The organism is Actinoplanes sp. NPDC023936 (assembly GCF_040639325.1).
GTDB lineage: Bacteria > Actinomycetota > Actinomycetes > Mycobacteriales > Micromonosporaceae > Actinoplanes.
Map to the genome: position 1 here is coordinate 1 of NZ_JBEZZR010000047.1, position 57671 is coordinate 57671.

38 protein-coding genes (1 of these 38 running past the window's edge) are annotated in these 57671 nt (G+C 70.9%); 14 read left to right on the forward strand and 24 right to left on the reverse strand.

Annotated elements, in window-relative coordinates:
- Nucleotides 1-8988: SDR family NAD(P)-dependent oxidoreductase (locus AB0F72_RS36995; protein WP_360442000.1), on the reverse strand; the 8988-nt coding region annotated here is incomplete at its 3' end.
- A 254-nt stretch (nt 8989-9242) separates the two neighbouring features.
- Here AB0F72_RS36995 and AB0F72_RS37000 point away from each other — a divergent pair.
- From AB0F72_RS37000 to AB0F72_RS37010, 3 genes are read left to right on the forward strand one after another with little or no spacing between them, the layout of a single operon-like run.
- A complete protein-coding gene (locus AB0F72_RS37000; RefSeq protein WP_360442003.1) occupies nt 9243-10403 on the forward strand; it encodes a DegT/DnrJ/EryC1/StrS family aminotransferase in 1161 nt (386 codons plus the stop codon).
- On the forward strand, nt 10400-11491 hold the full coding sequence (locus tag AB0F72_RS37005) for a Gfo/Idh/MocA family oxidoreductase (protein WP_360442006.1): 1092 nt from the start codon (nt 10400-10402) through the stop codon (nt 11489-11491). Before AB0F72_RS37000 ends, AB0F72_RS37005 begins: the two co-directional genes overlap by 4 nt.
- Nucleotides 11488-12144 carry an HAD-IA family hydrolase gene (locus AB0F72_RS37010; protein WP_360442009.1) on the forward strand — a complete coding sequence of 219 codons (657 nt, stop codon included), beginning with the start codon at nt 11488-11490 and terminating at the stop codon, nt 12142-12144. The genes AB0F72_RS37005 and AB0F72_RS37010 overlap by 4 nt, the downstream gene beginning before the upstream one ends.
- Here the strand turns inward: AB0F72_RS37010 and AB0F72_RS37015 are convergent.
- From AB0F72_RS37015 to AB0F72_RS37035, 5 genes are all read right to left on the reverse strand, one after another.
- The gene (locus AB0F72_RS37015) at nt 12137-13786 is read right to left on the reverse strand and encodes a copper resistance protein CopC (RefSeq protein WP_360442012.1); all 1650 of its coding nucleotides are present in this window, start codon (nt 13784-13786) and stop codon (nt 12137-12139) included. The genes AB0F72_RS37010 and AB0F72_RS37015 overlap by 8 nt on opposite strands.
- 50 nt (nt 13787-13836) lie before the next feature.
- Nucleotides 13837-18987 carry a hypothetical protein gene (locus AB0F72_RS37020; protein WP_360442015.1) on the reverse strand — a complete coding sequence of 1717 codons (5151 nt, stop codon included), beginning with the start codon at nt 18985-18987 and terminating at the stop codon, nt 13837-13839.
- 10 nt (nt 18988-18997) lie between these two features.
- A complete protein-coding gene (locus AB0F72_RS37025; protein WP_360442018.1) occupies nt 18998-19549 on the reverse strand; it encodes a hypothetical protein in 552 nt (183 codons plus the stop codon).
- A 155-nt stretch (nt 19550-19704) separates the two neighbouring features.
- Nucleotides 19705-20262 carry an NAD(P)H-dependent oxidoreductase gene (locus tag AB0F72_RS37030; RefSeq protein ID WP_360442021.1) on the reverse strand — a complete coding sequence of 186 codons (558 nt, stop codon included), beginning with the start codon at nt 20260-20262 and terminating at the stop codon, nt 19705-19707.
- Between the two features lie 29 nt (nt 20263-20291).
- Complete coding sequence (locus AB0F72_RS37035) at nt 20292-21809, reverse strand: MFS transporter (RefSeq protein ID WP_360442024.1); 1518 nt, start codon at nt 21807-21809, stop codon at nt 20292-20294.
- A 161-nt stretch (nt 21810-21970) separates the two neighbouring features.
- Here AB0F72_RS37035 and AB0F72_RS37040 point away from each other — a divergent pair, with 161 nt between their 5' ends.
- Nucleotides 21971-23173 (forward strand): cytochrome P450, encoded by a 1203-nt coding sequence (locus AB0F72_RS37040; protein WP_360442027.1) that lies wholly within the window; start codon nt 21971-21973, stop codon nt 23171-23173.
- 51 nt (nt 23174-23224) lie between these two features.
- Here the strand turns inward: AB0F72_RS37040 and AB0F72_RS37045 are convergent, their stop codons facing one another.
- Complete coding sequence (locus tag AB0F72_RS37045; protein WP_360442030.1) at nt 23225-23647, reverse strand: DUF6069 family protein; 423 nt, start codon at nt 23645-23647, stop codon at nt 23225-23227.
- Nucleotides 23648-23809: 162 nt separating this feature from the next.
- Between AB0F72_RS37045 and AB0F72_RS37050 the strand changes: the two genes are divergently transcribed.
- Nucleotides 23810-24280, forward strand: coding sequence for a MarR family transcriptional regulator (locus AB0F72_RS37050; RefSeq protein ID WP_360442033.1), 471 nt, complete (start codon nt 23810-23812; stop codon nt 24278-24280).
- 6 nt (nt 24281-24286) lie between these two features.
- On the opposite strand, the gene AB0F72_RS37055 is transcribed toward AB0F72_RS37050, so the two are convergent.
- Nucleotides 24287-25786: an FAD-dependent oxidoreductase gene (locus AB0F72_RS37055; RefSeq protein WP_360442036.1), complete on the reverse strand. Its 1500-nt coding sequence runs from the start codon at nt 25784-25786 to the stop codon at nt 24287-24289.
- Between the two features lie 215 nt (nt 25787-26001).
- Between AB0F72_RS37055 and AB0F72_RS37060 the strand changes: the two genes are divergently transcribed.
- The 4 genes from AB0F72_RS37060 to AB0F72_RS37075 all read left to right on the forward strand — a co-directional run bounded on the left by AB0F72_RS37060 (nt 26002) and on the right by AB0F72_RS37075 (nt 31881).
- A complete protein-coding gene (locus tag AB0F72_RS37060) occupies nt 26002-26865 on the forward strand; it encodes an ROK family protein (RefSeq protein ID WP_360442039.1) in 864 nt (287 codons plus the stop codon).
- Between the two features lie 37 nt (nt 26866-26902).
- On the forward strand, nt 26903-27955 hold the full coding sequence (locus AB0F72_RS37065) for a 3-dehydroquinate synthase family protein (RefSeq protein ID WP_360442128.1): 1053 nt from the start codon (nt 26903-26905) through the stop codon (nt 27953-27955).
- 122 nt (nt 27956-28077) lie between these two features.
- The gene (locus AB0F72_RS37070; protein WP_360442042.1) at nt 28078-30690 is read left to right on the forward strand and encodes a LuxR C-terminal-related transcriptional regulator; all 2613 of its coding nucleotides are present in this window, start codon (nt 28078-28080) and stop codon (nt 30688-30690) included.
- Between the two features lie 9 nt (nt 30691-30699).
- Entirely contained in the window at nt 30700-31881 is a 1182-nt protein-coding gene (locus AB0F72_RS37075; protein ID WP_360442045.1) for a 3-deoxy-7-phosphoheptulonate synthase class II, read from the forward strand.
- A gap of 14 nt (nt 31882-31895) precedes the next feature.
- On the opposite strand, the gene AB0F72_RS37080 is transcribed toward AB0F72_RS37075, so the two are convergent.
- The 4 genes from AB0F72_RS37080 to AB0F72_RS37095 all read right to left on the reverse strand — a co-directional run bounded on the left by AB0F72_RS37080 (nt 31896) and on the right by AB0F72_RS37095 (nt 37001).
- A complete protein-coding gene (locus AB0F72_RS37080) occupies nt 31896-32756 on the reverse strand; it encodes a shikimate dehydrogenase (RefSeq protein ID WP_360442048.1) in 861 nt (286 codons plus the stop codon).
- Nucleotides 32747-35452 carry a BTAD domain-containing putative transcriptional regulator gene (locus tag AB0F72_RS37085; protein WP_360442051.1) on the reverse strand — a complete coding sequence of 902 codons (2706 nt, stop codon included), beginning with the start codon at nt 35450-35452 and terminating at the stop codon, nt 32747-32749. Before AB0F72_RS37085 ends, AB0F72_RS37080 begins: the two co-directional genes overlap by 10 nt.
- A gap of 422 nt (nt 35453-35874) precedes the next feature.
- Complete coding sequence (locus tag AB0F72_RS37090; RefSeq protein WP_360442054.1) at nt 35875-36309, reverse strand: type II 3-dehydroquinate dehydratase; 435 nt, start codon at nt 36307-36309, stop codon at nt 35875-35877.
- 14 nt (nt 36310-36323) lie between these two features.
- Entirely contained in the window at nt 36324-37001 is a 678-nt protein-coding gene (locus AB0F72_RS37095) for a hypothetical protein (protein WP_360442057.1), read from the reverse strand.
- A 199-nt stretch (nt 37002-37200) separates the two neighbouring features.
- On the opposite strand from AB0F72_RS37095, the gene AB0F72_RS37100 reads away from it, so the two are divergent.
- A complete protein-coding gene (locus tag AB0F72_RS37100; RefSeq protein WP_360442060.1) occupies nt 37201-37950 on the forward strand; it encodes an alpha/beta fold hydrolase in 750 nt (249 codons plus the stop codon).
- Between the two features lie 25 nt (nt 37951-37975).
- On the opposite strand, the gene AB0F72_RS37105 is transcribed toward AB0F72_RS37100, so the two are convergent.
- From AB0F72_RS37105 to AB0F72_RS37120, 4 genes are all read right to left on the reverse strand, one after another.
- Nucleotides 37976-38641, reverse strand: coding sequence for an HAD-IA family hydrolase (locus AB0F72_RS37105; protein ID WP_360442063.1), 666 nt, complete (start codon nt 38639-38641; stop codon nt 37976-37978).
- A gap of 268 nt (nt 38642-38909) precedes the next feature.
- On the reverse strand, nt 38910-39095 hold the full coding sequence (locus AB0F72_RS37110) for a hypothetical protein (protein ID WP_360442066.1): 186 nt from the start codon (nt 39093-39095) through the stop codon (nt 38910-38912).
- Between the two features lie 136 nt (nt 39096-39231).
- Entirely contained in the window at nt 39232-40011 is a 780-nt protein-coding gene (locus AB0F72_RS37115; RefSeq protein WP_360442069.1) for a glucose 1-dehydrogenase, read from the reverse strand.
- Between the two features lie 127 nt (nt 40012-40138).
- The gene (locus AB0F72_RS37120) at nt 40139-40681 is read right to left on the reverse strand and encodes a cyclophilin-like fold protein (RefSeq protein ID WP_360442072.1); all 543 of its coding nucleotides are present in this window, start codon (nt 40679-40681) and stop codon (nt 40139-40141) included.
- 324 nt (nt 40682-41005) lie between these two features.
- On the opposite strand from AB0F72_RS37120, the gene AB0F72_RS37125 reads away from it, so the two are divergent.
- A complete protein-coding gene (locus AB0F72_RS37125; protein ID WP_360442075.1) occupies nt 41006-41926 on the forward strand; it encodes an alpha/beta hydrolase in 921 nt (306 codons plus the stop codon).
- An 18-nt stretch (nt 41927-41944) separates the two neighbouring features.
- On the opposite strand, the gene AB0F72_RS37130 is transcribed toward AB0F72_RS37125, so the two are convergent.
- Nucleotides 41945-43564 carry a carboxylesterase family protein gene (locus AB0F72_RS37130; protein WP_360442078.1) on the reverse strand — a complete coding sequence of 540 codons (1620 nt, stop codon included), beginning with the start codon at nt 43562-43564 and terminating at the stop codon, nt 41945-41947.
- 316 nt (nt 43565-43880) lie between these two features.
- Here AB0F72_RS37130 and AB0F72_RS37135 point away from each other — a divergent pair, with 316 nt between their 5' ends.
- The gene (locus AB0F72_RS37135; protein WP_360442081.1) at nt 43881-44816 is read left to right on the forward strand and encodes an alpha/beta hydrolase; all 936 of its coding nucleotides are present in this window, start codon (nt 43881-43883) and stop codon (nt 44814-44816) included.
- Nucleotides 44817-44845: 29 nt separating this feature from the next.
- Here AB0F72_RS37135 and AB0F72_RS37140 read toward each other — a convergent pair whose 3' ends face one another.
- From AB0F72_RS37140 to AB0F72_RS37165, 6 genes are read right to left on the reverse strand one after another with little or no spacing between them, the layout of a single operon-like run.
- On the reverse strand, nt 44846-46126 hold the full coding sequence (locus tag AB0F72_RS37140) for a family 1 glycosylhydrolase (protein ID WP_360442084.1): 1281 nt from the start codon (nt 46124-46126) through the stop codon (nt 44846-44848).
- A complete protein-coding gene (locus tag AB0F72_RS37145) occupies nt 46123-49242 on the reverse strand; it encodes a family 78 glycoside hydrolase catalytic domain (protein ID WP_360442087.1) in 3120 nt (1039 codons plus the stop codon). The genes AB0F72_RS37140 and AB0F72_RS37145 overlap by 4 nt, the downstream gene beginning before the upstream one ends.
- Nucleotides 49239-50507 carry an extracellular solute-binding protein gene (locus AB0F72_RS37150; RefSeq protein ID WP_360442090.1) on the reverse strand — a complete coding sequence of 423 codons (1269 nt, stop codon included), beginning with the start codon at nt 50505-50507 and terminating at the stop codon, nt 49239-49241. The genes AB0F72_RS37145 and AB0F72_RS37150 overlap by 4 nt, the downstream gene beginning before the upstream one ends.
- 24 nt (nt 50508-50531) lie before the next feature.
- Nucleotides 50532-53144 (reverse strand): family 78 glycoside hydrolase catalytic domain, encoded by a 2613-nt coding sequence (locus AB0F72_RS37155; protein ID WP_360442093.1) that lies wholly within the window; start codon nt 53142-53144, stop codon nt 50532-50534.
- An 11-nt stretch (nt 53145-53155) separates the two neighbouring features.
- Complete coding sequence (locus AB0F72_RS37160) at nt 53156-53977, reverse strand: carbohydrate ABC transporter permease (RefSeq protein WP_360442096.1); 822 nt, start codon at nt 53975-53977, stop codon at nt 53156-53158.
- Nucleotides 53974-54906 carry a sugar ABC transporter permease gene (locus AB0F72_RS37165; protein ID WP_360442099.1) on the reverse strand — a complete coding sequence of 311 codons (933 nt, stop codon included), beginning with the start codon at nt 54904-54906 and terminating at the stop codon, nt 53974-53976. The genes AB0F72_RS37160 and AB0F72_RS37165 overlap by 4 nt, the downstream gene beginning before the upstream one ends.
- A gap of 259 nt (nt 54907-55165) precedes the next feature.
- Here AB0F72_RS37165 and AB0F72_RS37170 point away from each other — a divergent pair, with 259 nt between their 5' ends.
- Together AB0F72_RS37170 and AB0F72_RS37175 are read left to right on the forward strand one after the other, a co-directional pair.
- Complete coding sequence (locus AB0F72_RS37170; RefSeq protein WP_360442102.1) at nt 55166-56203, forward strand: LacI family DNA-binding transcriptional regulator; 1038 nt, start codon at nt 55166-55168, stop codon at nt 56201-56203.
- Nucleotides 56204-56263: 60 nt separating this feature from the next.
- Nucleotides 56264-57292, forward strand: a complete 1029-nt coding sequence (locus AB0F72_RS37175) for a LacI family DNA-binding transcriptional regulator (RefSeq protein ID WP_360442105.1) — start codon at nt 56264-56266, stop codon at nt 57290-57292.
- 171 nt (nt 57293-57463) lie between these two features.
- On the opposite strand, the gene AB0F72_RS37180 is transcribed toward AB0F72_RS37175, so the two are convergent.
- On the reverse strand, nt 57464-57671 hold the end of the coding sequence (locus AB0F72_RS37180) for a diacylglycerol kinase family protein (protein WP_360442108.1). 752 nt of this gene lie beyond the right edge of the window; 208 of the gene's 960 nt are visible here — the last part of the coding sequence; its start codon lies off the right edge, out of view; the stop codon is at nt 57464-57466.

Below are 57671 nucleotides of genomic sequence, written 5' to 3' on the forward strand. Positions count from 1 at the left end.
ATCCGGATCCGGATCGAACAACCCCTCCAGATCCCAACCCCGATCCCCCGGGAACTCCTCCACCACATCCCGGCCCCCGGCCACCAACTCCCACAAGCCCTCCGGCGAACTCACCCCACCCGGCAACCGGCACGCCATCCCCACGATCGCGATCGGCTCATCCGCAGCGGCGGCGGCCACCGGCGCGGCGGAGGCAGCCAGCTGCGCCGCCGGCGCGCCGACCAACTCGTCGCGGATGAACCGGGCCAGCGCGACCGGGGTCGGGTAGTCGAACACCACTGTGGCGGGCAGTCGCACCCCGGTGACCGACAGGCGGTTGCGCAGCTCGACCGCGGTGAGCGAGTCGAATCCGGCGTCCTTGAAGGCCCGTTCCGCGCCGATCAGGTCGGCCGAGGCGTGGCCCAGGACCGCGGCCGCGTGTTCCCGGACCATCTCGACGACCGTGCGTTCCTGATCGTCGGTGGACAGGGCGGCAAGGCGCTGGGCCAGGGAACCGGCGTCGGCGCGCGTCGCGGAGACGGCGGCCCGGCGCGGGCGCACCAGCCCGAGCAGCAGTGCGGGAATCGGTTCGGTGCCGGCTCGTGCCTGCAGCCCGGCGAGGTCCAGGCGGGTCGGCACCAGCACCGGCTCCGGGGAGCGCAGGGCGGCCCCGAACAGGGCCATACCGGTGGCCGCGTCGAGTCCCAGCATGCCGGAGCGCTTGTTGCGCTGGCGTGCCGCGTCGTCCAGTTCCCTGGTCATCTCGCTGCCGTGCGACCAGAAACCCCATGCCAGGGACTGCGCCGGCAGGCCCTGCCGGCGACGGTCCCGGGCCAGGCCGTCCAGGAAGGCGTTGGCGGCGGCGTAGTTCGCCTGTCCCGGGTTGCCGAAGACACCGGCTGCGGACGAGAACAGCACGAACGCCGCCAGGTCGGCGGTGCGGGTCAGCTCGCCGAGCAGGACCGCCGCGTCGGCCTTGGGACGCAGCACGGTGTCCAGCCGCTGCGGGGTCAAGCTGGGCAGCATGCCGTCGTCGATCACACCGGCGGTGTGCACGACAGCGGTGAGCTGATGACCGGCCAGCGCGGCTGCGACAGCGTCCCGGTCGGCGAGATCACAGGCAACGGCGGTGAGCCGGGTGCCGTACTCGGCCAGTTCGGCTTCCAGCTCGGCCATGCCGCCGGCGGCGGCGCCACGGCGACTGAGCATCAGCACGTGCCGGATGCGATGCTCGGCGGCGAGGTGGCCGGCCACCAGCCGGCCCAGGCTGCCGCCGCCGCTGATCAGGACGGTGCCGTCCGAGTCGAGCGGCACCGGCAGGGTGAGCACCACCTTGCCGACGTGCCGGGCCTGGCCCAGGTGGCGGAAGGCGTCCGGCGCGTGCCGCACGTCCCAGGCCGCGATCGGCAACGGCTCCAGCACCCCACGCTCGAACAGTTTCACCAGCTCGGCCAGCATCTCCCGGATCCGGTCGCGGCCGGCCTCCACGAGGTCGAATGCCTGATAGTCCACGCCCGGCGCGGCCTGCTCCGGCCGTCTGATGTCGGTCTTGCCCATCTCCAGGAACCGGCCGCCGCGCGGTAGCACCCGCATGGAGGCGTCGACGAACTCGCCGGCCAGGGAGTTGAGCACGAGGTCGACGCCGCGGCCGCCGGTGGCCCGCAGGATGCGGTCGGCGAAGTCGAGGGTGCGGGAATCGACGATGTGGTCGTCATCGAAACCGGCGGCACGCAACGCCGCCCACTTGCCGGTGCTGGCCGAGCCGAAGACCTCCAGGCCCAGGTGCCGCGCGATCTGGGTGGCGGCCGAGCCGACCCCGCCGGTTGCGGCGTGCACGAGCACCGACCGCCGATCGGGGCCGGCCAGGTCGTGCAGCGCATAGTAGGCGGTGAGGAAGACGATCGGCACCGCCGCCGCTTGAGCGAACGTCCAGCCTGCCGGGATGCGGACCAGGCAGCGCCGGTCGGCAACCGCGATCGGGCCGAACGCGTGGTCGAAGACGCCCATCACCCGGTCGCCGGCAGCCAGATCGCTGACGTCGTCGGCGACCTCCAGCACGACGCCCGCGCCCTCACCGCCCAGCGGGGCGTCGCCCGGGTACATGCCAAGGGTGATCATGACGTCGCGGAAGTTCACTCCGGCCGCGCGTACGCCGATCCGGATCTGGCCGGGCAGCAACGGCGCGGCGGCCTCCGGAGCCGGCACCAGGGCCAGGTTCTCGAGAGTGCCGGGCTCGCTGATGTCCAGCCGCCATTGCCCGGCGGGCTCCTGGAGTGCCGGGCTCAGCCGGCCGAGTCGCGGTACGCGCAGGACGCCGTCCCGCACCGACAGCTGCGGCTCGTCCGACGCCACGACGGCGGCGACGAGGTCCGGATCGACGTCGCGGTCGGTGTCGAGCAGCACGAACTGCCGCGGGCTCTCCGCCTGGGCGGCGCGCACGAATCCCCAGACCGCCGAGGCCGCCGGATCGCTCTCCGCGTCGCGGGTCACCACGATCATGCGGGCGTCGGCCGGCGCCTCCCGCATCACCGCGAGAGCGGAGTTCAGCAGGTCGCGGACGTCGGCGGCGCCCGGCGCGGTGAGCTCGTAGAGGATCACCTCGGGAGCCGTCAGGGCGCGCAGCTCATCGACGCCGCGAATGCGCACCGCTGTCACGGGGGGCGCCTGCGGCACCTCGATCGGCGTCCAGTCGATACGGAGCAACGAGTCGCGGACCACCGCGCCGCCGGTGCCTTCCAGGGACGCCGGCCGCAGTGTCAGCTTCTCGATCGCGGCCACCGGGACACCGTGCGGATCGGTCATCGTGACACCGGACGGTCCGATCCGGACCCGCAGCTCCCGGGCGCCGACGGCGAACAGCCGTACGCCGGTGAAGCTGAACGGCAGCAGGGTGCCCGCCTCGCCGGCCAGCATGCCGCTGTGCAGCGCGGCGTCGAACAGGGCGGGGTGCAGGCCGTAGCCGGTCACGTCCACGTCCTCGGGGAGCGCCACCTCGGCGTAGAGGTCCGCACCGGCGGTCCATGCGCGGCGGACTCCCTGGAAGGCCGCGCCGTAGTGCACGCCGGCCGCGGCGCGCACGTCGTAGAAGCCGTCGATGTCGATCGGACGCGCGCCGGCCGGCGGCCACTGGTCGAGTCCCCGGCCGGCGGGTGCGGCCGAGCTGAGGAACCCGGAGGCGAACCGGGTCCAGGAGACATCACCGTCGCCCATGCCGTGCACGGTGACCGGGCGGCGGCCGTCCTCGGACGCCCCGACGACGATCTGGATCCGCACCGATCCGGTCGCGGGCAGCCTCAGCGGCGCCTCGATGACCAGCTCCTCGACGGTGCCGGCGGCGACCTCGTCACCGACCCTGACCACGGTGTCGAGCAGCGCGGTGGCCGGCACCACGACCGCGTCACCGACCACGTGGCCGGCCAGCCAGGGCTGGGCTCGCAGGGACCAGCGGCCGGTCGCCACCACGCCGGCGTCGTCACTGAGCTGAACCACCGCGCCGAGCAGGGGATGTCCGGGGGCGGTCAGGCCGGCCGCGTCGACGTCCGCCGCCGGGCCGGAGGGTTCGAGCCAGTAGCGCTGCCGCTGGAACGGGTAGGTGGGCAGATCCACCAGCGAGCCCGTCGACGGCGGCTGGAACGCGACGTCCTGCACGAACAGCAGGCCCAGCGCGGCGGCCACGGACGCGTCCTCGGCGACCCCCTTCCGCAGGGCCGGGATGGCGACGCCGTGCTCCACCATCGCGGAGAGTGTCGCGTCCGGGCCGAGCTCCAGGAAGGTGGTCACACCGCGATCGGTCAGCGACTTCACACCGTCGGCGAACATCACCGTGTCGCGCACGTGCCGCACCCAGTAGGCCGGCTCGGTCACGTCCCCGTCCATCGCGATGCGCGGCGGCGCATAGCTCAGTTCCGCGGCGACAGCGGCGAACTCGTCGAGCATCGGCTCCATCAACACCGAGTGGAAGGCGTGCGAGGTGCGCAGCCGCCGTGTCCGGCGGTCCGGGAGTTGCGCCAGCAGCCGGTCCACCGCCGGCGTCATCCCGGAGACCACCACCGACCGGGAACCGTTGACCGCCGCCAGGTCCACGCCCTCGGTCAGCAGCGGCCGGATCTCGTCGACCGATGCCTGGATCGCCACCATCGACCCGCCCGGCGGCAGGGCCTGCATCAACCGCCCCCGGGCCGCCACCAGCCGGGCCGCGTCCGCCAGCGACCACACTCCGGCCACGTGCGCGGCCGTCAGCTCACCGATCGAATGTCCACCCAGGAAATCCGGTTCCAGGCCCCAGGAGGCGAACAGGCGGAACAACGCCACCTCGACCGCGAAGATCGCCGGCTGGGCGAACTCCGTACGATCCAGGGCTTCCGGATCCACCAGAGCATCCATCAGCGGGACCGGCAGCAGACCGTCGAAGGCGCCGCACACCTCGTCGAAAGCCGCGGCGAACGCCGGGAACGCCGACCGTAGCTCCAAGCCCATGCCCGGGCGCTGCGAGCCCTGACCGGTGAACAGCACCGCCAGCGCACCGCTCGGCCGGCGGTTGTCGGGCACGACCAGGTTCCGCAGCTCCCGTACGAGATCGTCCCGGTTGCCGGCGGCGACGGCCGCCCGATGATCGAGACGCGCCCGGCCGCTGGCCAGCGTGTGCGCCACGTCCGCCAGACGCACCGAGGGCCGCGCCTCGATGGCGTCCGCCAGCTCCGCCGCCTGAGCGCGCAGAGCCTGCGGGGTGCGAGCGGAGAGCAGGAACGGCAGCGCCCGATCAGCGGGTTCGGCCTGCTCCGCAACCGGGGCGGGCCGGCTCTCCTCGATGATGACGTGGGCGTTCGTGCCACTCACGCCGAACGACGACACCGCTGCCCGGCGCGGCCGCTCCCCGGCCGGCCAGGCGCGCGCCGAGGCCAGCAGCTCGACCCGCCCGGCGCTCCAGTCCACCTCGGCGGTCGGCTCGGCCATGTGCAGCGTCGCCGGCATGACCTCATGCCGGAGGGCCTGCACCATCTTGATGACGCCGGCGACGCCGGCCGCCGCCTGGGTGTGCCCGACGTTGGATTTCAACGAGCCCAGCCACAACGGCTCATCCCGATCCTGACCGTACGTGGCGAGAATGGCCTGTGCCTCGATCGGGTCACCGAGCGTGGTGCCGGTGCCGTGCGCCTCGACCACATCCACATCCGCGGCGCTCAACCCCGCCGACGCCAGCGCCTGACGAATCACCCGCTGCTGCGACGGCCCGTTCGGCGCCGTCAACCCATTCGACGCACCGTCCTGGTTCACCGCCGAGCCGCGCACCACCGCGAGCACCGGGTGACCCCGCCGCTGCGCGTCGGAGAGCCGCTCCACCAGCAGCACACCGACGCCCTCACCCCACGCCGTACCGTCAGCGTCGTCGGAGAACGCCTTGATCCGCCCGTCCGGCGCGAGTCCACGCTGGCGGGAGAACTCCACGAAGACCCCGGGCGTCGCCATGACCGCGGCACCGCCGGCGAGCGCCATCTCGCACTCCCCGTTCCGCAACGCCTGCACCGCCAGATGCAACGCCACCAACGACGACGAACACGCCGTGTCCACCGTGATCGCCGGCCCCTCGAAGCCCATGCTGTAGGCGACCCGGCCGGACGCCACGCTGCCCGCGGTGCCGATGCCGAGGTAGCCCTCGGTCCCGGCGGGCAGATCGGTGACGTTGGTGGCGTAGTCGTGGTGCATGACGCCGGTGAACACACCGACCGGCCGGCCGTGCAACGTCCCCGGATCGATCCCGGCCCGCTCGAACGCCTCCCACGACGTCTCCAGCAACAACCGCTGCTGCGGATCCATCGCCACCGCCTCACGCGGCGAAATCCCGAAGAACCCCGCGTCGAACTCCGCCACCCCACCCAGAAACGCCCCATGCCGCACATACGACGTCCCCGCATGATCCGGATCCGGATCGAACAACCCCTCCAGATCCCAACCCCGATCCCCCGGGAACTCCTCCACCACATCCCGGCCCCCGGCCACCAACTCCCACAGACCCTCCGGCGAACTCACCCCACCCGGCAACCGGCACGCCATCCCCACGATCGCGATCGGCTCATCCGCGGCGGCGGCGGTGCGCGACGCGGTCTCCGAGGCGTGGCCGAACAGTTCACCGTGCAGGAAGCCGGCCAGCGCGGCCGGTGTCGGATAGTCGAACGCGGAGGTCGCCGGCAGCTTCAGCCCGGTCGCGGCGACGAGCCGGTTCCGCAGCTCGACCGCGGTGGCCGAGGTGAGGCCCAGTTCCTTGAACGCCCGCTCGGCCGGTACCTGCGCCACGTCGGACAGCTCGCGCAGCAGGGCCGTCTCCCGGCGGACCAGGTCGACCAGCAACCGCTGCTGCTCAGCCGGGGAGATCGCGTCGAGCCGCTCGCGGAGCTGCGCGGTCTGCTCAGCGACCGGCTCGGCGGCGGGGGTATCGATGAGCCGGCGCAGCGCGGCCGGGACGCGGCTCCCCCGGGGAGCGATCGCGGCGATCCGCAGCGCGACCAGATCGCCGTCCCCGTGCGCGAGCGCGGCGTCGAACATCGCCATCGCGTCCTGCGAGCTGAGCGTGCCCGTCCACGACGACGGCGTGCCGGAGGAGGCGCCGAACGCCAGCGTCACGGTCGGCCGTCCCGCCACGCGGCGGCGCTGCGCGAACGCCTCGACGAGCGCGCCGGCCCGCGCCGCGTCCGGGCCGATCTCCGCACCGGCGAGCGCGGGAGCGGTGGTGAGCAGGACGAAGACCGCCTGGCCCGCGGAGCGGTCCAGCTCCTCCAGATAGTCAGCGGAGGAGTCGCTCACGACCATCCCGATCGGCCGCCTGTTCTCCGCCAGCAGTGCGGCGAGCGCTTCCCGGTCGGCCGGGTCACAGCCCGCGAGCCGCGTCTTCGCGCCCAGTCCGGCCAGTTCCTCGCGCAGGGCGGCGGCGGCCGGGTCAACGGCGCCGCGCGGGCTGATCAGCAGCAGATGCCGGATGCCGTGCCCGGCGACGAGCCGGCGAGCCACCTCGGCCGTCAGCGAGGTCCCGGCGCCGGTGAGCACCACGGTGCGGGCCGGGTCAACCGGTACGCCGGCGTCGGAGGCACCGGTCCGCACCCGGGCCAGCCGGGGTGCCAGCGCCACCCCTCCGCGGATCGCGATCCGGGTCTCCCCCGCCGCAACCGCCGCGCGCAGGGCTTCCCCGGTTCGTTCGTCGTCGGCGTCCACGTCGGCCAGAATTAGTCCCGGCCGCTCCTCGAGAAGAGCCCAGGCCGCTGCGGCCGCGACATCGACCGGTTGGTCGCTCTCGGCGACACGCACTCCGTCACGGGTACGCACGACAACGCCCGTGCCCGTGCCGGTGTCGATGTCGGTCAGGTCGGCGGGGAGGTCGACGACCCGCGGATCGGCCGCCGGCAGATCCGCTGCGGTCGAGGGCAGCGGCAGCCACTCGAGCCGGAAGAGGGTCTCGTAGTGCCCGTTGCCGGCCGCACGCAGCCGGGTCGGCCGGCTGAGCAGCACGTGCCGGGTGATCTTCCCGGACGGCGTACGGGGGATCTCGGCGATCTCGTAGATCTCCTCCGGGATCTTGAAGTACGTCAGCCGTGATCGGCAGGCGGCCTGGACCAGTTCCGGGTCGAAGCCGTCCGGCCCCGGCACGATGAACACGACCGGCACCTCGCCGAGAACCTCGTGCGGCTTGCCGGCGGCCGCCACATCGGCCACGCCGGGCACGCTGCGCACCACCTCTTCGATCTCACCGGGGTGGATGTTCTCGCCGCCCCGGATGATCAGTTCCTTGATGCGGCCGGTGACGGTGAAGTACCCGGCGTCGTCGCGCCGGGCCAGGTCGCCGGTGCGATACCAGCCGTCATGGAACGCGGCGGCGGTGGCGTCGGGCTGGCCGTGGTAGCCGAGCATCACGCTGGTGCCGCGCACCCATACCTCGCCCTCGGTGTTCGGGGGCACGTCGAGCAGTGTCTCCGGGTCCACCAGCCGTACGCCGAGGCCGGGCACGGGAAGCCCGCACGAGCCCTCGACCCGGGCGCCGGTCGGCCAGTTGATCGTGATCGACCCGCAGGTCTCGGTGCTGCCGTACGCATCGATCAGTGGCGCCCCGAACGCGTCCTCGAACGCTCGCCGCAGCGCCGCCGTGGTGACAGCGCCGCCGACCAGGCAGATCCGCAGGTCCGGCGCCTGGAAGTCGTGTTCCCGGGCGGCGTCGATGAGGTAGTGGTACATGGTGGGCACACCCGCGAGGAAGGTCGCGGAGGTCTCCTGCACGGCGTCGAGCACCTCGGCGGCCGAGATGCCGTCGACGATGTGCGCGGAGGCGCCGACCGACGTCACGCCGAGCACACAGGCGATGTGCGCGAGGCTGTGGAAGAGCGGCAGCGGCCACACCACCCGGTCCTCGTGCGACAGTCCGGGGATCGGCACATAGCAGGCCGCGACGGACCACAGGCAACTGCGCTGAGTGGAGAGCACACCCTTCGGCCGGCCCGTGGTGCCGGAGGTGTAGAGCATCCAGGCGACGTCGTCCAGCCCCAGGTCGTCCCGGGCCGGCTCGGCCGGATCAGAACCGGAGAGCACCTCGAAGGAGACCGCACGAGGCGGGGGCGGCGCGGCGCCGGTGACGATCAGCCTCAGGTGCGGGCGCTGGGACAGGATCGGCCGGAGCGTCTCGGCGCGGGCCGGATCGGTGATGATCACGCGGGCGCCGCTGTCGTCCAGCAGGTACGCGAGCTCGTCGACGGTCTGGTGCGGGTTCAGCGGCACGCCGACCGCGGCGGCGCGGGTGATCGCGAGATAGCTCTCCACCGCCTCGACGCAGTTGCCGAGCAGGATCACCGCACGATCGCCGGGGTGCAGCCGCAGCCCGGCCAGGTGCCCGGCGAGACGCCGGGTACGCAGCTCCAGCTCCGCGTAGGTGACGCTGCGCCGGGCGTCGCTGAAGGCGGTCTTGTCCGCGAACCGGTCCGCGTGCTCCAGCAGGGTCTCGGACAACGGCCGGATCAGCTCGGTACGGAGCATGTCACCACACCTCTCGATCGGACGAGGAAATGCATCCGCATCAGGATGGGCGGGAAGACGCTTTCCCAGACCCCTACTCACCCCCTATGCGGCCCTCTGATCTCCGATCGCTTTTCTCGTCGATACAAACGCCGCCTGACAAGGGAGGAACAGGGGTCACTTAGGGGCATGACCGCCATGCATCCGGTCCGTAGCGTGCCATTGAGACCGGGATTCCCCGGCATTCTTTTCCGCCATAGGAAAGGCATTAAGTCATGACTGACGTCGCGCCGGTTTTCCCTGATTGGCCCCAGTACGGCGACGAGGAGCGCGCCGGCCTGATCCGGGCTCTCGACCAGGGTCAGTGGTGGCGGATGGGCGGCACCGAGGTCGACTCGTTCGAGCAGGAGTTCGCCGACTACCACGGCGGTGGCCACGTGCTGGCCGTGACGAACGGTACGCACGCGCTCGAGCTGGCCCTGCAGGTGGCCGGCGTCGGTCCGGGCACCGAGGTGATCGTCCCGGCGTTCACCTTCATCTCGTCGTCGCAGGCGGCGCAGCGGATCGGCGCCGTGGCAGTGCCGGTCGACGTGGATCCGGAGACGTACAACATCGACCCGGCTGCCGCCGCGGCCGCCGTCACCGACCGCACCAAGGCGATCATGCCGGTGCACATGGCCGGGCTGCTGGCCGACATGGACGCCCTCGCCAAGCTCTCCGCCGACACCGGCGTCCCGCTCGTGCAGGACGCGGCGCATGCGCACGGCGCCGAGTGGCAGGGCCGGCGGATCGGCGAACTCGGCACCACTGCCGCGTTCAGTTTCCAGAACGGCAAGTTGATGACCGCCGGCGAGGGCGGCGCGGTGCTGTTCCCCGACGCCGGCCTCTACGAGGAGGCGTTCCTGCGGCACAGCTGCGGGCGCCCGCGCGGTGACCGCCGGTACCTGCACGCGACATCCGGCTCGAACTTCCGGCTCAACGAGTTCTCCGCGAGCGTCCTGCGGGCCCAGCTGACCCGCCTGGACGACCAGATCGCCACCCGCGAGCAGCGCTGGCCGTTGCTGGCGAGCCTGCTGAGCGAGATCCCGGGCGTGGTGCCGCAGGGCGGCGACAAGCGGGCCACCCGCAACCCGCACTACATGGCCATGTTCCGCATCCCGGGGATGGCGGAGGAGCGGCGCAACCAGCTCGTCGACGAGCTGATCGCGGCCGGGCTGCCCGCCTTCGCGGCGTTCCGCGCCATCTATCGCTGCGACGGCTTCTGGGAGACCGGCGCGCCGGACGAGACGGTGGAGCAGATCGCCGCACGCTGCCCGAACAGCGACCGGATCAGCGAGGACTGCATCTGGTTGCACCACCGCACGCTGCTCGGCACCGAGGAGCAGATGCACCAGATCGCGCGGATCGTCTCCGACGTGCTGACGAAGCAGGCGTGACAGTGCCGGCACCGGAGGACGGCCGGATTCGGATCGCCGTCGCCGGGTTGGGCTGGGCGGGCCGCTCCATCTGGTTGCCCCGCCTGCGGGACAACCCGGCATACCGGCTGATCGCGGCGGTCGATCCGGACCCGGCGTCGAGGGAGGCGGCCGCCGACACCGTTGCCGGACTGTCCACGATGGCCTCGCTGGACGAGCTGGATCCCGCCGCGGTCGATCTGGCGGTCGTCGCGGTACCCAACCATCTGCATGCCGCCGCCGGGTCGGCGCTGCTGCGCCGGGGTATCCCGGTGTTCCTGGAGAAGCCGGTCTGTCTCAGCGAGCCCGAGGTGGATCAGCTGGCCGGCGCCGAACGTGCCGGCGGGGCCGTGCTGCTGGCCGGCAGCGCGGGCCGCTACCGGGCGGACGTCCGGGCTCTGCTCGACGTCGTGCGAGGCCTCGGCACGATCCGGCACATCGACCTGGCGTGGGTCCGCTCCCGCGGCATCCCCCGCGCCGGCGGCTGGTTCACCCGGCGGGAGATGTCCGGCGGTGGCGCGCTGGTCGACCTCGGCTGGCACCTGCTCGACACCCTGGTCCCGGTGCTGGGGCCGGTCGGCTTCCCGCACGTGGTGGGCACGGTCTCGGACGATTTCCTGCACGATGACGCCTGGCGGGCGGCGTGGCGGGCCGACGAGCAAGGCGGCGCGGGTGGCGACGTGGAGGACACCGCCCGCGGGTTCCTGGTCACCGACGACGGCGTCTCGGTCGCGCTGCGCGCCAGCTGGGCCTCCCACCAGCCGCAGGACACCACCACCATCGCGGTCGAGGCCAGTGGTGGCGTGGCCACCCTGCGGTGCACCTTCGGCTTCAGCCCGAACCGCCCCGGGGCGGCCACGCTCACGGTCACCCGCAACGGCGTCACGGAAGAGGTGCCACTGCCGGACGAGCCCATCGGCAGCGAGTACGACCGCCAGCTGGCCGAGCTGCCCGCCCTGCTGGCCGCGCCGCACGCGCGCGGGCAGGCCGCCGAGGAGGCCCGCCGAACCATCGGCGTCATCGAGCGTTTCTACGACTCCGCCCGGACACGCAGAAAGGTGCACCGATGAAGCGAGCCGTGATCTTCGATTTGGACGGTGTCGTCGTCAACAGCTTCGCGGTGATGCGCGAGGCCTTCACCATCGCCTACGCCGAAGTGGTGGGCGCCGGACCGGCGCCCTTCGGGGAGTACGAGAAGCACCTCGGCCGATACTTCCCGGACATCATGCAGATCATGGGATTGCCGGCAGCGATGGAGGAGCCGTTCGTCCGGGAGAGCAATCGGCTCGCCGCGCAGGTCGCCATCTTCGACGGCATACCCGAGCTGCTGCACACCCTGCGCCAGCGCGGTTACCGGCTGGCCATCGCGACCGGCAAGAGCGGCGTCCGGGCGCGTTCCCTGCTGGAGGTGCTCGGCCTGCTTCCGCTCTTCGACTACGTGGTCGGCGGGGACGAGGCGCCCCGGGCGAAGCCCGCGCCCGACATGATGCTGCTCGCGCTGAGCCTGCTGGACATCCGGGCGGACGAGGCGTACGTCGTCGGCGACGCGATCACCGACATCGCCAGCGCGCACGCCGCGGGCATCGAGGCGGTCGCGGCCACCTGGGCCGACATCGACGAGCAGGTGCTGCTCGCGGCGCGACCCGATCTGGTGCTGCGCCACCCGGCGGAGCTGCTCGCGCACTGCCCGCCGGTGGTGGCGCAGTTGAACAGGGTCAGCTGACCGGCACCGTCGCCGTGACCGTGTGCTGGTCGATCTCCGAGGTGCGGACGGTGAGCTTGAGCTGCCAGTCACCGGCGATCGGCAGTCGCAGCTCGGCCGAATCGTACGAGCCGCGGCCCAGGCGCCTGAGCGGCACGTCGAGGGGGCCGATCTGCTTCTGCGGCAGGGTCAGCGCGACCCGGACCTCGGGCACCTCGCGCTGGGCGCCGGCTGAGTCCCGGACGGTCACACTGAGCCGGCTCGGCCCGGCCAGCGGCGGATCGACCCGGACCTCGGCCGTGCCGCCGGCCATGGTCAGCTCAACGGTCCTCGGACCGGGCGGCGCCGCCGGCCGGGTGGCCGGCGGGGTCGCCACCAGCAGCGCGGTGACGGCCAGCACCGCCGCGCCGATGCCGGTCTCCGACCACAACAGCACCCGCAGGTGCCGCTGCCGGGCTGCCGCCAGGTCTCGCGACGTGCGACTGCGACCGCCCGGTTCGAGGCGCTTGCGAACCAGCGAGCGGCTCATCGAGCCGCACCAGAGCAGCACCCCCACCGCGGCGATCTTGTAGACGAGAAGCGCACCGTACGGCGAGCCGGTGAGCGCGCCGAAGGAGCCCACCTCCTGGATCGCCCGGTAACTCCCGGTGATCACGAGGAGGAGCACCGCGACAGTGGCGATCCGGGAGAAGCGGCTCAGCGCCGCCTGACTCTCGTCGACGGATGTGGCCCGGCCGCGCAGCAGCGCCAGGACCATCATCGCCAGCCCGCCGAGCCACGCCGTCATGGCGACCAGATGCACCGCGTCGGCCAGCCGCGGGAACACGGACGGCCCGGCGTTGGCGTGGCCCGTGCCGACCCAGGTGACCGGCAGCAGCACGCCGAGGACGATGGTCGCCGCCGGCAACAGCCGGCGAGCCGGGGCCCCCGGCCGGGACGCCGCGATCAGCAGTCCGCTGCCGATGATCAGCAACCCGATCCGGGCGAGGACGTACCAGCCGTAGTCCGACCCGAGGATGTTCGCCAGACCGGCGGCGTCGCCGACGTCGGCCAGCGATCCGCCGACCACGGCCGCCGCCTGCAGCAGCAGCGACGCGACAGCGCACGCGAGGGATCCGGCGGCGGCGTACCGCAGCAGCCGCCGCGCGTCCGGCCGGGCCAGGCCCTGCGGCCAGCACCAGAAGAGGAAGATCAGGCCGCCGCCGAGCAGCGCCAGCAGGACGTACCCGGCGCCGCGGACCACAGCGAACGCGACGGTGAGATCCCCGGCACTCCCGGTCTGCGCGCCCGCCGCGGGCGCCGCGAGCACCGTCGCGTCGCCGACGCCGAACACGACCGCGCCGTGGATCGGATGGGAGTCGGCCGACACCACCCGCCACGACACCGTATAGGCGCCGGTGCCGAGCCCGCCCGGGAGCGCCACCACCACGTCGGCCCCGGCGGCCTGCTGAACCCGGGTCTCGACCCGGCTTCCGTCCGGGCTCAGCACCTGGACGCCGTCGCCGACGAGCGACACCTCCTCGCTGAAGTGGAATCGGATCTCCGTCGGCGGCTGCGGCAGGGTGGCGCCGTTGGCCGGGGTGGACGAGAGCAGCTGGGCGTGCGCGTACGCCGCCTGCGTCGGCAGCGCGAGCGTCGCGCCGACGATCGCGACCAGGAGCAACAGGAGCCGCCCAGCCCGGGAACGGGCTGGGCGGCGCCGGTCGGAACACATCACAGTGGAGCCGCTCCCCGTCCGCTGCCGGCCGGGACGACGCGCAGAATGCCCCAGATACCGGCTTCGGTGAACGGCATCCGGCTGTCGTTGAACAGGTAGTCGCCGGAGTAACCGTGGCCACCGCCGGCCGCGCCCAGCCAGGCGTCCACCGTCTCCCCCGACGTGACGGTCCGCGCCGTCACCCGCTCCGAGCCGGCGATGCCGGGCTCGGCGGGGAAGTTGTGACCACTGACCGTGAACGCGTGGAACTGGTCGGACGCGCCCACCCCGACCCGGAACACCACCGGGTCACCGGCCCCGGCGACGAACACCGGGGTGTCCGGCTCGCCGTACGGACCGGAGCTGAACGCCGTGCCGTACGACCCGGCCACGGTGGCCTTGGTGAAGTCGTCCCGGGCCGAGGTGAGGTTCAGCCGGCTGGTCAGCGGCGCGCTGTGGTAGTTGACATGGTTGTATCCCTTGTCGAACGAGCCCGCGTTCTGCGCCGTTCCCGGTGGAGCGCCGGGCACCGGGGCGATCGGCACGTTGTTGCTGACCGCGCTGTTCAGCCCGTTGCCCGCCACCTGCTCGCCGTACGGCAGGATGCTGCGCGAGAAATGCTGGTCGGTGCTCTGCATGGTGACCGCGAACTCGCGGAACTTGCGGCCGTCGGGCGGCCGGATGATGGCCTGCGTGCTGACCGCTGTCGTCCCGAGCGGCTTGCCCGTGACGCTGTCCGACCAGGTGGACCCGCGCGGCTCGACGATCAGCATGCCGTACGCGCCGTGCCGCAGGGACGCCACGCTGCCGAGGTTCTGGAACATCGTCGTGCCCAGCTCCCGGTCGGCGTGGAACGTGTAGGTGGCCGTCTTGCCCGGGGCCACGGTGCTGTCCGGGTTGAGGCCGATCGCCGAGCCGCCGGACAGCTGCTGATCGTGGGCGAGCTTGGCGAGGTCGAAGCCGGCGCGGGTGCCGCCGTACAGCGACCCGGCCCCGGTCTGGTTGCGCAGCGTGATCTTGAGGCAGTCACCGTGATTGGCGCGCAGCACCAGCGGCTCGACAGTCTTGCTGCCGTCGCGGATGGCCGCCACGTCGGAGGTGAGGGCGTAGACGACTCCGTTGGCGTCGGGGTACGGCGCGGTGGGCAGAGCCTGGTTGATCAATGAGATGTCGTAGCCGAGGGGCCGCGCGCCGGTCGGGCACGGCCGCTGTGTGGACGAGACCGCCGTGGTGTTGACCCTGCCGTCCGGCAGATAGGCCGGCGCGGGATCCGGACCCGGCTCCGCCTGCGTGTCGCCACCGGCGGCCGTCTGCAGCGGGAAGCCGGACCCGGCCGGCGGCGCCGGTCGGCCGGGCAGGGCCTTGAGGTCGCTGCGGAGTTTGTCGTGCACCCGGAAGATTCCCCAGGCCCCGCTCTCCAGCGCGAACGTCCGGGCACTGTAGTAGAGGTAGTCGCCCGCGCTGCCCGCACCGCCGTCGAGCACGTAGTCGAAGCGCTCGGAGATGCCGGTGGTGGCGGTGTCGGTCAACTGCCCGCGGGCGTTGAACCGCTCGAGCCGGAAGCGGTGCCCCTGGATCCGCAGCGCCTCGGCGCGGTCGTTGACCCCGATGGTGCGGATCACCACCGGGTCACCGGCATACGCCCGCAGCAGCGGCGTCGACGGGTCGCCGTACTTCACCGAGGAGAACACGTACGGATCGACGGTGGTCACCGTGGCGCGCGCGGTGCTGGCGTCGAAGTTGCCCGGCACGTCGGTCCGGCTGAACGCGTTGCGACAGCGCGCGCCGTTGTACTCCTGCCGTTGCTGGGTGGTGGCCGCGTCGGCCGGTGTCGCCCCCGGCGGTGTTCGCTCGCCCAGTGGCGCGGCTCTGAGGTTGATCGATCCTTCCTCGCACTCCTGCCCTCGGTTGAACGACGACAGCCCGGCCGGTGGTGGCGAGGCGAGCTCCGAGCGCCCGCGCCGGCCGTTGTGCAGGAAGACGGTGAACTCCCGGAACGATCCGGACTGTCCGGCGCCGACCGATCCGCCGCGGTTCACGATGTCAGCGATCGGCCCGCTGTCGATCGGCTTACCGGTCACCGGGTCGTGATAGGTGGAGCCGGGCGGCTCGACGATATGGGCGGCGAACAAACCGTGCGCCCACGAGTTGATGGCATCCACATGGTCATGCCAGAACACCGTTCCGGTGTCCACGTCCGAGTACCACCGGTACTGCACGAACTCCACCGTGACGTACTCACCTGGCTCATGGGCTCGGGCCAGCGGGGCGTCGAAGACGAGCGTGTCACCGTCGATCTCAACGATCTTGCGGATCTCGATGTCGGGACGGCCGACACCGACGCCGATCGAAATGCCGGGACGCAGTCCGTCCACGTTGGTGACGGTGACCCGGTTCGCCGAGGCGTCGACCAGCGTCCGCTTCTCCTTGCCGGCGCCGAACACCGCCTGCTCGAACGCGAAGCCCGTCACCACGCCGTCCGAGGCCAGTGGATCGAATCGCACCAGGTGGGTGTGCATGTTGACCTTCTGCTGGACAGCCGGGTTCAGCTCGCTGCCGAAGGTGATCGCGACGCAGTCGCCCACGTTCGACCGGACGACCAGCGGGTCCACCGGTTTACGACCGGCGAGGACGTCCGCCTTGTCCTGGTTCAGCACGTAGATCTCGCCGTTGGCGTCCCGCTCCCGGGCTGTCGCCTGCACCGGCACGGAGATGGCGGTGATATTGTAGCGCCGCACCCCGGCCGCCTTCGGGCACAGGCCGCCGGGCCGGGACGTGCTCGCGGTCTCGCCCAGGCCGGGCGCCCCGGCATGCCCGTTCGGCGCGAACGGTGGCCGCTGGCCGAGGTGTGGTCTCAGCATCGGATACGCGGGCCGCCCGGTGCGCGGGTTGAACAGGATCTCCGGCCGGGTCCCCGGCGCGGCGGAGCGATGGTTCGCCCAGACCGCGCTCGTCTCGGGCTCGCCGAGATATCGCGGCGCGGTGGCGGTGCCGGCCTTCTGCCAGTCCCACACCGTGGCGTCGTCGGCGTGGCCCCGCACGCCCTGCGGAGGCAGGGCCGTCTCCACCAGATCCTCCAGGGCGATCTCGCGGGCGGCGTCGACACGAGCGGATCTCAAGACCACCGTACGGCCCGCGACGACCCGCCCGAGCAGCTCCGCGGCGCCCACGGCGGCGGCCGCCGGATCGGCGCCGGGCAACGGTGGCAGGTCCGCCTGCCTGGTGTCGTACACCCGCCATATTGCCCACATGCCGGCGATGTAGTGGTGCGAGATGTGGCAGTGATAGAGGAAGTCGCCGGCGGCCTGCTGACATCCGCCCGCGCCGCACTCGTGCTCGAGGTCGTAGGTTTCCGACGGGCTCACCGTCTGCGAGTCCAGCCGGATCGAGCCGCCGCTCGTGGCGCCCGCCGCTTCGGGGTTGGCCCACCACCGGGTGCCCCCGCCGTGCACGTGGTGCACGTGCAGCTGCTCGATTCCCGCGTTGACCAGGCGTGTCTTGGTGGGCTCGCCGAGATAGGAGCGCGGCATCGGCGTGGCCGGGTCGCCGTACGTGTAGGAGCTGTAGGCGAGGGACTTGTTGGCCTGCTGGACCGCCGCCCCGCGGGCAGCCTCCAGCTGCAGGCGCCGGTAGAACGACTCACTGCGATAGTTGATCCCCCGGCTGCCCGGCCGGTAGGTGCTGGTGCCGGCCCCGCCCTCGTTCGGCTGGGCCGGGATGGGCGGCCGCGCATCGATCATCGGCAGCGGCCGGCCGTACTGCACCTGGTCACCGACCGGTACGCCGGGGTCGCCGCCGACCGGGATGCCCTCGTCGTTCTCCCGGAGCGGCCGGCGCATCTGGAAGTTCTCGTCCCCGAACTCGTGGTAGATGAGGGTGAACTCCCGGAACGCCGGCTCGCCGGACGCCCGCACCATGGCCGACCAGTTGCTCCAGGTGTTGTCGGCGGTCCGCTCCTGGCCGGAGTCCGGGTCGAACCACCGGGCATCCGGCTTCTCGGCGATCAGCGTGCCGAAGAGACCGTGCGAGGTGAGCCCCGAGGAGGCGCCGCCGCTGCGGAACACCCGCGCGCCCTCGCCCATCGTCGGGTCGAGGTAGTAGCGGTACTGATGGGAGTCGCCCGGAGCGACCATCGCGACGGCCGGGTTCGCGCCGACCGCCTGGCCGCCCTGACCCGACTTCGCGTCGTAGGCGACACCACTGAGATCCACCGAGACCGGCGGCACACCGCCCGGTTGCACCACCGGCGGGTTGCCGAACCCGCTGCGCGGCGCCTTCGTCAGCTTGTTGGTCAGGTTGATGACCACGCACTCGCCCAGCCGTGCCCGGATGACCAGCGGCTGGATGGCATCCTGACCGAGGCCGACGGACACCTTCGCGGCGGCCGGGTCGTCGGCGTCCAGCTGCGAGGCGGCGTGCAACGCGCGCTCCTGTTCGCGCACCTCGTCCTCCCGCTCGGCCAGCACATACATGTAGCCGTACGGGTCGTGGTCGCCCCACCGGTTCACGGTGATGTCGACGTCGATCGCGTGCACGTCGAAGACCCGGGCCGGCGCGGTGGCACAGCCTCCGGTCCCCTGCTCGGCCGCCGAGGCCATCTCGCCGGGGACCGTGCAGAGGCCGACGACCAGCAGCGCCGGCAGGACGGTCCGCCGCAGGCGGCGCAGCGGTCCCGGGTCGTCCGGCGCGGCCGGCCGCGGCGCTGTGACATAGCGGATCGTGAAGACCCCCACCAGCGCCAGCAACAGGATCACCGGTTGCGCCCGCAGGGCGGTGGCCCAGCCGTACGCGAGCGGATCCGCCCCGTGGTGCTGGTGCCCGGCGACGCCCAGGATGTCGTGCGCGTAGAACTGCGCGACGCAGAGCGGCACCGACACGATCCCCACGGCGATCGCCAGGGCGGCGCCGAGAACGGTCAGCCGGGCGCTGCCGGTCATCGGCCCGGCGAGCCGGGCGCCGGCGGCCAGGGCGGCCTGCACGGCGATCCCGACCACCGGCAACGTCAGCAGGACATCGACGGCCAGCGGCAGCAGATGCGCCGGCAGCGGCCCGTCGATCCGGGCCGTCACGAGGTGCTGCCACCCGACGCTGCCGGTGACCAGGAGGAGCACGAGATAGAGGTGGGTCGGCAGCGTGAATGCGGTGCGTGCCGGAGGCGTATCGCTCATCGGGCGGTCCCTAGAGGTGGCTGTGGTCGGTCGTGGTGCCGGGCAGGTTCACGGCCAGGCGGTGCTCCCGGCCCTCGTGCCGCCAGATCAGGTACATCGGCGGGTCGGCGGCGGCGGGCTTCGCGAGGTCGAAGTAGAGCGCCCCGGTCACCGAACTGCCGGGGCCGAGCCGGGCGAGCGACCCGAACGTGTCGGCGCGCAGCGGCACCGGATCGGCGGCGTGGCCGCCGGCCAGCGAGAACTCGCCGGCCAGGTCGAAGTCGCGGGTGGCAGTGCCGGTATTGGTCAGGGTCATCGGCACCCTGAGCCGCATGTCGTCGCCTTCGGGTGCGCCCGGCATCATCTGGCTGGGCATCTGGTAGCCCTGCCCGTCCATGTGATGGCCGTCCATCAAGGCCCACTCGGCCGCGCCCGGGACGGCGGTCAGACCGTCGACGGTCGCGGTCGCGGCCGGCGGCGTTCCGCCGCGGGCCGCGAGCGGCAGGAGCACCCCGGCGACGGCCGCGGCGACGGCCAGCAACACGAGCGTGAGCGCGGGTATCAAGCGGCGGGACGGTGGCATGAGGAGATCGTCAACGACCCCGGCCACTGGCCGGTAATTGCGCTGCCAGCGGCGGGAATGCCGTGGCCCCGCGGAAAGCACTCCGCGGGGCCACGGCGATCGAGCTGCGGCACGACACGGGGGGATCGCACCGCAGCTCGACGGATGGGCGGGGACTACTGGCGCACAGCCTTCAACGCGCCGCCCCAGGTGATCACCTGCTCCAGCATCGAGTTCGCGTTCTCCTCGTGGTGCGGACCGGGCTTGAAGACCGAGAAGTTCTCGAAGTCGGCGAACAGCGACAGCGACACCTGCGACGTGACATCGGCGACCTGCAGGCCGCCCATGACCAGCCGGAGCTGCTCGACGGCGCGAGCGCCGCCGTGGGTGCCGTAGCCGACGAAGCCGGCCGCCTTGTTCGTCCACTCGTGGTGCAGGTAGTCGATGCCGTTCTTCAGCGCGGCCGGCATCGAGTGGTTGTACTCCGGCGTCACGAACACGTAGGCGTCGAACGAGGCGATCTTCTCGGACCACGCCTTGGTGTGCGGCTGGGCGTACTGGCCCATGGCCGGCGGCATGAACTCGTCGAGGAGCGGCAGGGCGTAGTCCTTCACGTCGACGAGTTCGACCTCGGCGTCCGCGCGCTTGGCGGCGATGTCGTGGATCCACTGCGCCACCGCCTCGCCGTTACGGCCGGGACGGGTGCTGCCGATGATGACGGCCAATCGGGTCATGGAGGGCCTCCTGGATGTGGGTGTGGGCGTCAGGCGCGGAAGGTGTCGGCGGGCTCGCCGGACGGCACCCCGGGCGCCGCCGGGTTCTCCGACGGCGGGCCCTCGGGCGGCGGTCCCATCGGCGGACCGGCGGGAGTGCGCAGCAGCACGGCGCCGACGATCATCGCCACCACGATCAGCCCTGCGGAGATGCCGAACGCCAGGTGGAAGCCGTCGTTCAGCGCTGACGTCGGGTCACTGCCGTTGTTGATCAGGCTGACGGTGTGTGCCGCCGCGATCGCGGTGAGCGCGGCCAGGCCGAGCGAGTCGCCGATCATGCCGGAGGTCCCCGCCACACCGGACGCCAGGCCCGCGTCCTGCGGCCGGGTGACCGACATCGACAGCATCATCACCGCCGGCATCGTCAGCCCGCCGCCGATGCCCATCAGCAGCATCACCGGCAGCAGGTCGATCGCGTAGTTGGCGTCGACCGGGATCCGGACGGCCAGCAGCAGGCCGGCAGCCACCAGCACCAGCCCGCCGAGCAGCACGTTGCGCAGCCCGAAGCGCATGTTGAGCCGCGCCGAGACGCCGATCGAGACGATGCCCGCGGAGATCGCGATCGGCAGGTACGCCAGGCTGGTGACCAGCGGTTCGTAGCCGAGCACCTGCTGCAGGAAGAGCGCGATGAGGATGTTGAAGGAGATCACTCCGGCGACCATCAGCAGGTGCACCAGGTTGCCGCCGGCGACGTTGCGGTTGCGGAACAGTGACAGCGGCATCAGGGGCGTGCTCGTGGTCGCCTCCCGCGCCACGAAAGCGATCAGCAGCACGATCGCCGTGCCACCGAGTCCGAGCGTGCGCGCCGAGCCCCAGCCGTGGTCGCCGACGGTCGCGATGGCGTAGACACCCAGCATCAACCCGGCGGTCACCAGCACGGCGCCGACGACGTCCGCGCCGGCCCGCAGGCCGATCCCCCGGTCGAGCGGCAGCAGCCGCACCGCGAGGACGGTGGCGGCGATGCCGATCGGCACGTTGATGAAGAAGATCCAGTGCCAGCTGATGCCCTGGGTCAGCACGCCACCCGCCAGGATGCCGACGGAGGCGCCGGCCGCTTGCACGAAGCCGAGGGTGCCCATCGCCTTGCCGATCTGGCGTGGATCGGCGAAGAGGGTGACCGCGATGCCCATCACCATGGCGTACGCCATGGCCGCCGCCGCGCCCTGCAGGAACCGGAAGCCGATGAGCATCGCCTGGTTCTGGGCGAAGCCGCACAACGCCGACGCGACGGTGAAGCCGATCAGCCCGATGAGGAACACGTTGCGCCGGCCGATCAGGTCGCCCAGCCGCCCGGAGAGCAGCAGCAGACCGCCGAAGCCCACCGTGTAGGCGTTGGTCACCCAGGCGATCTGCGCCTGCTCGAAGCCCAGGTCGCTCTGGATCGAGCGCAGCGCGACGGTGACGATGCTGATATCGACCACGATCATCAGCTGGATCGAGCAGACCACGGCGAAGCCGAGCCAGGCCCTTCGCGTGATCGCCGGTGCGGGCGGAGTGGTTTGAGTCATGAGATGGCCTCCTTGGTGAACACCCGGTCACACCGTACCAGATAGTTCTGACCTTGATTATCTTGACCGGAACTTTTTCGCGGCGGATTACCCGGCGATTACTGAGGACTGCCGGAATTGCTGTTCGATCGCGGTGAAGAACGGTCGGAGAGGAAATGAAGATGACTGAGACGATCCCCGCGCTGCCCGAACTACCACTGAGCCGCACCACATTGTTCGACCCGCCGGACGCCCTGCGCCCATTGCAGGGGAACGAACGGGTAACCCGGTTCTCCTATCCGGACGGCCATCTCGGCTGGCTGGTCACCGGCTACAGCGAGGCCCGCACGGTGCTCGCCGACCCGCGGTTCAGCGCCCGCCGGGAGTTGCAGCACTTCCCGATCCGGCATCCCATGGTCCCGACGGAGCCGACGCCCGCCGCGCCCGGTTCGTTCCCGGAGATGGACCCGCCGGACCACACGCGGTACCGCAAGCTGCTGACCGGCCAGTTCACCGCCCGCAAGATGAGCCTGCTGGCGCCGCGCGTCGAGGAGATCGTCACCCATTACCTCGATGAGATGGAGAAGGCCGGCCCGTCGGTCGATCTCCTGCAGGCGTTCGCGATGCCCGTGCCGTCACTGATCATCTGCGAGCTGCTCGGCGTGCCGTACGAGGAGCGAGCACAGTTCCAGACCCGCTCGGCGGTCATGGTCAACATGACCTCCACCCCGGAGGAGACCGCCGCGGCGTTCCGCGGACTGCACCAGTTCGTCCACGAGCTGGTGCTGGCGAAGCGCGCGGCGCCGACCCCGGACCTGCTCGGCGAGCTGGCCGCCGGCGATGAATTGACCGACGAAGAGCTGACCACCATCGGACTGAACCTGCTCTTCGCGGGCCATGGGCTCACCGCGAACATGCTGGCGCTGGGCGCCTTCGCGCTGATCGACGCGCCGGAGCAGCTCGCCGCGCTGCACGCCGAGCCGAAGCTCATCGACAGCGCCGTCGAGGAACTGCTCCGCTATCTGACCATCGTGCACGTCGGGCCGACCCGTACCGCCCTGGCGGACGTCGAGCTCGGCGACCAGGTGGTCCGGGCCGGCGAGACGGTGACGCTGTCCCTGCCGGCCGCCAACCGGGACCCGGCCCGTTACGACCAGCCCGACACCCTCGACATCACCCGCGGCTCGCGCGGGCACCTGGCCCTCGGTCACGGCCTGCACCAGTGCCTGGGCCAGGAACTGGCTCGGATGCAGATGCGCATCGCCTACCCCGCGCTGTTCGAGCGTTTCCCGGACATCCGGCTCGCGGTGCCGCGTGACCAGATCCCGATGCGCGACCAGATGGCCTTCTACGGCGTCCTCGCACTACCGGTGGCCTGGGGCTGAACCCACTGCGGCAAACGGCCGCCCCGTCGATCGACGGGGCGGCCGTCCGGGTCAGGCGGACCGGGCGTCCTTGCGGAACATCACGATCACGGCCGCCCCCACCACGAGGTGCATCAGGACGAGCGCGGCCTTCGTGCCGGACGTGGCGTCGACCATGAGCGGCAGAGCCAGGGAGAGGACGAGCACGACGCCCGCCACGGCGGTCCAGATGGTCCGGGCACGCGCCGTGAACCGCTCGAGCAGCGCGAGCAAACCCCAGCCGAGCAGCGCGAAGGCTGCCGACATCATGATCACCAGGGCCACCGAGACGGCTTCCGGACCGGAACCCTGGTCGACCTTGAGTTCGGCGCCGGCAACGTTGGCGATCAGCCACACGACGACAGCACCGACCACGGCCGCCACCAGGCCGATCGCCCTGTTCCGCACGCGGGACGTGCTGCCGACAGCTCGGGTCGTGGAGGCTTCCGCAGACATGACTGACTCCTTGAGATCGGGGATAGCGAGCTTGGTAGACGAACCGTATCAGAAGTTCTTGGTCTTTACTATATTGTTCTGAACGAACTCCGGGCCGGTAGTGTGCAGAGTTACTCCGGCGCGAGATAGAACTGATCGCGAACTAGTTGTTAGGCTGACGGCATGAGCGACGCGCCCGACCTGATGTTTCTCATGTCCTGGGCCACCCATGCGCTGGCCAAGGAGCATGCCGAGGCCCTTTCCGGCCTCGGCATCTCCACCCGTGCGTACTGCGTGCTGGAGCGCGGCATGACCGCCGAGCTCACCCAGAGCCAACTGGGTGAGCTGTGCGGCATCGACAAAACGACAATGGTCGTGACGCTCGATGAGCTGGAACGCGCCGGACTCGCCGAACGCCGCATGTCGAAGACCGACCGGCGAGCCCGGATCGTCAAGGTCACCCCGGCCGGCGAGCGGATGGTCGCCGAGGCCAGCGAGATCGTCGCCGGCCTGCAGGCCGAGATCCTCTCGACGATCCCCGCTCGTGATCGCAAGGTCTTTCTGGACGTGCTGGGCCGTCTGATCAACGGCCGCCTGGCGACCTTCGTTCAGGCCGAACGCCCGGTCCGGCGACGCGTCGTGAAGGCGGCCTGAGCCGGATCAGGAGCCGATGCTGCGCGGGTGCCGGAAGAAGTTGTGCCGGTCGTAGACCCGCTTGGCACTGACCAGCCGCGGGAAGTTGTCCGCGTAGTACTGCTGCCGCCAGTCCGGCAGGTGGTAGCTGGGAAAGTTGACGTAGGCGCCGGTCGCGACCGGTTCCAGCACCGCCGCACCGGCGTTCGTCCAGGCAGTGGCGGCCTCGGAGTCCGCCGTCGACGGGGCCGGATCGGCATGGGTGGCCACGTAACCGATGGACCACTCGGCATCGCGGTGCGCGAAGGCGGTCTCCGACGGGTATCGCTCGTTCGCCACCCCGCCCACGGCCATGAGGTTGAGCACCCGGCTCTGCCCCGGGTGGCGACCGGCCACGAAGGTGTCGATCGCACGGTTCACGTCCGCGGCGCCGAACGGGCGGGAGACCAGGCGGAAGGCGTCGCGCTGGAACGTGCCCCGGTGCAGGCTCGCCTCCGGATTCGTTCCCACGCGGTGACACGCCTGGGCGGAGATCTGGTCACAGCCGTAGATCCGCAGCATGGCCTGGGCGTACGGCAGCTCGGTGGAGAAGCGGTTCAGCGGCGCCCGGCCGGCCAGCGCCTGCAGCCGGTCCAGGGACGCGTCGAGCTGCGCCTGGTCGCCATGGTGCAGACCGTAGACGAAGACCAGCGTGTTCTCCTCGGGCATGCCGTCCGGCAGCACGATCACCATCGCGGAGCCCAGGTCCGGCGACGCGGTGGCGGTCCACTCCTGCCACGCCGGCAGAACCTCGCGGACGTCGGCGAACGCCCACTGGGTGTTGTAGTAGACGGCCCGCGGCTGGTTGATGCGGCGCACCTCGAAGTCGACCACCACACCGAAATTGCCGCCGCCACCGCCGCGCAACGCCCAGAACAGCTGCGGCTCGGAAGTACTGGACGTCTTCACGATCCGGCCGTCGGCCAGCACCACCGTGGCCGAGGTCAGCCGGTCGCTGCCGATGCCGAACTTGCGGGTCTGCATGCCGATGCCGCCGCCGGAGTAGAAACCGCCGGGGCAGACCGTCGGGCAGGTGCCGGTGAGGATCTGCGCCTGGGCGGCGCTGAGCGCGGTCAGCGCATCGACCGACTGGGCGCCCGGCCCGACCCGCACGGTCTCGGCGCCGGGCACGGCGTGCTTGATCCGGGAGACGTCCAGGACGATGCCCGGCCCGGTCGACCAGCCGGCGAAGTTGTGGCCGCCGCTGCGCGTGTGCAGCGGCACCCCGGCGTCCTGGGCGAACCGGATCACCGTCTGCACATCCGACGGCGTCTGGGCGTACACGATCGCCTTGGGGTTGACCGTGTCCCATTGGGCGTAGTGCAGCTCCTTCGCGGTGGCGTAGCGGGGATCTGCGGGGAGAACCACGTCTCCCCCGGTCTTGGCGCTGAGGAGCGGCTGCTCGGCGCCGAGGCCGGCAAGCGGCGGCGCGGCGGCGAGTGCGGCCACACCGCCACCGGCACGTAATAAGGACCTTCTGCTGATCATTGATGCTCCGTAATGCGTTTGAATCCCGCGGAGTGCGGGTACAGCGCAATCTAGAGGCGTGAATTGCCGTGGGTGACCGGCGATTCTCACCGTCCGCCCACCATCGGCCAACTACCCACCCATTACCGCCGGATCGCCGCCTGTTTCAGGTCGCGATTCCGTTGGAATGTGCCGGTAGTGACTCCTCTGTGGTCGCGCCATGCCAGCCTCCATCCATGGCTTTTCTCGGCATTGACGTGGGTGGGACCAAGGTGGCCCTGAGGGCCGAGGACGGGTCCGCTGAGCCCTACGAGACACGCTTCGAATGGCCACACGCCGCGACCGTGGAGCAGGACGTCGCCGCGCTCACCCGGCACATCGCCGCGCTCACCCGGCGCATACCCATCGGCGCGGCCGGCGTCGCGATGCCGGCGACAGTGGCCGGCGGACGGGTGGTCTCCTGGCCGGGCCGGAGTTCCTGGGTAGGCCTGGATCTCGAGAGCGCGCTACCCGGCCTGGTGCCGGGCGCCCGGGTGGCCTATGCCGACGACGGCGACGTGGCGGCCCTCGCCGAGGCGCACCGGGCCGGCGTGCGCAACCTCGTCTACCTCGGCGTGGGGACCGGAATCGGCGGCGGGATCGTGCTGGACGGCACCGGGATCCCGGGCCCCGGGCGGGGATCCTGCGAGGTCGGGCACATCGTGGTCACCCACGGCGGACGGCGCTGCGACTGCGGCCGGCAGGGCTGCCTGCAGGCGTACGCCTCGGGCCCCGCCACGCTGCGTCGTGCCGGCGCCGCCTACCCGGAGTTGCAGGCGGCCTGGCGAGCCGGCCGCGCCTGGGCGGTCGCCGCCGTCGAGGAGACCTGCGAGCTGCTCGCCACCGCGGCGATCGGGATCGCCGAACTGGTACGACCCGACCTCGTGGTCATCGGGGGCGGCTTCGCCGACGGGCTCGCCGGCTTCGTGCCGACGGTGGCCCGGCACGCCGCCCGGCTGGCCCGCCCCGGCCACCCGGCCCCCCGGTTCGCCGCCGCGGCGCACGGCGGCCGGTCCTCACTGTACGGAGCGGTGCTGCTGGCCCGCTCGATGCCCGGATGAAGCTCACCGCGGAAGGACGACCCTCGTGACTCAGACGATGCACCGCCGGATCGAGGTGGCGCTCGGCGATCGGTCGTACGCCGTGACGATCGGTTCCGGTGTGCGACACCAACTGGCAGAGCATCTGGCCCGCACCGGCGCTCGCCGGGTGGCCGTCGTCTCGGCCCGGCCGGCGGAGTGGGTGCCGGAGACCGGTCTGCCGACCCTGGTCCTCGGCGCCGAGGACGGCGAGCGGAACAAGACCCTCGCCGCGGTCGGTGAGCTGTGCCGCCGGTTCGCCACGTTCGGCCTGGGACGCGACGACGTCGTGGTCTCGTGCGGCGGCGGCACGACGACCGACACGGTCGGCCTGGCCGCGGCGCTGTACCACCGCGGCGTCGCGGTGATCCACCTGCCGACCTCGCTGCTGGCACAGGTCGACGCGAGCGTCGGCGGCAAGACCGCGGTGAACCTGGCGGAGGGCAAGAATCTGATCGGCGCGTACTGGCAGCCGCGGGCGGTGCTGTGCGACACCGACTACCTGCAGACCCTGCCCGAGCGGGAGTGGAGCAACGGTTACGGCGAGATCGCCCGGTGCCACTTCATCGGTGCGGGTGACCTCCGCGAACTGTCATTGATCGACCAGATCGCCGGGAGTGTGGCCCGCAAGGCACAGATCGTCTCCTCCGACGAGCGCGACGCCGGCGCCCGGCACCTGCTCAACTACGGCCACACGCTGGGGCACGCGATCGAGGTGGCGACGGGATTCGAGGTACGCCACGGCGAGGCGGTGGCGATCGGCACCGTCTTCGCCGGACGGCTGGCCGGGCTGCTCGGCCGCATCGACGCCGCCCGGGTGGCCGAGCACCACGACGTGGTACGCGCCTACGGACTACCGGTCGCGCTGCCGGCCGGGATCAGCGCCGACCGGCTGATCGAGATCATGCGATTCGACAAGAAGGCCGCCGGCGGCGGCGAGAACCTGGCCTTCGTCCTGGACTCCACCGACGGGCCGGCGCTGGTCCGCGACGTACCGGTGGGCGCCGTCACCACCGCGCTCGCCGAGATGCCACGGGCTCGCTGGGCCCCGGCCGGACACCGCCATGACTGACGAGGCAACCACGCCACGTTCATCAGCAATCACACAGCGTTGATGGGCACGAGGCGACGGCTACCCATCGGATGCCGATCGTCTACGAGATGGGCCAAACGGGGGCACAAGACGTGGAACTAATGGACCGTGACCAACACTTTGCCGAGTTCGACACGCTGCTCGACCTGGTACGAGCGGGGAAGGGACAGGTCGTCTTCCTCGAGGGAGCACCGGTCGTCGGCCGTACGGCGTTGTTGTGGAGCCTGGGTCACCGGGCGACCGCCGCCGGCTTCGAATTCCTGAGCGCGACCTGCTCGCCGCAGGAGCGGACGCTGTCGATGGGCGTGGTGTCCCAGCTGTTGCCGGTGTCGGAGCAGCTGCCCGGGGACGACACCGCGGCCCAGGCGGCGGTGACCGCGCTCCTCACCCGGGCGGCCGCTACGCCGCTGCTGATCGGGGTGGACGACCTGCGGCACGCCGACGCCGAGTCGGTGCGCTGCCTGCTGCAGCTGAGCCGGCGGGTCGGCGGGGCGCGCATCATGGTGGTGCTCACGGACACGCAGCAGCCCGTGGACGAGCTGGTCCGGCTGCCGTACGCGCACCGGATGGCCGTCGGCCCGCTCTCCCCCGGCGGCATCCACCGGCTGGTCGAGCGGGGCTTCGACACCACCACCGCGAACCGGCTCACCCCGGTGATCGACGCGCTCAGCGGCGGGAACCCGCTGCTCGTGCAGTCGCTGCTGGAGGACGACCTGGACCGCGACGGTCCCACCGTGCAGCGCTACGGTCGCGCGTTCGTGTCGTGCCTGCGCCGCTCCGGCGCGGCGGCGCTGCAGGTGGCGCACGGCCTCGCCGCGCTGCCCGACGACGCGGCGCCGGAGGACGCCGCCGAGGTCGCCGACATCGATGAGGAGGCCGCCCGGCAGGCCCTCGCGACGATCAACGCCAGCGGCCTGCTCCAGGCCGGCCGGTTCCGGCATCCCGCGGCCCGGCTGGCGGTCCTCGCCGACCTCCCGGCCGCCCGCCGGCAGGAGTTGCACCGCCGGTCCGCCCGGCTCGCGCAGGCGCGCGGGGCGGCGGCGGACCAGGTCGGCCGGCTGCTGGTGGCCGCCGGTGGCGACCCGGAGTCGTCCTGGGCGCCCGAGGTACTGCGGGAGGCGGCCGAATACGCCCTGGTCGACGGCGACCCGGAATATGCGGCCGACTGCCTGCGGCTGGCCGTGCTCAGCCCGCAAGCCGACCAGCCGGCCGTGCGGGTCCGGCTGGCCGAGGCGCTGTGGCACTGCCGGCCGGCGACCACCGCACCACTGTGGCCCGAGCTGATCAGCGACGCGGAACACGGCCGGCTCGACGCCCGGCAGGTCCCGGTGGTGATCCGCGGGCTGTTGTGGCATGGACGCGCCGGCGAGGCCGACCGTCTGCTCGAGTTGCTGCGCGGCCGCGACGAGCGGCCGGACGAGCTGGCCGACGTGGAAGCCTGGCTCGGGCTCGCGTATCCGATGCTGACCCGCCGGCTCGCCGGCAGCAACGACCGCCGCCACGTCACCGCCACCCTGGACACCGATCCGTGGCTGGGTGCCGCCGCGAACATGTCGGATCTCTTCGCCCGCTGCCGCTTCCCGGATGCCATCGCGGCCGCTCGCCAGGTGTTGCGCAACGTCCACATCAGCCGGGCCTCGCTGTGGGCGGCGGAATCCACCGCCCTCGCGCTGGCCGTGCTGATCTACACCGACGACTGCGACGCCGCCGAGGAGTGGTGCCGGCAGTACCTTGCCGCATCGGCCCGGCATCCCACCCCGACGATGCGGGCGCTCGTGCTCTCGGCACTGGCCGAGGCGCTGCTGCGCCGCGGTGATCTGTCCGGAGCCGTCGCACAGGCGACCGCGGCGCTCGCCGCGCTTCCGGCGAGCGCCTGGGGGGTGGCCGTGGCCCAGCCGCTGGCCACCCTGGTGCAGGCGCACACCCGGGCCGGTGACTACGAGGAGGCCGCCCGGCACCTGGCCCAGGCACTCCCGGACACCGCGCTGCGGACCCGGTACGGCCTGCACTATCTGCACGCTCGCGGTGAGTATCACCTGGCGACCGGGCAGCACCATGCCGCGCTCGCCGACTTCCTCGGTTGCGGCGAGCTGGTGCGCGGCTGGGGACTCGACAACCCGGGCATCGTTCCCTGGCGCACCAGCGCCGCGGCCGCCTGGCTCAGCCTCGGCAACGCCGATCAGGCCCGCTCCATGATCCTCGATCAGCTCGGCCGGCCCGGTATCGAGGGCACCCGCGCGCGCGGCGCCTCTCTGCGGCTCCTGGCCGCGGCAAGCACCCCGGGGCGTCAGCTGCAGCTGCTCACCGAGGCCCTGGAGATCTTCGAGGCCCGCGGCGACCGGCTCGAACAGGCGCGGGTCCTCTACGACCTCAGCCGCGCCCACCAGCAGCCGGACCAGCGGCAGCGGGCTCGCCTCCTGCTGCGGCGGGCCATGCACGTCGCCGACCTGTGCGGAGCGCGCCCGCTCTACCAGGAGGTCCGAGCCGGCGCCCGGGACGTCGGCGACGTACCGGACGTGCCGGCGTCCAGCGACCGGATCGAGTCGCTGACCGGCTCGGAACGGCGGGTCGCCGCGCTGGCGGTGATGGGCTACACGAATCGAGAGATCGCCGCGAAGCTCTACATCTCCCCGAGCACCGTGGAACAACACCTCACCAGGGTCTACCGCAAGCTTGACGTCAAGCGCCGCCGCGACCTTCCGACCGGATTGTGAGCCGATAACGTGGGTCTTTCCCTCCTCGATGCCGCCGTCGCCGAAGCCCTCCGGCTCCCGGCTCTCCAGCAGCCGCAGTGGCCGGATCCGGAGGCCGTACGCCGGGTGTGGCAGACGCTGCGGCGCAGCGCTCCGATCGTCACCGTCGCCGAGGTCGACCGGCTGCGCGACCACCTCGCGGGGGTCGCCCGCGGCGAAGCGTTCCTGCTGCAGGGCGGTGACTGCGCGGAGATGCTGACCGACGACATCGCCGCGCACACACGCTCCTGCCTGGACGTCCTCCTCCCGATGGCGGAGGTTCTCGCCGGCGCCTCCGGTGGTCCGGTCGTGACGGTGGGCCGGCTCGCCGGGCAGCACGCCAAGCCCCGGTCCAACACCGTGGACACGCTCGGGCTGCCGGTCTACCGCGGTGACATCGTGAACTCACCGGCGCCCGACCCGGCGGCCCGGGTGCCGGACTCGGAACGGATGCTGCGCGCGTACCGGCAGGCCGCCGCGGTGATGCGGCTCATCCGCGCGGACGTGGAGACCGACGTGTTCGTCAGCCACGAAGCACTGCTGCTCGACTACGAGCGTGGCCTGCTGCGGGAAGCCGGCGACCGGCTCTACTCGCTGTCCGCGCACTTCCTCTGGATCGGCGAGCGCACCCGGCAGCTGGACGGTGCGCACATCGCCTTCGCCGAGCGGCTGGCCAACCCGATCGGCGTCAAGATCGGCCCGTCGGCCACCCCGGCGCAGGTCATGGAGTACGCCGAACGCCTGGACCCGCACGGCGAGGCGGGACGGCTCACGCTGATCTGCCGGATGGGCGGTGGCCGGGTACGTGACGTGCTCCCCCCGCTCGTGGAACGGGTGACCGCGTCCGGCCGTCAGGTCATCTGGCAGTGCGACCCGATGCACGGCAACACCCGGGAGTCGGCGACCGGTTACAAGACGCGCCGGTTCGACGACATCGCCGACGAGCTCGCGGGCTTCCTCGAGGTGCACCGCGCACTCGGCACCCACGCCGGCGGACTGCACGTCGAGATCACCGCCGACGACGTGACCGAGTGCCTCGGCGACGGCGTCGACGAACTCGACCTGGCCGCCCGCTACGAGACCGCCTGCGATCCGCGGCTGAACAGGTCACAGTCCCTCGAGCTCGCGGCCCTGACCGCCCGGCTGCGCGACGCGGCCGGACGGCAGGCCTGACACTCGGGCCGTTTCTAGGCGGTCAGCGCTTCGACATGCCGCAGCATCCGGTCGCTGTCCGGCCGGTGGCCGGTGAACAGCTCGAAGCCGTGGGCCGCCTGCAGCGCGAGCATGCCCGAGCCGGCCAGCGTGCGGCAGCCGAGGTCGCGGGCGCGCCGGAGCAGCGCGGTCACCGCCGGACGGTAGATGATGTCGGCCACCCACATGTCGCGGCGCAGGCGCTCCACCGGCACCGGGACACCCGGATAGGCGGTCATGCCGATCGGGCTGGCGTTCACCAGCCCGTCGGCCGGACCGGACCCGTCGCCGATCACCACCCGGTCGGCGCCGAACTGGTCGGCCAGCACGCGGGCGAGCCGGGCCGCGCGATCCGGCGCCGGGTCCACCAGCGTCAGGACCCGGGTGCCGGACCGCAGCAGCGCGTACCCCACCGCGGCGCCGGCGCCCCCGGCCCCGAGCTGGATGACGTGGTCGCGGGCGACGCCGGGCAGTCCGGTGGCGAGGCTCTCGCCGAAGCCGGCCCAGTCGGTGTTGTACCCGACCGCCTCGTCGCCGGCGAACACGATGGTGTTGACCGCGCCGAGCGCCGTCGCGTCCGGCGACAGCCGGTCGAGGTACGGCAGCACCGCCTGCTTGCACGGATGCGTGACGTTGAGCCCGCGAAAGCCCATCCGGCGAGCGGTGCGGATCAGACCGCTGAGCTCTCCGCCAGACGGCCGGTCACCGACCTCGATGGGCTGGTAGAACAGCCGCAGGCCGAGCTCGGCCGCTTCCCGCTCGTGCAGCGGCCGGCTCAGCGATCCACCGACATCCGCGCCGATCAGCCCCACCAGGAACCGGGTCTGTGCCGCCGGACGCGGCGCGGTCAGCTCCACTGCGCTGTGGTCTCGGCCATCCCACTCGCCGGATTCCGGCGGCCGAGCCGGATCTGGTGCGGTAGGTCCCTCGGCCGCTGGGTCGGCCGCAACAGCTGCTCCACCCGCTGCCGGCGGTCCGCCCGCGCGCTCCGGCCCATCTGTTCGTACGCCACATCCCGCATCAGCGTGTGACGGAACGCGAACAGTGGCTCGCCGTCCTCGGCGCGTTCCCCTGCCCGGTGCAGGAAGTCGCGCTGAGCCAGGTACTCCAGGCACCGCGCCGCCTCCCGCACGTCGCGCTCGCCCAGCGCGGCGATAGCGGACGGCCAGACCGGGCCGGTGAAGACCGCGGCGTCCATGAGCACCGCCTTCTCGGCCGCGGGCAGCGTGTCCAGCCGCGCGGCGATGATGCTGCGCACCGACTGCGGCATGCTTCGCACGTCCTGATCGGTGATGCCGGTATCCCCGGACCACCGCTCGCCACGGCGGCGGGCCTGTGCCGCCATGTCGCGATGCATCCGGGAGTACTCGATGGCGAAGAGCGGATTACCGCCGATGCTGGCGAACAGCGACGGGCAACCGCCACCCTGGACCGGATCCGCCTGCGGGTCCGCCGGCGCCGGACCCGCAGGCGCCGAGGGTGGGTCGGGCAATAGGCCGTGTTGCGTGGCCAGCGTGTTGAGCAGCTGGTGGGCGGCCTTGTCGGACAGCGGGTCCAACGTGATCATGAGCGCGTTGCGATTGCCGCCACCCCAGTGCGGCCGCCGCATCAGCAACTCCAGGCGCGCCGTGGTGAGCACCAGGATCGGGACGTGGGCCACCCGGTTGACGAACCGCTCGATGAGGTCGAGCAAGCGGTCATCGGCCCGATGCAGGTCCTCGATCACCAGGACCAGTGGCCGCGCTTTGGCCGCCGCCTCGATGAAGCGCCGCCAGATGTCCAGCAGATCGTCAGCCGGTGGCAGCCCGCCATCGGCGACCTGGAGGAGGCCGAGCAGCCGGCCGACCAGCCGGTCCGGCACCAGCTCGGCCAACCGGCGCCGGACCAGCGGATCCGGGTCGCCGGGCGAGATCCCGGCGTACGACCGGACGATCTGCGCCAGCACCGCGCTGATCGGATCGTCACTGAACTCCGGCACCCGGCTGACCAGCCAGCCGAGGTCACCGTGCCGCTCGGCAGCGCGCCGGCTCAACTCCTCGACGAGCCGGCTCTTCCCGATTCCCGGCTCGCCGAGCACCGTTATGAGGTACGAGCCGCGGCGCTGCATGACGCTGTCGAGCAGGCCGGTGAGCGTGGCCATCTCCCGCGTGCGTTCCAGGAAGGGGATGACCTCCACCTCCGCGTCCGTGACGTCGGCGAGCAGGACGGACTCGTCGCCGTACTGGAAGAGCCGCCCGGTGGCCTTGCGGGTCGCCTCGCACACGCGAATCTCGCCGGCCGGAGTGCGCTCGGCCAAGCCCCGGCATTGGTCCACGAGGCCGCCGGTGACCTCGAAGCCCGCCGCGTCCTCGCCGCGGGTGGTCACCAGCGCCTCGCCGGTGGCCACGGCAAGACTCACGCCGATCGGGCAGCCGTCCGCCGGACTCGAGACGATCCGGTCGCGGACCGCGACCGCGGCGCGCACCGCCCGCTCGACGTCGTTCTCCCGGTTCCACGGCACACCGAACACGGCGACCCAGCTGGACCCCACCGCCCACAGGCCCTGCACGACGCCGCCGAACCGCTCGATCTCCTCGCGGAAGCCCGCGGTGAGGACTTCGAGTTGCTCGTCGGCGGTTTCCTGGTCATCGGCATCGGCATCGGCCGCGGTCAGCCATACCCGTGCGTACAGGGCGCTGACCCGCTTGCGCTCGGCGACCGGCACCGGGTCGGGCGACTCGACCGATGGCGCCGGGGCGGGCTCCGGGAGCCGGGGGCCGAGGTCGACGGCGGGCTGCGGCACCGCGGGGGGCACGGCCAGGGCCGGATCGTGCGACAGGATCGCGCGCTCCAGATCCTGCAGCTCACGGCTCGGATCCAGGCCGAGCTTCTCGGCCAGCGCGGTGCGGCTGCGCCGGTAGACGCCGAGCGCGTCGGCCTGGCGGCCGGACCGGTACAGCGCCAGCATCAGCAACCGGCACATGCGTTCCCGGGGCAGGTCGGCCACCGCGACGGCATGCTCCAGCTCGCTGAGTACGGAGACGTGCCGGCCGATCGCGAGCTGGGCCTCCACATAGTCTTCGAAGGCGGACAGCCGGGCGTTCTCCAGAACCGCCAGATCGGGCCAGCCGATGCCGCTCTCCACCAGGTCGGCGAGCGCCGGCCCACGCCACAGGTCGAGCGCCTCACGGAACGCGCCCCCGGCCGGCTCCCAGGACCCGGCCGCCGCGGCGATGCGGCCCCGCTCGACCAGCGCGTGAAATCGCAGCAGGTCGACGTCGTCCGCATTGGTCTGGATCAGATAGCCCGGCGCGTGGGTGAGCAGAGCCGTATGTCCGTCGGTGCAGTGCTCGTTCAGGATGGTCCGCAGGCCGGAGACCGCGTTCTGGAGCATCTTGCGTGCGGTGAGTGGCGGGTTCTCGTCCCACAACGCCTTGATGAGGTAACTGGTGGCAACGACGGTGTTGGCTCGCAGGAGCAGTGCGCCGAGCGTGGCTCGTTGGTTCAGGCCGCCGAGCGGGACGACGGCGCCTCGGGACAGAACTTCCAGCGGACCGAGTATCCTGAATTCCACTGAATTCACCCAACCCGAGCAGTCAGCGAGGGTATGTTCTCGATGAAACAGAAGAAATTGCGCACAGTTTGTTACACCCCATGAATTGAACTAAATACGCGCTTACCGCCGGCGGCGCCCGCCATTTCCGGAGGGAGATCGATTCGGCTGTTCGACGCGCCATTGCTGTACCCGCCGACTTGCTATCTCCATCCGCCCACGGCTGCCCCGAACCTCCAGGACACTCAGCGACCGCGACGTCGCACCGAGTATCGGGACAGGCGACAGTCTTACATCGACCAACTACGGCGCGCAACAGCGCTTCGTCATCGACGTTCATGGACACGTTCCGCATGGGGGATTCGTGTACTCGCCGTCCGAACACGGCGGGGTTGCGCCGCAGCGTGCCGCCGGTGCCATGGGGAAACACCGGCGGCCAAGTGTCAAACTTCCGCCATTTCCATCAGCGCGCGAGCCGCGAGCCGGTAGCCTAGGGCACCCAGCCCGACGATCGCTCCGGACGCGATCGGGGCGAGCACCGATTCGTGCCGGAAAGTCTCGCGCGCCCAGACGTTGGAGAGATGCACCTCGACGAACGGCTGCGGATAACTTGCCAGCGCGTCACGCAGGCTCCACCCCGCGATCATCAGGGCGCCCGGATTCACAATCGCCCCGACCGTGTCGTACGCGTCCTGGACAGCGTGGATGAGCTCGCCTTCCGACTCGCGTTGCACAGCACGCAGCGTCCAGCCCCGCTCGGCGATCTCGTCGGCCACTGACTTCTCGATGTCAGCGAGCGTCTGGGTGCCGTAGATCTCCGGTTGGCGGATGCCGAGAATCCCCAGGTTCGGCCCATTCAGCAGCAGTACTTCGGCCATTTCTTCGTCTCCGATCAGGTCATCTGCAACGTGGCGGCCCGCAGCGCCGGAACGGCGAGACCGGCTTCGAGCACCGTCCGGAGGGTCTGCGCCGCGAGCGCCTCGGTCGCCGCGTCGATGCCGATCCGGCGGTGCGTGCGGTGCGCATGGTCGAGGAGCAGATAGGGGGCCACCCCGGCGCCGGCGGTCAGCCGCAGCGCATCGGCGTACCGCTCCCAGGCCGTGATGTGCGTGGCGGGCCATTGCCGGTCGCCGACCGCATCCAGCAGCCTCACGGCGTCGCCGGTGGCCCGGGAGATCAGTTGCCGTCGATCAACCGAGGTGAGCGGCGCGGCCCAGTGCTGCCAGCACTGAAAAAGGAAGCCGGCGCGGCCGGCGGGAGGCAGCAGCGCGGTGATCTCGGAAAGATTGACAACCGCCAGCGCGAACCGTTCCGGTTCGCCGAGCCCTGCCCCGCCGAGCAGGTCCAGCGCAAGGTCGCTGGAGAGGGTGGACAGCTCGACGGTCGCCAGGATTTCTGCCGGCGGTGCCGAAAAATTCGTTTCACCAGCGTGCCGGGAGATTTCGTGCAAGACCTCGAGCCGAGCGTTGAACCAGGCGTCGAAATAGCCGTCACCGCCCTCGAAAACCCAATTACCATCCGGGTCCCCGAGACGGAGAACGTTGACGAACGTAAAGACCTTCTCGCTCATGTGCGGGAGTCGAAGATGGATCCAACTTCGTGTCACTACGGGCCGCCTCGCGTCGATTCACCGATGCGCCGACATTAGAGTCCGGGCGGCGACATTTCCATGAGCAGCTTCACGGCATCCGCCCGGAAGCCGATGTTCGCGGTGAGCTAGGGGTCGGATAAGGGTTGGCCGGACAGGCCCGGTGCGGGAGAAACGGGAGATGACCCCGATCAACGTTGCGGCATCGGCCTGGCTACGCAGCTTCCACCCCGGCACGCCCACCGGTGTGCGGCTGGTGTGCTTCCCGCACGCCGGCGGCGCCGCCACCGCCTACTTCCCGATCTCCGCGGCGCTGGCCGGGCGGGCGGAGGTGCTCGCGGTGCAGTATCCCGGCCGGCAGGACCGCCGCACCGAGCCACCGATGGAGCGGATCTCCGGCCTCGCGGCCGAGCTCGCCGAGATCCTGGCGCCCCTCGACGACCGGCCGGCGGCGTTCTTCGGCCACAGCATGGGCGCGATCATCGCGTACGAGACGGCGCTGCTTCTCGAAGCCCGCGGCCAGGCCATCACCCATCTCTTCGCCTCCGGTCGCCGCGCGCCCTCGCGGTACCGGCCGGAGAACGTGCACCAGCGCGGCGAGGCCGACATCCTGCGCGAGGTGCGCCTGCTCAGCGGCACCAGCACGACATTGCTGGACGATCCCGAGACGGTACAGATGATCATGCCGGCGCTGCGGGCGGACTATCGCGCGATCGAAACGTACCGGCACGACCCGAGCCGGCACCTGCGGCACACTCCGATCACGGCCCTGGTGGGCGACGCCGACCCGCGCACCTCGCTGGACGAGGCGCGGGATTGGCGGGCGCATACCGAAGGCGCTTTCGATCTGCAGGTCTTCCCCGGTGACCATTTCTATCTCACCGGTCAGCCGGGGCCGGTCGCTGAGGCCGTCGCCGCTCGCCTGAGCTGAGTGCCCCGCACCCCGCTGCCCACCGTCACCGAACGTGGGACACCGGCACCAGGGAGAGAACGTCGGCGGGCTGGTACAGCACCGCATCGGGGCCGGCCGCGATCAGGCGTTCCGCGGGGGTCTCGCCCCACAGCGCAGCGATCGCGCCGACCCCGGCGGCGCGAGCGCTGGCCAGATCGGTTTCGGCATCGCCGATCATCACGGCCTCCCGCGACGTGATCCCCCACAACTCCAGTGCTCGCAGCACGATGTCCGGCGCCGGCTTCCCGTGGGCCACCTCATCCGAGCCCACGACGTGATCGAAGTGGTCGAGCAGTCCGAGGCCGCTGAGCAGCGACCGTGCCCGCGGCCCGCTCTTCCCGGTGGCGACCGCCAGGCGCGTCCCACGTGCTCGCACCTCGCGCAGCATCTCGACCACGCCTTCGTACGGGCGGACCTGCCCGGCAAGCCGGTAACTCTCGCGGACGAAGGGTTCCTGCATGGTCACCGGCAGGCCCATGATCCCCATGACGTCGGGAAAGTACCGGCCGGGGTGCCGGCTGTACTCCTCGAACGGCGCCTCGCCGTCGCCCACCACCTCGGCGTAGGCGATCCGGAAGGCCTCGCGCGCCACCCGCATGCTGTCGACGAGCACCCCGTCGAGATCAAAGATGATGTACCGGGTCGGTGAATCGGGTCCGCCACTGTCCACTTCTACCTCCTTGCGGGGCGGTCGCGCGACGCACCGTATCCATCGAGATGGGGCTATGACTTCGCGCCGAAACGGCGATGGAGGCTAACACGCTCGCAGGTGATCCACGGTTGGCGACCCTGCCTGCGGGTTCAGGCTGATCAGGGGTTTTCGGGGGTTCCATGAGCGGAGGATAGGAGTCCCTGATGGCGGAGCCGCACGGATCTGCCGCTGATCGTGTGCGGCAGCGATCGTAGGTTGCCCGGTTCCGTACGCCAGCATCGATCCGTTACGCCAGGTCACTACTGTCAGACCGGTGCAGACACTTCGATGTGCGGCCTTGTTCGGTGCTGTCGGTGCCCGCTCCGGAAACGTGGACGAAGGTCAGGTGGGGACTGCCCGCGGCGAGGGTGCCGGCCAGCTCATCGCGGATTGCCGCGAAGTCCAGGAAGTCGTTGGGTACGACATGACGCATTTTCTTCACCTGTTGGTGATGGTGCCAGGCGTCCGGCCGCCATAGTCGAAGGCCCTTCAGCGCAACTCGTGCCGGCCTTGAGGTGTGGTTCTTGTGACCCGTGGGAACGTTCCAGCATCCATCGCGGCGCCGGGCGTCAGACGGTTTGACCGCCGTCGACGACAAGGGCGTGTCCGATGGTGAACGCGGCGGTGGGTGAGCACAGCCACAGTACGGCGGAGGCGATCTCTTCTGGTCGTCCGAGGCGGCCGATGGGTTCCTGGGCGATCATCTGGGCGTAGCCCTCGTCGGTTCCGCCGCTGACGCGCTCGATCATCTTGGTGTCGATGATGCCGGGGCAGACGGCGTTGATACGTACGCCGTGGGCCGCGTACTCGAGCGCGGCGGACTTGGTGAGCCCGATGACGGCGTGCTTGGTCGCGGCGTAGGTGGCTTGCTCGGCGATGCCCATGACACCAGCGCCGGAGGAGGTGTTGACGATCGCGCCGCCCCCGCCGGCGAGCATCAGTGGGATCTGGTGCTTGAGACAGATAAACACGCTGCGCACGTTGGCCGTCATCAGCTTGTCGAAGTCGGCCTCGGTCGTGTCGGCGGTGGTGGTGTGGCTCTGCTCGATGCCGGCGTTGTTGAAGGCGAGGTCGAGACGGCCGTGAACGGCGACGACCTGGTCGAGCACGGCCTTGACAGCGTCGCTGTCGGTGACGTCGAGGCCGAACGCCATGGCGGTGCCGCCGTCCGCCCGAATCTGAGCGGCGACGGCGTGCGCGCCGGCCTCGTCAAGATCGGCCAGGACCACCGTCGCACCGGCGGCGGCGAACGCTCGCGCAGTGGCCTTGCCGATACCACCGGCGGCGCCGGTGACGAAGGCGACCTTGCCGGCGAACGTCTGTTCGCGGGTGGGGACAGTGCTGGTCATGTCACGTCCTTCGACGGCATCGGTTGAGGCGGACGGTGTCCGCGGAGCTGGGCGGGAACCGGCTTGCGGCGTCCGTGGACATATCGGGGCGCCGCTGATGTCTCCCGTTGAGGTTGGACATGGTGGTTCAGGCGGCACGGGTCTCGACGGTCGCGGTGACGGCGCCGTCCATGTCGGCGATGCGGCCGGTGGCGTCGCCGCCGAGGCGGCCGAGGATCACGATGCCGGGGTAGTAGGACTGGTCGCCGTAGTAGAGGACGAGGTCGTTGCCGGGGGCGTAGTAGCCGATATCACCGACGTCGGGGTCCGCACCGTCTGGCTGGCCGTCCAGTGACAGCGGTGCCGGCAGCGGGCCGGTCTTCTCCACGGCGCCGTGGTCGGTCATATCAACAGTCAGCGGCAGTTGGGCGAGCAGGTCACGGCCGGCGCTGCTGTCGAAGATCGTGGCCGGCAAGCGCTCACCGTTGATGGTGATCTGAATCTTCATCTGTTCCTCCCCGGGCGCGGCTGTGTCGCTCGGTGGTGCCGTCCCCCTGTTAGCGCTACCGGGCGATGTTGCGGGCGTTCCGTCACCGGTGGCGCCGGCCTGGCCGTTGCCGTCGCAGGCGGCGAGGGTCAGGCCGAGGATCGCCGACAGCGCCACGCGGGCGGTGGTGCGTGTGGTGGGCATGGCATCTCCCCGTACCGGGTCAGGGCATCGCGCCAGAAGGTGAGCAGGACTCGGAGCATGGTGGCGTGCTCCGTTCACTTGGATCGAGAGCGATCCCATGGAGGTTGACGGCACCTAGTCAACATGCCCGCCCGAGGACGAAGAAGGCCTTGTTGATGGGTGTATCGACAGGGAATCCCACATCGGTCTCGTACGGCCTACGCTCGACGCATGGCCACCCGGTCGGAGGACGCGACCTCCTGACCACACGTGAGGCCCGCCCGGCGCACACAGCGCGCCGATGGCTGCGCCGTTCCCACCAATCGAAAGGTGAGGTCCACGTCCATGGAACGTCGCAAAGCGCTCGGACTGATCGCCGCCACCGGCGCGGCCGCCGCTTTCCCGGCTCTGCCCGCCTTCGGTGCGGAGACCGGCCGCGCCGCCGTTCCCGCAGGGCAGGGCAGGGCTTCGGCCAAGGGTGACTACACCTTCGCCTTCGACCCCTCCTTCACCGGACAGAGCGGCGGCCCGGTACGCGACGTCGCCTCGCCCGACATCTACACCGAGGACTTCAGCGCCGCCGTCGACTTCCTCGGCCTCCAGAAGAACGTCGACCGCGAGCGGATCGGCGCGCAGGCCATCTGCGGCCTGAGCGGCATGGCACTCACCGCGGCAGCCGCCGACAGCCGGATCAAGGCGGTCGCCACCGCCTCGATGTACGACATGTCGCGCAGCATGTCCCGCGGCCACCAGGATTACTACACGCGTGAGCAGCGGCAGAAGGTCGTCGACCACCTCAGCCGGCAGCGCTGGATCGACGCCGAGAACGGCACCTCCGCGCGGCTCTCCCACGAGGTCCCGTTCGACGCTGACGGCAATGTCGCCACCTCGAACCGTGTCCTGCCCAAGACCCTTCCGGCGGGCGCCGACCCGGTCATGGCGAGCTTCTTCGACTACTACCGCACCGAGCGCGGTTACCACCCGCGCTCGATCAACTCCAACACCGCGTGGACCGCGACCACGCCGATGTCGTTCTTCGCCTTCCCGCTGATGACGAACATCGACATGCTTGCGCCCCGCAAGGCCCTGCTGGTGGCCGGCGCCGACGCGCACTCCCGCTACTACTCCGAGGACGTCCAGGCGATGGCCCCCGGCACCGTCGACCTCGTGATCGTCCCGGGCGCGGACCACGTCGACCTGTACGACCGCAAGGAACTCATCCCCTTCGACCGGCTCGACGATTTCTTCACCAAGAACCTCGCCTGACCTGACGTAAGCGCCGTATCAGGAACGTTTCGGCTCGCGGCTCTCCCAGAAGAGCCGTTCCGCTCGGTCCGGGTCATTGACGATCTTGCATTGGGCGTCGATCCACATCGTGGCACGGCCGGCCGGCGTGTAGGCGGGCCACACCGGAACCCGCGGCGCGTTCGGGCGGCCGTCGCGGGCGAAGCCGGCCCACAGGGCGCTCATGTGCCGGGCAGTCGCCCGCTCCCCCGCAGGCTGGTCGCTGGGGGTGTTGGCGAATTTGAGGGGGATGTCGGCGGCGTGCGGCGACCCGAGCGGGAAGTCGGTGCCCGGCACCAGAGCCGGGTCCTGGTAGGCGAGCTGGTACATGTACACCGGCGCCCGGCGCTGCGCGGCCTTGGCCTCGGCGATCGTGATGGCGTCGCGCCAGATCGGTGAGGTGGTGATCGCGAAGTAGAGCTGCGCCGGAGTCGCTGCGGGCCGCGACGCGCGGAACGTGGCGATGATCCGGTCGAGTTCGGCACCCTGGTAGGTGCGGCTCAGCTCCCGGCGCAGGCCGGCGTCGTCGATACGGAAGATGTCCGGCGGACCGAAGAGGCTGAAGAACACCGTCTCGTCGCGGGTGGTGCCGACCATCAGCGGCTTCTCCGCGGCCCAGGGAGCGACGCCGTCGGCGAACGGGTGCCGGGGGATGATGCGTCCGTCGACGAAGGCGCCGAAGCCGGGCAGCGGGTCCGGGTCGCCCCACGGCGCGACGCCGTTCGCGGCTTCGGACTGCTGGATCTCCAGCAACCGGGCGGCGGGGATGTCGTGCAGCTTCGCGATGTCCGCGCGGGTCAGGCCGAGCAGGTGCAGGGTGCGTTCGGCGCGGGCGGTGGCGCCGTCCCGGGTGGGGAACCGCAGCGGCGCGGCACTCTCGATCGACGCCTTGTGGAACAGGCGTGCGGCGGCCGGCATGGTGTACACGGCGGCGGTCTTGGCGCCGCCGCCGCTCTCGCCCCAGACCATGATGTTGTCCGGGTCCCCGCCGAAGTTGTCGATGTTCTCGGCCGTCCAGCGCAGCGCGGCGAGGATGTCGAGCATGCCCTGGTTGGCGGCGTAGTCGGCGCGGGTGAGGTCGTCGAGGAACAGGTAGCCGAGCAGGCCGAGCCGGTGGTTGGACTCGACGACCACCACGTCGTAGAACTTGGCCAGGCGGCTGCCGTCCTGCCCGGTGGCGGAGCCGGAGCCGATCATGTAGCCGCCGCCGTGGTTGTAGAACATCACCGGCCGGCGCCGGCGGTCGGCGGCCGGGGTCCAGATGTTGAGGTAGAGGCAGTCCTCCGACGGCGCCGGCATCCGGCCGTTGCCGGTCGGGCCCATCTCGCCGCCCGGGGCCTGGAAGGCGGGGTTGGGGAAGTCCACCGTGTCACGCACACCGGACCACGGCCGGGGCGGCTGCGGGGCCCGGAAGCGGAGCTTGCCCATGGGCGGGGTCGCGTAGGGAACGCCGAGAAACTTGACGATGCCGTCCTCGCGCCGCCCGCGCACCGTGCCGTAGCGGGTGGCCGCCACGTCGCGTCGTCCGCCATGGGCGTGTGCCACCGCCGGCATGCTCATCGCGGCGGCCACGGACAGCGACCCGCCGATCAATGTTCTCCGGGTCATTCGCGTACCCATGATCAGACCTCTTCCTTCCGGGGCATCGCCGTTCGCGATTCCTTGTAACGTTTCATCGAGCGAGTGCGGCGCGGCGGTCGTTAACGCGGATTGACGCACGCAGCGACCGTCACGGTCGCCGCAGGGCTCGTCATTGGACAACGTTTCTCGCGTGTTACGCCGAAAATAGACACCTTTACCTGGACGGTCAAGGACGGGTCGGGCAACCGAGCAGGGCGGCATTGCTTGACGCGGATAACGTTTTTCATCCAGCATCATCGATGTAATGCGATGGGACCGGCTGCCGACTAGCCGTAGCCACCCCGAGGAGGAACTGATGTCAGACGAGAACCGCACGCCGTCCGCGAGCCGGACGCCATCGATCACGCTCGTACGACGAGCACTGACCGCGATCGCCCTCGCTGCCGGCCTGGCCGCCACCTCTGCGGCGCAGCCCGCCTCGGCCGCAGCGAATCCGTACCAGCGCGGCCCGGCCCCGACGGCCGCGAGCGTGGCAGCGGTGACCGGACCGTTCGCCACCGCCTCGGTCAGCGTGCCGCGCGGCAACGGCTTCGGCGGCGGCGTCATCTACTACCCGACCGACACCAGCCAGGGAACCTTCGGCGGACTTGCCATCTCGCCTGGCCTCAACGGCACCTGGCCCGGCATCGCCTGGCTCGGCCCGCGACTGGCCAGTCAGGGCTTAATCGTGTTCGGCATCGAAACGAACAACCTCAACGACAGTCCCACCAGCCGCGGTACGCAACTGCTCGCGGCGCTGGACTACCTGACGCAGCGCAGCTCGGTGCGCAGCCGGCTCGACCCGGGCCGACTTGCCGTCGCGGGACATTCCATGGGTGGCGGCGGCGCGCTCGACGCGGCTCTGCGGCGTCCCTCGCTCAAGGCCGCCATCGGCAACGCGCCCTATCTGCCCTCGAACAGCCTGGCCGGCGATCGGGTGCCGACCCTGATCTACGCGATGCAGAACGACACCCTGGTCCCGCCGTCCCGGCTCACCAGCCTGTACAACACCATCCCGGCCACGACCGAGCGTGCCTACCTCGAGATCACCGGTGCCGGTCACAACTACATCGGCCAGCCGAGCACCACCCTCGCCCGCACGATGATTCCGTGGCTGAAGATCTTCGTCGACAACGACACCCGATTCAGCCAGTTCCTCTGCCCACTGGCGGACCAGTCTGGCATCCGGCAGTACCGCAGCAGCTGCCCCCTGGTGCCGGCCACGACCCGCGCCCTCACCACGGCGGGGTGACAGCCCCAGCCGGCCCGGCGAGCGGAGCGTCACGGCGATGGCGTCCGTTCGCCGGGGCCGTTCAGCGCGTCCAGGCGTCCCGTGCGGGCGAGCCGGGCGAAGGCGTACGCGCTGGGTTTGGGCGTACGGGCGAAGTCGTCGCCGACGGCGATCAGCCCGAATCGTGGCCGGTAGCCCTCGCTCCATTCGAAGTTGTCGAACGCGGACCAGTGCAGGTAGCCACGGACGTCGACGCCTTCGGCGCGGGCCTGCGCCACAGCGGCCAGGTGGGTGGTGAGGTAGTCGAGGCGTTCGGTGTCGTCGGTGGTGGCGATGCCGTTCTCGGTGACGTAGAGCGGGAGTCCGGTCCTCGCGGCCCGGTGCAGCATCTGGCGCAGGCCGTCGGGGTGCACGGCCCAGCCCATCTGGGTCAGCGGCGTGCCCGGCGGCGGTGGGGCGAACAGCATGGGTGACGCCGGGTCCACCCATTGTTTGCGGTAGTACTGCACGCCCAGCCAATCGCCGGCATCAGGGCCGGTCAGCCCGTCGAGGTGGCGGTCGACGATCTCGTACCGGATGGCCAGGAAACCCGCGGTCTCGGGTGCTGCGTCGGCGGGCTCCAGCAGGGGTAGCTGTACGGCGAGCCCTACCCGTGCGTCGCCGGTGGCGCGGACTTGGCGGACCGCGGCGAAGTGGGCGTCGAGCAGGACCTCGCCGACGCGGCGCCATGTCATCGGGTTGGTGACGCCGGGTGGGTGGTAGCCCTCCAGGTAGCCGTGCAGGGCGACCATCTGCGGTTCGTTGATGGTGCAGACGAACGGCATGAGCTCGCCGAGTACGGCGGTCACGTGGCGGCAGTAGCGGGCGAAGGTGCCGACCGCGTCCGGGGCGAGCCAGCCGCCGCGGGCGGCGAACCAACGCGGCAGCGTGAAGTGGTGCAGGGTGACGAACGCGGTCATGCCGGTGTCGCGTAGTGCGGTGAGGACCCGCCGGTAGTGCAGCAGCGCGGCGCGGCTGAACTCGCCGGGCGCGGGTTCGATTCGGGACCATTCGATCGACAGCCGGTGGGTGTTGTGCCCGAGGGACGCCAGGAGCGCGAAGTCGGCGGCGTACCGATGGAAATGGTCGATGCCGTCGCCGGACGACGCTCGCGCGAGGGACGCGGGGTCGTGTTCGAAGTCCCACCAGTCGTTATTGGTGTTGCCGCCTTCGACCTGGTGGGCCGAGGTGGCGCTGCCCCAGAGGAAGTCGTCGGGGAAGTCCACGTGGTACCTCTCGCCGTGACCGGGCCTGGCCTCCGCCGCCGGCGCGGAGGCCAGGCCGGGTCTCATCGGGTGGTGAAGGTGTAGGTCCCGGACGGCACCTGGTACTCGGCGTAGCCGCCGGCGACGCGCAGGAATTTCGCCCGGCGCGGGGTGCCGGTGACCCGGCCGCCCAGCGTCGGGACCTGGATGAGGGCGGTGGTGTTCGGCGGGACGGTGACGGTCAGCCGCAGCCGGTTGCCGTCGCGGTGCCATTCGGAGCGGGCGGTGCCCTGCGGGGTGGTGTAGTGGCCCTTGACGTGGGTGAGGTCACCGACGACCTTGGGCTGGACGACCAGCTCCCGGTAGGCGGTGGTGCCCGCGGCGGCCCGAATGCCGGCCAGGCCCGCGTGGAACCACTCCTCGATCTGGGCGAGGATCATGTGGTTCTTCGAGTCGCCTCGGTTCCACCGCTCCCCCATGGTCGTCATGCCGCCCGGGTTGGCGACGGTGGACTCCATGAAGTAGCCGTAACTGGGCTGTTCGTCCTCGTGGATCAGCTCCCACAGCACGTCGTCGCGGCCGCCGGCCGACAGCGCCCGCACGATCGGCGCCATGCCGATGGTGCCGCCGCTGAAGTGCGGGCCGTCGCCGACCGGATGGAACGCGTAGATCAGCTCCACCAGGGCATCGAGTACCCCCTCCCGCTCGGAGTCCGGGACCAGACCGGCGTCGAGCGCCAGAGCCTGCGCGGTCTGCGAGGCGCCGGCGGTGCCGGCGTTGCCGTCGGCGGTGTAGCGGCGCAGCGTCGTGTTGTAGAAGGCGTTGTTGAAGGCGGTCTTGATGTCGGCCGCGAGGGCCGTGTATTTGGCGGCGTCCGCCTGATGTCCGGTCAGGCGGGCCAGTTCGGCCAGCTCCTTAATCATCATGTAGTAGCCCCAGGTGCCGGTGATGCGGCCGGAGACCGGCTCGGCTGACACCCAGTCGGCGAGGGCGGCGTCGACGATGTTGCCGACGGCTTTCTGCCGGGCGATGTAGTCGGCGAAGCGCACCATCGGCTCGTAGTAGCGGGCCGCCGTCTCGGTGTCGCCGTACAGCTGCCGCAGGAACCCGGGCACCAGGATGATCGCGTTGCCCCAGTTGATCTCGTCGCCGAAGCGGCCGGTGTAGCCCCAGTCGTAGACCGGAGTCTTGAGCGCGACGTTGCCGGCCATCGGCGTGTCCGCGATCGACTGGCCCTCGACCAGGTGCCGCTCATGGGTACGCAGGTAGGCGTTGAGGTCGAAGTCGCGGTGGATCGAGCCCATCGGCATCGTGTAGTCCGCCGGGTAGGAGAGCTTCTCCCGGCCGGGGCAGTCGGTGAAGACGCTCATGATGTTGCCGGCGAACGAGTACCAGGCCATCTTGTGGATCCGGTTGACCCGCGCGTTCGACGTGATCACCGCGCCGGCGATCGGGGTCTCGGCCTGCACGCGCAGCCCGGTGATCGTGTCCTTGGTCGGCACGTAACCGTCCGGCAGGCCGGTGACCTGCACCCATTGCATGCCGAAGTAGTTGAAGTCCGGCCGCCACGTCTCCCCACCGCGCAACCCGGCCGTCGTGTACGTGTTGAACAGATCAACACCGCGGCTTCCGCCACCACCCTTGAGCGACGCCTGGTCGACGGTGCCGTCGGCCGCGAGGGATTCAGCCGGGGACACCCGGACGGTGGTCCCGGCCTGGACGCCGCCCCTGAGCTTGAGCAGCGGGAACCCGACGATGTTCTGCCCGAAGTCGAACACCCACGTACCCGGCACCGGGTTGGTGATCTTCACCGGTTCGTACCGGTCGGCGATCGTGATGGGCGGTGCGGTGCGGCCGACCAGCTTGGTGGCGAGGTTCGGCGGCGGCGCGATCCCGGCGGCGATCCACCCGGTGGGCGTGCCGTCCCGCCGCTTCGCGGCTGCCGACAGGTCTGACTTCGGGTGATCCCAGCCGGGCTGCTCGCGCCGGGCGTCGAAGTCCGAGCCCGAATACCAGGCGTCGGTGGTCAGCGGGCCCAGCACGGTGCGCCACTCGCGGTCCGAGACGATCACCGCCTTCCGGCCATCGGCGTACGTGATCTCGAGCCGCGCGATGAACCGGGGTGTTACGGCCGCTCCGGCGCTGGCATCGCTGGCCGCGATGTTGTTGCCGGAGCCGGTGACCGTGGCGCCGGCCGGGTGCGGCTTGGACAGCCCAGGTGTGAAGGTGATGCTGTCGGCGCCGATCGCGGTGATGACCCGGGACTCGAGGTTCTCGCCGCCGTCGCCGGTGTCGACGTTGATCGTGCCGCCGACGTGGTAGCCGGTGACGGCGCTCAGCGTGACAGTGGTGGCGCCGGCCTCGACGTCGGCGGTCAGCGCGCCGCTGCCCTTGAGCTGGCTCTGCCACCACGAGTACGGCGCGGTCCGCCCCACCGCCGGGTTGGTGACGCTGCGCCGGACGTAGGCGGGGCCGTTGCCGAGGCGTACCCCGACGGTGTTGGCGCCTTTGCGCACCTCGCCGGTGATGTCGTAGACGCGGTACTCGCTGGAGAGCTGGTAGTTGGAGTAGCCAGGCGCCAGCACCTCGTCGGTCAGCGTGCGGCCGTTGACGCTGGCCAGGTGCATGCCGACGCCGGACAGGTAGAGCCGGGCCCGGGTGACCTTGCGGCGCGGGTCGGCGGTGAACTGCCGGGCGAAGATCGGCATGGGCTGGGTCTCGGCGCGGCCGGGGTGTTCGATCCACCGCGCGGCGCCCCAGTCGGCCTGGTCGAGCAGGCCCATCTCCCAGGACGACGGCGCGCTCCAGTCGGTGGCGTGGCGGTTGGCGTCCCAGGCGCGGACCTGCCAGCTGAGCCGCTGCCGGGAGGTGAGCGGCTTGCCGGCGTAGCGGACCCCGGACTGGACCGCCGAGTCCACCTTGCCGGAGTCCCAGAGCAGCCGGTCGCGGGCGGCGTCCCAGACCCGGATCTGGTACGCGGTCTGCCGGTCGGCGGCAGCGGATGAGGTCTCGGCGAACCGCCAGCTCAGCACGGGATTCGGGCTGTCGAGGCCGAGAGGCTGGTCGGGGCGGCCGTCGACGCGCAGGCCGACCACGCGCGGGCCGGGGCCGTGGCCTACGCCGGTGGCCTCAGCCGGTCCGCCGGTCAGCACGGTCGCGGAAGGAATGGCAAGGGACAGTCCTAGTGCCGTACGTCGTTTCACGATCCCGCCTTGTAGTCGGTGTCCATGTCGGTGAGGACCTCGTCCGCTGTCGCCTGGTTGCTGAAGACCTCCTGCAGGCCGCTGAGCATGGTCTGCTGGACCTTGGCGTTGGGCCAGAGCTGGTCCATGAACGGCACGGTCCGGTTGTCCTTGACGAACGTGGTCAGGTCGGCCAGGCCGGGGTCGACGGTGGTGCCGGCGTCCGGCAGGGTCGGCAGGCTGCCCTGCGCCTCGTTGAAGATCTTCATGCCGGCCGGTGACATCACGAAGGTGACGAACTTCAGGGCCAGTTCCTTGTTCTTCGCCTTGGCGTTGACGCCGTACCCGGCGCCGGCAGCGGCCGGCATGAGGAACCCGGCCGGGTCGTCGGTGGCCGGCAGCGTCTTCATGGTGAACGTGCCGCTGGGGTTCTTCTGCTTGAGCAGCCCGATGATCCAGTTTCCCTGGATGATGCCGAGCGTCTTCCCGGTGGCCGCCAGTGTCTGGCTGGCCTCGTAACTGGTGCCGAGCGGGTCCTTCTGGAAGCAGCCGGCGCCGTTCATCTCCTGGTACTTCGCCATCGCGGTGGTCCACGGCGAGCCGGCGAAGGTTGCCTGCCCGGCGGCCATCTTGGTGTCGAAGTCCTTGTCGCCGCTGTAGACGGTGGTGGCGACCAGGGCGTAGAGCGCGATCTGGGTGACCCAGTTGTCCTGGATGCCGAGGGCGAAGGCGGGGGTGCCCTTGCCGGCGGCGGCCTTGCAGAACTTGAGCAGGTCGGTCCAGGTTCCGGGTGCGGTGAGCCCGGCCTTGGTCATGGCCTCGTCGTTGTAGACGGCGCCGATGCCGTTGAGCCCGAACAGCGCGTTGTAGGTCTTGCCCTCGTACTGGGCGACCTTCTGGAACGCCTCCGGCAGCTGCGCGGCCCACGGCTGGTCGGAGAGATCGAGCAGATAGCCGGGCTTGGCGATCACGTAGGTGGCGCCGGGGTTGCCGTTGCCCGGCCACACGGTCATCACGTCGGGGGCGGTGCCGGAGGACAGCTGGGTGCGGATCTGCTGCTGGTACTGGTCGGCGCCGCTGGTGGTCAGGTTGACCGTGACACCCGGGTTGGCGGCCTTGAACGCGTCGACGACCTTCTCGACGGAGCCCTGATCCACCGAGGCGATGGTCAGCGTCTGGTCGTCCCCGCCGTCACCGGACCCGGAGTTGGTGCCACTGGAGCAGGCGGCCAGAAGGGTGGCGGCGGTCATCGCGGCGGCGACGACCGCCATTCTGCGTGTGCGCATGGGTTCTCCCACTGTGGAGATCAATCAGACGGGGGTGGTGGAAGCGGTGAAGGTGTAGCGGCCGGACGTCAGCCGCAGGGTGAGACCTGCAGGGGACGGTTCGGCCCGGACGACCCCGGGGGTTTCGGCGGCGGGCACGTCGTTCTCGCCCACGCTGCCGGGGTCGGGCGTCGGAATTCGCAGTACGGCGGTGCAGCCCGGCGGCACCGTGACAGTCACGGTGAGCCGGTCGTCCTCGCGGGACCAGCCGCAGGCCACCAGGCCGCGGACGGTCTCCTGTTCGGCGCGCGCCCAGGTCAGGCGCCCGCCCGGGGTGGGGCGCAGCAACAGCTCGGAGTAGGCGACCGAGTCCGGGGTCTGGTCGATGCCGGCGACCCGGCCGTACAGCCAGTCGCCGACGCTGCCGAGGCTGTAGTGGTTGAACGAGTTCATCGCCGCGGACTGGAAACCGCCGTGGTCGGTCCAGCCGTCCCAGCGCTCCCAGATCGTGGTCGCGCCGTGCCGGATCGAATAGGCCCAGGACGGATATTCCTCCTGGTGCAGCAGCGCGTAGGCCAGATCGGCCCGGCCGTGCTCGGACAGCACCGGGCACAACAGCGACACCCCGACGAAGCCGGTGGTCAACCGGTAGCCCCGCTTTTCGATGTCAGCGGCCAGGTGACCGACGGCCGCATCGACCAGTGCCTCCGGGAGCAGGCCGAACGCGAGCGCCAGCAGGTACCCGGTCTGGGTGCCGCCCTTGACGCTGCCGTCGTCACCGACGAACGCGTCCTGGAACGCCGTGGTGATCGCGGCGTGCAGATCCCGGTAGCCGGCGGCGGGCCGACCGAGCACGTCTGCCGCGTCCGCGACGATCTGCGTGCTGCGCGCGAAGTACGCGGTAGCGAGGACGTCGCGTGGCGTCTCGGCGTCGACCTGCAGCCAGTCGCCGTAGGAGTTGCCGGCGCGGTTCTCCCAGAGCAGGCCGGGATTGTGCCGGTGGATGTGCCCGACCCACCGGGCCATCGCGTCGAAGCTGCGCTCGAGCACTCGCCGGTCGCCGTAGGTACGCCACAGCAGCCACGGGATGATGACGCCGCCGTCGCCCCAGGCCGGGGCACCCTCCCGCTCGAAGGCGATGATCGGCGCGACGTCGCGGAACGCCCCGTCGTCGTTCTGGCCGTCGACGACGTCGCGCATCCAGCGGGCGAAGAACGCGGACACGTCGGCGTTGCGGGTCGCGGTCGGCGCGAACACCTGCGCGTCGGCGAGCCAGCCGAGCCGCTCGTCGCGTTGCGGGCAGTCGGTGGGTACGGCCACGAAGTTGCCGCGCTGTCCCCAGCCGATGTTGGCGTGCAGCTGGTTGACCATCGGGTCGTCGCACTCGAACCGGCCGGTCCAGGGAGTGTCGCTGTGCAGCACCCGGGCCACCGCGTCGGGGGCCTCGGTGCAGCCGGTGACCTCGGCGTACCGGAAGCCGTGGAAGGTGAACCGCGGATCGAAGGTCTCGGTGTCGCCGCCGGCGGTGACGTAGGTGTCGGTGGCGGCGGCCCGGCGCAGGTTCGCGACGTAAAGTTCGCCGTCCTCCAGGACCTCGGCGTGCCGGACCACGATCCGCCGCCCGCCGGGCATTTCCGGCAACGTCAGCCGCACCCGGCCGACCAGGTTCTGCCCGAAGTCGATGACGAACCGGTCCGGTCCCCGCCGGTCCACCGCGACGGCCGGCAGCTCGGTGACGACCCGGATCGGCTCGTCCGGCTCAGCGACCAGCGGCCCGGTCCCGGTGTCGAGCACGGCGACCGGCCGGTTTCCGGACACGGCGCGGCGGGCGTCGACGTACTGGCCCATCATCAGGTCGGCGGCCCGGATGGGGCCGTCGCTCTCGGTCCAGTCGCTGCCGGTGGCGATGGTCTGCCGGGAGCCGTCAGGGAAGTCCACCACCAGCTGGGCGAGGAACGCCGGCGCGTCGCCGTAGTGGCGGGCCGGGCGGCGTGGGTCGAAGCCGACGTAGCCGCTCCACCAGCCGTCGGCGACGACCGCCGCGAGGGTGTTGTCGCCGGCTCGCACCTGCTCGGTGACGTCGTAGGTCTGGTACTGGATCCGGTGGTGGTACTCGGTCCAGCCCGGCGCGAGTTCCCGGTCGCCGACGCGGGCGCCGTTGAGTTCCGGTTCGTAGACGCCGCGGGCGGTGGCGTACAGCCGGGCGCGCACCGGACGCTGCGCCAGCTGGAACTCGTGACTCAGGTACAGCGGCGCCTCCTCCGGGCCGGGCGCGACCAGGTCCTCGTCGGTCGGCGGGTCGACCGGCGGCAGCGCCACCGGATCGCGGCCGATCCACACCGCCGCCCAGTCCTCCGGTTCCAGCAGACCGGTCTCGAACCAGCTCTCGGCGGTGCTCCCCGCCGTACCCGTCTCGTCCCAGATCTCGACGCGCCACCGGTAGCGGGTCGCCGACCGCAACGCGGCACCTTCCCAGCAGATGAGGAGGGTGTCGGCGGAAGCGCGGCGCCCGGTGTCCCAGACCGTCTCGCCGCCGGCGGTGGCGGTGATGCGGTAGGCGCTCTGTGCCGCGCCACGCCGGTCGCTGCGCAGCTTCCACGACAACCGCGGCTGTGGTTCGCCGAGTCCGAGGGGCTCGGTGCGCTGTTCTGTCTGCAAGCCGTAGGGAGTCATCCCTTCAGCCCTCCCGCGAATCCGTTGATGATGCTGCGCTGCAGGGCCAGGTAGACCGCGAGGACCGGCACGATGCTGATCAGCAGCGCGGCGAAGATGAGGTTCCAGTCGGAGACGAACTGGCCGACGAAGCCGGCCACAGCGACCGGCATCGTCTGCTGATCACTCCCGGACAGATAGAGCAGTGGAGTGAAGAAGTCGTTCCAGACGCTGACGGTGTTGAGCACCAGCGCGGTGACGGTGATCGGCTTGAGCATCGGCAGCACCACGTAGCGGAAGGCGCTCAGCGGCCCGCAGCCGTCGATGGTGGCGGCTTCTTCGAAGTCGCGCGGCAGCGCCCGCAGGAACCCGACGTAGAGGAACGTGGTGAACGGGACCTGCAACCCGGCGTAGAACAGCACCAGCGACCAGACCGAGCCGAGCAGCCCGAGGTCGCGGATGGTCTGGTAGAGCGGCAGCGCGGCGAGCTGGAACGGCAGGATCAACCCCAGCATGATCAGCAGGAAGGTGCCGCGGGACCAGTGCGCGGTCGACCGGGCCAGAGGATAGGCGGCCAGCGACGACACGGCCAGGACGATCAGGACGCTGACCGCGGTCACGATCACGCTGTTGATCAGGGCGCCGCCGAGACCGCCTTCCTGCCAGGCCTGGGTGAAGTTGGCGAGGGTGGGTGCGGTGGTGGGACTGATCGGGGACGAGGTGTCGGACGGCGCCCGGATCGCGAGGTTGACCAGGACGTAGACCGGGAAGGCGAAGACGATCGCCACCGCGATCATGAGAATTTCGAGCGCGAGGGTACGCCGGGTGTAGCGGTTCATGACGCGGCCTTCTCATTGCGGTTCAGGACGGCGTACTGACCGGCGGACGCGACAGCGACGATGGCGGTCAGCACCACGGCGAGGGCGATGCTGTAGCCGAACTCGCCGAGGGTGAACGCGTCCTTGTAGATCAGCGTGGAGATGGTGTCGGTGGCGTGCCCGGGCCCGCCGCCCGTGAGGGCGTACACCTGGTCGAACAGTTTGATCCCGCCGATGATCGACAGCATCAGGTTGATCGTGATCGCCGGCGCCAGCAGCGGCCGGATGATCGACCAGAAGCGGCGGACCGGTCCGCTGCCGTCGATGGCGGCCGCTTCGTAGATCTCCTTGGGCACCGACTGCAGCCCGGCCAGGAAGATGACCATCGAGTAGCCGGCGAACTGCCACACCACGACCAGGACGATCATCCAGAGAGCCAGGTCGGGGTCGCCGAGCCAGTTCTGCCGCCAGGAGTCCAGACCGATCGCGCTGAGCAGGCTGTTGACCGCGCCGTCCGGGCCGAGCAGGTTGCGCCACAGGTAGGCGGTGACGATCGGAGTGATCACCGCCGGGGCGAACAGCAGAGCGCGCAGGAAGTTCCGGCTCTTGATCATGGTGTTGACGCCGAGGGCGAGCAGTAGGCCGATGCCATTCTGGATCACGGTGATGGCCACCGCGATCAGCAGGGTGTGCCAGATGGCTTGCAGAGCGTCGGGGTCGTCGGCGATGGCGGTGAAGTTGTCGAGACCGATGAACGCGAAGGCGGGGTCGAGGCCGTCCCAGTCGGTGAAGGCGTAGTAAACCCCGCGGGCGCTCGGGACGAGCACGACGAAGGTGAACAGCAGCAGTGCCGGGACGGTGAACCACCACGGTGGCGCGGCACGTCCCCGGGGGGACCGGGTCGCGGCCGCCGTCCGTTCCGGGAGTCGTTCTTGCAGATCGGTTGTCACGGAGAACCCACCTTGCTGAATCGTTTCATGATCAGGTGGACGGCCGCGGCACCGACGCCGGTATCGGGGCGGCCACCACGGCGCCGGAGTGATGTGGGTAACGTTTTCCAAATGTTTCGCCGACCTTACGAGCGCGTGCCGAACAGCGTCAAGAGGTTGGTGACCACGAATCTCGGCCTTTCCTGGCGACAGCCCTCCGCTTCCGTAGGGCGCCGTTGATCTCTATGGTGGGTAACGTTTCACCAAGCAGGGAGAGTGCATGCACCAACAGCCCGCCACCGCCCGAAGGGTGACGATCGTGGACGTGGCGCGGCAGGCGGGAGTGTCGACCACAGCGGTGTCAAAAGTGCTGCGCAACGCGTACGGCACGAGCCCGCACATGCGCAGCCGGGTCCGCGCGGCCGTCGACGAGCTCGGCTACCGCCCCTCAGCCGCCGCCCGGGCCCTGCGCGGACGCACCTGGACCCTCGGCGTGATGCTGCCCGACGTGCGGAACCCGTTCTTCGCCGACATCCTGGACGGCGTCGCCGAACACCTCGACGACACCGAATATCAGCTGTTCATGACCTCCGGCTGCAACGACGCGACAAGCGAGGCCCGGGTCACCGAAGCGATGATCGACCACAGCATGGACGGCCTCATCCTCATCGCCCCCGTCTCGCCGCCCGCGCACCTCGACCGCCTCGCACGGACCGCGCCGACCGTGGTCATCGGCCGGCACAGCCACTCGTCCCGCTTCGACACCGTCAACGACGACGACTTCACCGGCGCGGCCCTGATGGTGGCGCACCTCGCCGGGCTCGGACACCACCGGATCGCGCACATCGAGCACCACGAAAGCGACCGGGTCCGGCTCGCCGAAATGCCCAACGCATTGCGTGCCGACGGCTACCGCCATGCCATGCACCAGCACGGCCTCGGCGAGCGCGTCGACATCGCCTCCACGACCTACACCCGCGACGGCGGATACCATGGCGCCCGGATTTTGCTGGGCCGGAAGAACCCGCCCACCGCGATCTTCGCGGGCGCCGACGTGGTCGCTCTGGGAGTCCTTGACGCACTCACCGAGGCCGGCCTGTCCGCGCCCGGCGACGTCTCCGTCGCCGGCTACGACAACATCACCCTGGCCGGATTCCGGAAGATCTCGCTGACCAGCGTGGACCAGGCCGGCCACCGGATCGGCAGCACAGCGGCGCGGCTGCTGCTCGAGCGCATCACCGATCCCACCCGGCCGACCGCTCAGGTGAAGCTCTCCCCCACCGCCGTCCTGCGGGGCACGACCGGGCCGCCACGCTGATCAGTACGCTTTTGCTCGAACCCGCCCCCGAGAAGTGTTCACTCACCCCAAGGAGACCAGGTGGACAAGCCCGCGCCCCGTCGCGTCACCATCGTCGACGTCGCGCGCCACGCCCAGGTGTCCACCACCGCCGTCTCCAAGGTGCTGCGCAACGCCTACGGCGCCAGCCCGGCCATGCGCACCAAGGTGCAGCAGGCGATCGCCGAGCTCGGGTACCGGCCGTCCGCCGCCGCCCGGGGCCTGCGCGGGCAGACCTACACCATCGGCGTGATGCTGCCGGAGTTGCGCAACCTGTTCTTCGCCGACATCCTCGACGGGATCACCGCTCAGCTCGGCGACAGCGACTACCAGGTGCTGCTGGCGCCTGGCTGCAACGGCGAGAAGGCCGAAGCCCGGGTCATCGACGCGATGATCGACCGCAGCATGGACGGCCTGGTGCTGATCGCCCCGGTGTCGGCGAAGAGCCGGCTGAACGAGGTCGCCCGGAGCGTGCCGACCGTGGTCGTCGGCCGGCACGGTTCCTCGCCTGCCTACGACAGCGTCACCGACGACGACATCGCCGGGGCCGCCCTGGTCGTGGACCACCTCGTCGAGCTGGGCCACCGTCGTATCGCCCACATCGAGCACCACGAGACCGACCGCGTCAGGCTGGCTGAGATGCCCAATGCGCAACGTGCCCACGGCTACCGCGAGGCGATGATCGCCCATGGCCTCGAAGCCGAGATCGACATCGCGTCGACCAGCTACACCCAGGCCGGCGGATACCTGGGCGCCCAGCAGCTGCTCGATCGCCCGGTGCGGCCCACCGCGATCTTCGCCGGCGCCGACGTCGTCGCGCTCGGAGCGCTGGAGGCGATCGCCGAAGCGGGCTTGTCGGTGCCCGGCGACATCTCGGTCGCCGGCTACGACAACAGCGCCCTCGCCGCGTTCGGCCCGATCTCGCTGACCAGCGTCGACCAGGACGGCCGGCAGATGGGCGCCAACGCCGCCCGCCTGCTGGTCGACCGCATCGGTCAGCGGGACCGCCGTACCGCCCAGGTCAAGCTGTCACCGACCCTGGTGGTGCGGCGCACCACCGCAGCCCGGTGAGCATCACCGGATCACACTGCGGAAAGTCGGTCCCAGAAGGCGGCCAGGGTAGCCGCGCCGGCGAGGAGCACGTCGATGGAGACCCGCTCGTTGCTGTCGTGCCAGTGGTCTTCGGGCAGACTCGTCGCCGTCAGCAATCAGCGCCGCTGCTGGGCCGGAGCGGGTAGCGAGTCAACGCACCTCGTGGGCGTCGTGCTCGACCGCGGTCGCGTCGTGGGTGAGGTCGGGATCGGTGGCGGGCTGGGGCACGCAGAGCAGCAGCGCTTGCGGTCGTACGGTGACCAGCAGGTCCTTGCCCGGGTCGATGAGGTCGCCGTCGAGCTGGCGCGGCTGAACGCGCTGGCTGCGGATCCGCACGCGTGTGGCGGTGTAGGTCTCC

Coding starts and splice junctions, on each gene's coding strand:
- AB0F72_RS37000 (WP_360442003.1), top strand. CDS start 9,243: ATGACTGACGTCGCGCCGGTTTTCCCTGATTGGCCCCAGTACGGCGAC.
- AB0F72_RS37010 (WP_360442009.1), top strand. CDS start 11,488: ATGAAGCGAGCCGTGATCTTCGATTTGGACGGTGTCGTCGTCAACAGC.
- AB0F72_RS37020 (WP_360442015.1), bottom strand. CDS start 18,987: ATGAGCGATACGCCTCCGGCACGCACCGCATTCACGCTGCCGACCCAC.
- AB0F72_RS37025 (WP_360442018.1), bottom strand. CDS start 19,549: ATGCCACCGTCCCGCCGCTTGATACCCGCGCTCACGCTCGTGTTGCTG.
- AB0F72_RS37030 (WP_360442021.1), bottom strand. CDS start 20,262: ATGACCCGATTGGCCGTCATCATCGGCAGCACCCGTCCCGGCCGTAAC.
- AB0F72_RS37035 (WP_360442024.1), bottom strand. CDS start 21,809: ATGACTCAAACCACTCCGCCCGCACCGGCGATCACGCGAAGGGCCTGG.
- AB0F72_RS37040 (WP_360442027.1), top strand. CDS start 21,971: ATGACTGAGACGATCCCCGCGCTGCCCGAACTACCACTGAGCCGCACC.
- AB0F72_RS37045 (WP_360442030.1), bottom strand. CDS start 23,647: ATGTCTGCGGAAGCCTCCACGACCCGAGCTGTCGGCAGCACGTCCCGC.
- AB0F72_RS37050 (WP_360442033.1), top strand. CDS start 23,810: ATGAGCGACGCGCCCGACCTGATGTTTCTCATGTCCTGGGCCACCCAT.
- AB0F72_RS37055 (WP_360442036.1), bottom strand. CDS start 25,786: ATGATCAGCAGAAGGTCCTTATTACGTGCCGGTGGCGGTGTGGCCGCA.
- AB0F72_RS37060 (WP_360442039.1), top strand. CDS start 26,002: ATGGCTTTTCTCGGCATTGACGTGGGTGGGACCAAGGTGGCCCTGAGG.
- AB0F72_RS37065 (WP_360442128.1), top strand. CDS start 26,903: ATGCACCGCCGGATCGAGGTGGCGCTCGGCGATCGGTCGTACGCCGTG.
- AB0F72_RS37070 (WP_360442042.1), top strand. CDS start 28,078: ATGGACCGTGACCAACACTTTGCCGAGTTCGACACGCTGCTCGACCTG.
- AB0F72_RS37090 (WP_360442054.1), bottom strand. CDS start 36,309: ATGGCCGAAGTACTGCTGCTGAATGGGCCGAACCTGGGGATTCTCGGC.
- AB0F72_RS37095 (WP_360442057.1), bottom strand. CDS start 37,001: ATGAGCGAGAAGGTCTTTACGTTCGTCAACGTTCTCCGTCTCGGGGAC.
- AB0F72_RS37100 (WP_360442060.1), top strand. CDS start 37,201: ATGACCCCGATCAACGTTGCGGCATCGGCCTGGCTACGCAGCTTCCAC.
- AB0F72_RS37110 (WP_360442066.1), bottom strand. CDS start 39,095: ATGCGTCATGTCGTACCCAACGACTTCCTGGACTTCGCGGCAATCCGC.
- AB0F72_RS37115 (WP_360442069.1), bottom strand. CDS start 40,011: ATGACCAGCACTGTCCCCACCCGCGAACAGACGTTCGCCGGCAAGGTC.
- AB0F72_RS37120 (WP_360442072.1), bottom strand. CDS start 40,681: ATGCCCACCACACGCACCACCGCCCGCGTGGCGCTGTCGGCGATCCTC.
- AB0F72_RS37125 (WP_360442075.1), top strand. CDS start 41,006: ATGGAACGTCGCAAAGCGCTCGGACTGATCGCCGCCACCGGCGCGGCC.
- AB0F72_RS37130 (WP_360442078.1), bottom strand. CDS start 43,564: ATGGGTACGCGAATGACCCGGAGAACATTGATCGGCGGGTCGCTGTCC.
- AB0F72_RS37135 (WP_360442081.1), top strand. CDS start 43,881: ATGTCAGACGAGAACCGCACGCCGTCCGCGAGCCGGACGCCATCGATC.
- AB0F72_RS37140 (WP_360442084.1), bottom strand. CDS start 46,126: ATGAGACCCGGCCTGGCCTCCGCGCCGGCGGCGGAGGCCAGGCCCGGT.
- AB0F72_RS37150 (WP_360442090.1), bottom strand. CDS start 50,507: ATGCGCACACGCAGAATGGCGGTCGTCGCCGCCGCGATGACCGCCGCC.
- AB0F72_RS37160 (WP_360442096.1), bottom strand. CDS start 53,977: ATGAACCGCTACACCCGGCGTACCCTCGCGCTCGAAATTCTCATGATC.
- AB0F72_RS37170 (WP_360442102.1), top strand. CDS start 55,166: ATGCACCAACAGCCCGCCACCGCCCGAAGGGTGACGATCGTGGACGTG.